General features: G+C 62.7%; 54 protein-coding genes and 3 pseudogenes (1 of these 57 cut by a window edge). 19 read left to right on the forward strand and 38 right to left on the reverse strand.

What is annotated here, in order from left to right:
• The 4 genes from HDG37_RS33065 to HDG37_RS33080 form a co-directional block, all read left to right on the forward strand.
• A partial coding sequence (locus HDG37_RS33065; protein ID WP_409260262.1) for a restriction endonuclease fold toxin 5 domain-containing protein occupies positions 1-571 on the forward strand: 571 nt, incomplete at its 5' end.
• A gap of 7 nt (positions 572-578) precedes the next feature.
• Positions 579-1,310 carry an immunity 52 family protein gene (locus HDG37_RS33070; RefSeq protein ID WP_184055001.1) on the forward strand — a complete coding sequence of 244 codons (732 nt, stop codon included), beginning with the start codon at positions 579-581 and terminating at the stop codon, positions 1,308-1,310.
• Between the two features lie 136 nt (positions 1,311-1,446).
• Positions 1,447-1,722, forward strand: coding sequence for a hypothetical protein (locus tag HDG37_RS33075; protein ID WP_184055003.1), 276 nt, complete (start codon positions 1,447-1,449; stop codon positions 1,720-1,722).
• Positions 1,722-1,967, forward strand: coding sequence for a hypothetical protein (locus tag HDG37_RS33080; protein WP_184040027.1), 246 nt, complete (start codon positions 1,722-1,724; stop codon positions 1,965-1,967). Before HDG37_RS33075 ends, HDG37_RS33080 begins: the two co-directional genes overlap by 1 nt.
• Before the next feature lie 278 nt (positions 1,968-2,245).
• Here the strand turns inward: HDG37_RS33080 and HDG37_RS33085 are convergent, their stop codons facing one another.
• The 7 genes from HDG37_RS33085 to HDG37_RS33115 form a co-directional block, all read right to left on the reverse strand.
• Positions 2,246-3,643: an aspartate aminotransferase family protein gene (locus tag HDG37_RS33085; protein ID WP_184055005.1), complete on the reverse strand. Its 1,398-nt coding sequence runs from the start codon at positions 3,641-3,643 to the stop codon at positions 2,246-2,248.
• Positions 3,644-3,687: 44 nt separating this feature from the next.
• Positions 3,688-5,211 (reverse strand): NAD-dependent succinate-semialdehyde dehydrogenase, encoded by a 1,524-nt coding sequence (locus tag HDG37_RS33090; RefSeq protein WP_184055007.1) that lies wholly within the window; start codon positions 5,209-5,211, stop codon positions 3,688-3,690.
• A 166-nt stretch (positions 5,212-5,377) separates the two neighbouring features.
• Complete coding sequence (locus HDG37_RS33095) at positions 5,378-5,869, reverse strand: Lrp/AsnC family transcriptional regulator (protein ID WP_184055010.1); 492 nt, start codon at positions 5,867-5,869, stop codon at positions 5,378-5,380.
• A gap of 7 nt (positions 5,870-5,876) precedes the next feature.
• A complete protein-coding gene (gene doeB / locus HDG37_RS33100) occupies positions 5,877-6,914 on the reverse strand; it encodes a N(2)-acetyl-L-2,4-diaminobutanoate deacetylase DoeB (RefSeq protein WP_184055012.1) in 1,038 nt (345 codons plus the stop codon).
• 53 nt (positions 6,915-6,967) lie between these two features.
• Positions 6,968-7,972: a cyclodeaminase gene (locus tag HDG37_RS33105; protein WP_184055014.1), complete on the reverse strand. Its 1,005-nt coding sequence runs from the start codon at positions 7,970-7,972 to the stop codon at positions 6,968-6,970.
• Entirely contained in the window at positions 7,969-9,000 is a 1,032-nt protein-coding gene (gene eutB / locus HDG37_RS33110) for a hydroxyectoine utilization dehydratase EutB (RefSeq protein WP_184055016.1), read from the reverse strand. Before eutB ends, HDG37_RS33105 begins: the two co-directional genes overlap by 4 nt.
• 183 nt (positions 9,001-9,183) lie before the next feature.
• Positions 9,184-10,581: a PLP-dependent aminotransferase family protein gene (locus tag HDG37_RS33115; protein WP_184055018.1), complete on the reverse strand. Its 1,398-nt coding sequence runs from the start codon at positions 10,579-10,581 to the stop codon at positions 9,184-9,186.
• A 406-nt stretch (positions 10,582-10,987) separates the two neighbouring features.
• On the opposite strand from HDG37_RS33115, the gene HDG37_RS33120 reads away from it, so the two are divergent.
• The gene (locus HDG37_RS33120; RefSeq protein ID WP_311541726.1) at positions 10,988-12,403 is read left to right on the forward strand and encodes a PQQ-dependent sugar dehydrogenase; all 1,416 of its coding nucleotides are present in this window, start codon (positions 10,988-10,990) and stop codon (positions 12,401-12,403) included.
• Between the two features lie 20 nt (positions 12,404-12,423).
• On the opposite strand, the gene HDG37_RS33125 is transcribed toward HDG37_RS33120, so the two are convergent.
• Genes HDG37_RS33125 through HDG37_RS33150 form a run of 6 tightly spaced genes read right to left on the reverse strand, consistent with a single transcriptional unit; the run spans position 12,424 to position 22,995 of the window.
• Complete coding sequence (locus HDG37_RS33125) at positions 12,424-12,960, reverse strand: chromate transporter (protein WP_184055020.1); 537 nt, start codon at positions 12,958-12,960, stop codon at positions 12,424-12,426.
• A gap of 44 nt (positions 12,961-13,004) precedes the next feature.
• On the reverse strand, positions 13,005-13,631 hold the full coding sequence (locus HDG37_RS33130) for a chromate transporter (protein ID WP_184055023.1): 627 nt from the start codon (positions 13,629-13,631) through the stop codon (positions 13,005-13,007).
• A 9-nt stretch (positions 13,632-13,640) separates the two neighbouring features.
• The gene (locus HDG37_RS33135) at positions 13,641-15,269 is read right to left on the reverse strand and encodes an efflux transporter outer membrane subunit (protein WP_184055025.1); all 1,629 of its coding nucleotides are present in this window, start codon (positions 15,267-15,269) and stop codon (positions 13,641-13,643) included.
• Positions 15,266-18,580, reverse strand: a complete 3,315-nt coding sequence (locus HDG37_RS33140; protein ID WP_184055027.1) for an efflux RND transporter permease subunit — start codon at positions 18,578-18,580, stop codon at positions 15,266-15,268. Before HDG37_RS33140 ends, HDG37_RS33135 begins: the two co-directional genes overlap by 4 nt.
• Positions 18,577-21,732, reverse strand: coding sequence for an efflux RND transporter permease subunit (locus HDG37_RS33145; RefSeq protein ID WP_184055029.1), 3,156 nt, complete (start codon positions 21,730-21,732; stop codon positions 18,577-18,579). Before HDG37_RS33145 ends, HDG37_RS33140 begins: the two co-directional genes overlap by 4 nt.
• A 15-nt stretch (positions 21,733-21,747) precedes the next feature.
• Positions 21,748-22,995, reverse strand: coding sequence for an efflux RND transporter periplasmic adaptor subunit (locus HDG37_RS33150; protein WP_184055031.1), 1,248 nt, complete (start codon positions 22,993-22,995; stop codon positions 21,748-21,750).
• A gap of 441 nt (positions 22,996-23,436) precedes the next feature.
• On the opposite strand from HDG37_RS33150, the gene HDG37_RS33155 reads away from it, so the two are divergent.
• A complete protein-coding gene (locus HDG37_RS33155; RefSeq protein WP_184055033.1) occupies positions 23,437-24,327 on the forward strand; it encodes a 2OG-Fe(II) oxygenase in 891 nt (296 codons plus the stop codon).
• 188 nt (positions 24,328-24,515) lie between these two features.
• Here the strand turns inward: HDG37_RS33155 and HDG37_RS33160 are convergent, their stop codons facing one another.
• The 9 genes from HDG37_RS33160 to HDG37_RS33200 form a co-directional block, all read right to left on the reverse strand.
• Positions 24,516-25,523 carry a response regulator gene (locus tag HDG37_RS33160; protein ID WP_184055035.1) on the reverse strand — a complete coding sequence of 336 codons (1,008 nt, stop codon included), beginning with the start codon at positions 25,521-25,523 and terminating at the stop codon, positions 24,516-24,518.
• Positions 25,523-26,647, reverse strand: coding sequence for a hybrid sensor histidine kinase/response regulator (locus HDG37_RS33165; RefSeq protein WP_184055037.1), 1,125 nt, complete (start codon positions 26,645-26,647; stop codon positions 25,523-25,525). The genes HDG37_RS33160 and HDG37_RS33165 overlap by 1 nt, the downstream gene beginning before the upstream one ends.
• Positions 26,648-26,655: 8 nt before the next feature.
• The gene (locus HDG37_RS33170; RefSeq protein WP_184055039.1) at positions 26,656-28,011 is read right to left on the reverse strand and encodes a sensor histidine kinase; all 1,356 of its coding nucleotides are present in this window, start codon (positions 28,009-28,011) and stop codon (positions 26,656-26,658) included.
• A gap of 22 nt (positions 28,012-28,033) precedes the next feature.
• Positions 28,034-29,425 (reverse strand): class I SAM-dependent methyltransferase, encoded by a 1,392-nt coding sequence (locus tag HDG37_RS33175; RefSeq protein ID WP_184055041.1) that lies wholly within the window; start codon positions 29,423-29,425, stop codon positions 28,034-28,036.
• Positions 29,426-29,526: 101 nt separating this feature from the next.
• Positions 29,527-29,769 (reverse strand): hypothetical protein, encoded by a 243-nt coding sequence (locus HDG37_RS33180; RefSeq protein WP_184055044.1) that lies wholly within the window; start codon positions 29,767-29,769, stop codon positions 29,527-29,529.
• Positions 29,770-29,977: 208 nt separating this feature from the next.
• Positions 29,978-30,385, reverse strand: a complete 408-nt coding sequence (locus HDG37_RS33185; protein ID WP_184055046.1) for a DUF2000 domain-containing protein — start codon at positions 30,383-30,385, stop codon at positions 29,978-29,980.
• A 44-nt stretch (positions 30,386-30,429) separates the two neighbouring features.
• Positions 30,430-31,275 (reverse strand): AraC family transcriptional regulator, encoded by an 846-nt coding sequence (locus HDG37_RS33190; RefSeq protein ID WP_184055048.1) that lies wholly within the window; start codon positions 31,273-31,275, stop codon positions 30,430-30,432.
• Between the two features lie 182 nt (positions 31,276-31,457).
• Entirely contained in the window at positions 31,458-31,970 is a 513-nt protein-coding gene (locus HDG37_RS33195) for a hypothetical protein (RefSeq protein WP_409260263.1), read from the reverse strand.
• Positions 31,971-32,183: 213 nt separating this feature from the next.
• Entirely contained in the window at positions 32,184-32,816 is a 633-nt protein-coding gene (locus tag HDG37_RS33200) for an isochorismatase family cysteine hydrolase (protein WP_184055049.1), read from the reverse strand.
• Positions 32,817-33,048: 232 nt separating this feature from the next.
• Here HDG37_RS33200 and HDG37_RS33205 point away from each other — a divergent pair, with 232 nt between their 5' ends.
• Complete coding sequence (locus HDG37_RS33205) at positions 33,049-34,044, forward strand: aldo/keto reductase (protein ID WP_184055116.1); 996 nt, start codon at positions 33,049-33,051, stop codon at positions 34,042-34,044.
• On the forward strand, positions 33,998-34,528 hold the full coding sequence (locus tag HDG37_RS33210) for a hypothetical protein (RefSeq protein WP_260335195.1): 531 nt from the start codon (positions 33,998-34,000) through the stop codon (positions 34,526-34,528). Before HDG37_RS33205 ends, HDG37_RS33210 begins: the two co-directional genes overlap by 47 nt.
• Before the next feature lie 10 nt (positions 34,529-34,538).
• On the opposite strand, the gene HDG37_RS33215 is transcribed toward HDG37_RS33210, so the two are convergent.
• Positions 34,539-36,179, reverse strand: a complete 1,641-nt coding sequence (locus tag HDG37_RS33215) for an MFS transporter (RefSeq protein WP_184055051.1) — start codon at positions 36,177-36,179, stop codon at positions 34,539-34,541.
• 202 nt (positions 36,180-36,381) lie between these two features.
• On the opposite strand from HDG37_RS33215, the gene HDG37_RS33220 reads away from it, so the two are divergent.
• Positions 36,382-37,623: a cystathionine gamma-synthase family protein gene (locus HDG37_RS33220; protein WP_184055053.1), complete on the forward strand. Its 1,242-nt coding sequence runs from the start codon at positions 36,382-36,384 to the stop codon at positions 37,621-37,623.
• A 104-nt stretch (positions 37,624-37,727) separates the two neighbouring features.
• Here HDG37_RS33220 and HDG37_RS33225 read toward each other — a convergent pair whose 3' ends face one another.
• Positions 37,728-38,096, reverse strand: a complete 369-nt coding sequence (locus HDG37_RS33225) for an NUDIX hydrolase (RefSeq protein ID WP_090807757.1) — start codon at positions 38,094-38,096, stop codon at positions 37,728-37,730.
• Between the two features lie 241 nt (positions 38,097-38,337).
• Between HDG37_RS33225 and HDG37_RS33230 the strand changes: the two genes are divergently transcribed.
• Positions 38,338-39,249, forward strand: a complete 912-nt coding sequence (locus HDG37_RS33230) for a CHAD domain-containing protein (protein WP_184055056.1) — start codon at positions 38,338-38,340, stop codon at positions 39,247-39,249.
• A gap of 603 nt (positions 39,250-39,852) precedes the next feature.
• The gene (locus HDG37_RS33235) at positions 39,853-43,638 is read left to right on the forward strand and encodes an autotransporter outer membrane beta-barrel domain-containing protein (protein ID WP_184055058.1); all 3,786 of its coding nucleotides are present in this window, start codon (positions 39,853-39,855) and stop codon (positions 43,636-43,638) included.
• A 284-nt stretch (positions 43,639-43,922) separates the two neighbouring features.
• Here HDG37_RS33235 and HDG37_RS33240 read toward each other — a convergent pair whose 3' ends face one another.
• Both HDG37_RS33240 and HDG37_RS33245 read right to left on the reverse strand, forming a co-directional pair.
• A complete protein-coding gene (locus HDG37_RS33240; protein ID WP_018425166.1) occupies positions 43,923-44,174 on the reverse strand; it encodes a DUF1488 domain-containing protein in 252 nt (83 codons plus the stop codon).
• Positions 44,175-44,243: 69 nt separating this feature from the next.
• Positions 44,244-44,561, reverse strand: a complete 318-nt coding sequence (locus tag HDG37_RS33245; protein ID WP_184055060.1) for a hypothetical protein — start codon at positions 44,559-44,561, stop codon at positions 44,244-44,246.
• Between HDG37_RS33245 and HDG37_RS33250 the strand changes: the two genes are divergently transcribed.
• On the forward strand, positions 44,553-44,798 hold the full coding sequence (locus HDG37_RS33250) for a hypothetical protein (protein ID WP_184055062.1): 246 nt from the start codon (positions 44,553-44,555) through the stop codon (positions 44,796-44,798). The genes HDG37_RS33245 and HDG37_RS33250 overlap by 9 nt on opposite strands.
• A 137-nt stretch (positions 44,799-44,935) precedes the next feature.
• On the opposite strand, the gene HDG37_RS33255 is transcribed toward HDG37_RS33250, so the two are convergent.
• The gene (locus HDG37_RS33255; protein ID WP_184055064.1) at positions 44,936-45,541 is read right to left on the reverse strand and encodes a TetR/AcrR family transcriptional regulator; all 606 of its coding nucleotides are present in this window, start codon (positions 45,539-45,541) and stop codon (positions 44,936-44,938) included.
• Between the two features lie 130 nt (positions 45,542-45,671).
• On the opposite strand from HDG37_RS33255, the gene HDG37_RS33260 reads away from it, so the two are divergent.
• Positions 45,672-46,595 (forward strand): NAD-dependent epimerase/dehydratase family protein, encoded by a 924-nt coding sequence (locus HDG37_RS33260; protein WP_184055066.1) that lies wholly within the window; start codon positions 45,672-45,674, stop codon positions 46,593-46,595.
• A 2-nt stretch (positions 46,596-46,597) separates the two neighbouring features.
• A complete protein-coding gene (locus tag HDG37_RS33265; protein ID WP_184055068.1) occupies positions 46,598-46,942 on the forward strand; it encodes a DoxX family protein in 345 nt (114 codons plus the stop codon).
• Between the two features lie 257 nt (positions 46,943-47,199).
• On the opposite strand, the pseudogene HDG37_RS33270 reads toward HDG37_RS33265, so the two are convergent.
• Together HDG37_RS33270 and HDG37_RS33275 are read right to left on the reverse strand one after the other, a co-directional pair.
• Positions 47,200-47,334: pseudogene (locus HDG37_RS33270) on the reverse strand (alkene reductase); the annotation flags it as partial.
• A gap of 30 nt (positions 47,335-47,364) precedes the next feature.
• Positions 47,365-48,069, reverse strand: coding sequence for an SDR family oxidoreductase (locus HDG37_RS33275; protein ID WP_184055070.1), 705 nt, complete (start codon positions 48,067-48,069; stop codon positions 47,365-47,367).
• A gap of 335 nt (positions 48,070-48,404) precedes the next feature.
• On the opposite strand from HDG37_RS33275, the gene HDG37_RS33280 reads away from it, so the two are divergent.
• Positions 48,405-49,016 (forward strand): TetR/AcrR family transcriptional regulator, encoded by a 612-nt coding sequence (locus HDG37_RS33280; RefSeq protein ID WP_184055120.1) that lies wholly within the window; start codon positions 48,405-48,407, stop codon positions 49,014-49,016.
• Positions 49,017-49,030: 14 nt separating this feature from the next.
• On the opposite strand, the pseudogene HDG37_RS40135 reads toward HDG37_RS33280, so the two are convergent.
• From HDG37_RS40135 to HDG37_RS33305, 6 genes and pseudogenes are all read right to left on the reverse strand, one after another.
• Positions 49,031-49,381 (reverse strand): annotated as a pseudogene (locus HDG37_RS40135) (alpha/beta fold hydrolase); the annotation flags it as partial.
• A pseudogene (locus HDG37_RS39765) lies at positions 49,378-49,554 on the reverse strand (DinB family protein); the annotation flags it as partial. The pseudogenes HDG37_RS40135 and HDG37_RS39765, both read right to left, overlap by 4 nt.
• A 55-nt stretch (positions 49,555-49,609) precedes the next feature.
• Positions 49,610-50,326, reverse strand: coding sequence for an O-methyltransferase (locus HDG37_RS33290; RefSeq protein WP_184055072.1), 717 nt, complete (start codon positions 50,324-50,326; stop codon positions 49,610-49,612).
• 74 nt (positions 50,327-50,400) lie between these two features.
• Positions 50,401-50,697 (reverse strand): 4Fe-4S dicluster domain-containing protein, encoded by a 297-nt coding sequence (locus tag HDG37_RS33295; protein ID WP_184055074.1) that lies wholly within the window; start codon positions 50,695-50,697, stop codon positions 50,401-50,403.
• A 2-nt stretch (positions 50,698-50,699) separates the two neighbouring features.
• Complete coding sequence (locus HDG37_RS33300; protein WP_184055076.1) at positions 50,700-51,008, reverse strand: hypothetical protein; 309 nt, start codon at positions 51,006-51,008, stop codon at positions 50,700-50,702.
• Between the two features lie 12 nt (positions 51,009-51,020).
• The gene (locus HDG37_RS33305) at positions 51,021-51,602 is read right to left on the reverse strand and encodes an RNA polymerase sigma factor (RefSeq protein WP_184055078.1); all 582 of its coding nucleotides are present in this window, start codon (positions 51,600-51,602) and stop codon (positions 51,021-51,023) included.
• A gap of 305 nt (positions 51,603-51,907) precedes the next feature.
• On the opposite strand from HDG37_RS33305, the gene HDG37_RS33310 reads away from it, so the two are divergent.
• Together HDG37_RS33310 and HDG37_RS33315 are read left to right on the forward strand one after the other, a co-directional pair.
• Complete coding sequence (locus HDG37_RS33310) at positions 51,908-52,645, forward strand: transporter substrate-binding domain-containing protein (RefSeq protein WP_184055080.1); 738 nt, start codon at positions 51,908-51,910, stop codon at positions 52,643-52,645.
• An 83-nt stretch (positions 52,646-52,728) separates the two neighbouring features.
• Entirely contained in the window at positions 52,729-53,031 is a 303-nt protein-coding gene (locus HDG37_RS33315; RefSeq protein ID WP_184055082.1) for a VF_A0006 family four-cysteine protein, read from the forward strand.
• 150 nt (positions 53,032-53,181) lie between these two features.
• Here HDG37_RS33315 and HDG37_RS33320 read toward each other — a convergent pair whose 3' ends face one another.
• Complete coding sequence (locus HDG37_RS33320) at positions 53,182-54,366, reverse strand: TIGR03118 family protein (protein ID WP_184055084.1); 1,185 nt, start codon at positions 54,364-54,366, stop codon at positions 53,182-53,184.
• 261 nt (positions 54,367-54,627) lie between these two features.
• Between HDG37_RS33320 and HDG37_RS33325 the strand changes: the two genes are divergently transcribed.
• Positions 54,628-54,963 (forward strand): hypothetical protein, encoded by a 336-nt coding sequence (locus tag HDG37_RS33325; RefSeq protein ID WP_184055086.1) that lies wholly within the window; start codon positions 54,628-54,630, stop codon positions 54,961-54,963.
• 263 nt (positions 54,964-55,226) lie between these two features.
• Here the strand turns inward: HDG37_RS33325 and HDG37_RS33330 are convergent, their stop codons facing one another.
• Together HDG37_RS33330 and HDG37_RS33335 are read right to left on the reverse strand one after the other, a co-directional pair.
• Complete coding sequence (locus HDG37_RS33330; protein WP_184055088.1) at positions 55,227-55,718, reverse strand: hypothetical protein; 492 nt, start codon at positions 55,716-55,718, stop codon at positions 55,227-55,229.
• 39 nt (positions 55,719-55,757) lie between these two features.
• The gene (locus tag HDG37_RS33335) at positions 55,758-56,975 is read right to left on the reverse strand and encodes an FAD-dependent monooxygenase (RefSeq protein WP_184055090.1); all 1,218 of its coding nucleotides are present in this window, start codon (positions 56,973-56,975) and stop codon (positions 55,758-55,760) included.
• A gap of 173 nt (positions 56,976-57,148) precedes the next feature.
• On the opposite strand from HDG37_RS33335, the gene HDG37_RS33340 reads away from it, so the two are divergent.
• Positions 57,149-57,247: the 5' portion of a LysR family transcriptional regulator gene (locus HDG37_RS33340; protein WP_184055122.1), read on the forward strand. 846 nt of this gene lie beyond the right edge of the window; only the first 99 of its 945 coding nucleotides appear in the window; the start codon lies at positions 57,149-57,151; its stop codon lies off the right edge, out of view.

Here is a 57,247-nt window from a genome sequence, read left to right on the forward strand (position 1 = left end):
GGCAATGCCTATGCCTGTTCCGGTTTCCACCGCCGCGCCGTCTGCTGGTCCCGCAGGCAGCAGCGGCACTGGCGCGGGTGCAGACGGCGGATGGGGCGAACTGCCGCGTGACCGGAGCCGCGAACGAGAAAGACCGTGCAAGTGCCCGCCTGAAAAGAGCGGTGAAAAAGTGCGGCGAAACCACAATATGAATCCCAAGCCGCGACGTTACCAGGCCCGCATAACAGCGTTTGAGTATGGGATAGTCGCGGACGGAAATGGCAAGGAGACCAGCCAGGGCTGGAGCATGGAGTGGAGTTGGCTCGGCACAGACTTCGATGGGTTTCAGCCCTCCCAATGTCTCTTGCAGGAAGCCAAGGGGAACTATGACCAATTTATCGGAGGGAATGATAAGCCAAAGCCGTTTTTCGCGGGCTTCAAGAAAATGGCGGACCAGATAATAGACCATGGGGCTAAAGTGCGCGCCAATCCTCCGGCAAGGCTAATGTGGTATTTCAAGACCCCAAAGACGAGGCAATATATGCTTTCGACGCTTCGGATCGCCGGAGTGCCGTCTGTCAATCAACCTTGATTCAATCATGAATCTATTCGCACAACATCGTGATAGCGGCGCCGTTTCCTCTTCGGCCTTTGAATTTCACATTCGCCGGCTGCGACTTCTTGTTGATTTAATCTCACAAAAAGACAGCACCTTGGCTAATTGGTATATTCAAGCTGATACGATCGTGGAGGCGTTGCAGTGCAACGTCTACGAGAACAATGAGCCATCTAAGGCCGCGATTCTCGCATTGTCCAATGAATACAAAAATGTAAGTCAGAGCGCGACAAAATCGATCGGAATTTGGAATGGCACCGAATCAGAGGAAGAAGGAGCCACCGCTTACGTTTCGTTCGATGGCGGGGGGGAAATTTCCCAAATGATTGATCTGGAGATGAGTGAGAAAAATTGTCACTCATCTAGATTGGGCGATTACAAATCCGTTGCTGAAGTTATAGCGAGAACGGTAGGAATTTATGAGTCGCTTTATGTGACGTTTGGACCGCGTAAGTACGCTACTGAAGCTGTTTTCGACGACCGCCCAGGCGTAAGCTGGATGCTCTACCTGCCGCACGTTCTCACGCTGGCCCAGGTGCCAGAAGCGCGCGCCCTGATTCAGGTCGTGCGCGACGGAGGACAACAAGGCACGATCATCGTAAGCGTGACGGATGAAGTCTTTGACGTGAACAACCGGGAGCATGTCAAGGCGGCAAACGATATCGAAATCCGCCTCGCCGATCAGAACCTGTTGCCGCGTTTCGTTGATCTCTGAGTCCGGCTTGCTACCCCGATGGTTTCCGCAGGATAGGCTTCGGTCGTATTCGACCGGTTACGCAATGGCCAAAGCGCTGGGTTACGCATGGGCGTGCGATTGTCGCGGTCGCGCGCAACAAGCGCACGACGTTAGCATGGCACGCTCGCAATATGGCAGCAGCCCGCGCGTGCCGCAGAATCTGGGCAATGCCCAGCCGTTCGAGTATTCTGACACTTCGACAGTCGGAGATGTGACGATCCTTGGTGCACGCGGTGTGAGCGAACGGCAAGAGATCGAGTGCGAGATGGAATATGAGCGCAATATGATCGCGTGCAAGATGCTGTCAAAAACATACGGCGGCGATTTGAGAACTCGCTTTGCGTGCGAGCAACGTGCTTTTGAAACATACAACCAGTGCAGAGGCTATTGATGGTCCGAGACCTTGCTGTCGTCTTTATCTACGACGACGACACGAATACGCTCAAAATGAGCAACGTGTCGCGTCGTGCCATTCAATCAACCCTGGATCGGGCGATGTTCCTCGATATTCCCGAAGCACCTGAAACTCCATTGGATGACGAATCGGCCCGCAAGCTTGGAGCGCTGGCACTTCGATGTCTAGGCGAAGCGCATCCGGATCTGGCCGCGCGACTGAATCTTTCAGCGCCAAAGTAGCTGTTCTTGCGATCTCAGGTCGCGCTATTTTTCGGCCTTTTCGTTCTGTCGATCCATTATGTCCACCCATACCCCTATCCGTGGACGGAAAGCGAGGCGCTCGCATGGTAGCGTGCTTCGGATTCTATATTTCGTAGTGTGGATGACTATTGAATTGATCGTGGCAGCGCTTGCCTACGTGACGATCATCAAGCTATGGCGGTACTACCGCACGAAGCTAATAAAAACCCCGACCGCATGACAAGACAGCAGCCGGGGTTCTCTTTCACCTCACTTGATCAAAGCGAAGCAGCCGGCGCAAACACCTGCGACGCCACCTCATCCACCGCCTCGCGCGTCAGCTTCACGATCTCGTCCACGTCGCCGCGCGACGTCACCAGCGGCGGCGCGAAGCCGAGAATGTCGCCGTGCGGCATCGCCCGCGCGATCAGTCCGCGCTGCATCGCGGCAGCCGACACACGCGGCCCGACCTTCAGCGCCGCATCGAACGGCGTGCGGACATCCTTGTCGGCCATGAACTCCAGCGCGGCCAGCATGCCCACGCCGCGCACTTCGCCGACGAGCGGATGCGAGTCGAACGCCGCATGCAATTGCTCCAGCAGATAAGCGCCGGTTTGCGCCGCATTCTGCGTGAGGTTCTCGCGTTCGAGAATCTCGAGGTTGGCGAGCGCCGCCGCCGCGCAGATCGGATGGCCCGAATAGGTCCAGCCATGCCCCAACGCACCCGATTCCTGCGATGCCTTATCGATCACGTCCCATACGCCTTCGCTGACGATCACGCCGGACAGCGGCGCGTAAGCACTCGTCAAACCCTTCGCGACAGTGATCAGATCGGGTTGAATGCCGTAGTGCTGCGCACCCATCTTCGAGCCGAGCCGGCCGAAACCGCATACCACTTCGTCGCAGATCAACAGGATGTCGTGCTTCTTCAGCACCTGCTGGATCGCGGGCCAGTACCCGGCCGGCGGCGGTACGATGCCGCCCGTGCCCATCACCGGTTCGCCGATGAAGGCCGCGATCGTATCGGCGCCTTCGCGCGCGATCAGTTTTTCGAGTTCGTCGACGCAGTACGCGACGAACTGCGTTTCATTCATACCGGCCGGCGCGCGACGATACCAGTGCGGACACACGGTATGCTTGACGCGCTCGATCGGCAGATCGAAGAACTGGTGGAAGCTCGGCAGACCGGTCAGACTACCGGTGACGATGCCCGAGCCGTGATAGCCGCGATCGCGCGAAATGATCTTCTTCTTGTTCGGCCGGCCCTTCACGTTGTTGTAGTACCAAACGAGCTTGATCTGCGTTTCGTTCGCGTCCGAGCCGGACATGCCGTAGTACACCTTCTTCATGCCTTGCGGCGACCAGTCGATGATGCGCGACGACAGCTCGATGATCGTATCGGTCGAATGGCCGACATACGTGTGGTAATACGCGAGCTTCTTAGCCTGCTCGTAAATCGCTTCGGCCACTTCGGTGCGACCGTAGCCGATGTTCACGCAATAAAGGCCGGCAAATGCATCGATAAAAGTCTTGCCTTGATGGTCCTCGATGCGGATACCTTTCGCGCCGGTCACGATCCGGCCCGGCAGCGCGCCGCTCGCGTGATCGTGCGCGTGCGTCGACGGATGCATGAAGTGCGCGCGATCGGCGTTCAGCAGTTGATCGAATTGAGTCATGGGTCGCTCCTTCGTGTGATGTCTGGATGAATGAATCGGTAGGTTCAGGCCGTTGCGTCCGTCGCCATCGCATGTGCAGCGGCACGAGCGGGGGCGCTGTCGCTGACCGGCAAGCCAAGCTGGCCAAGGCAGAAATAACGTGTCTCGACGAAGGGCTCGAAGCCTTCGACGCCGCCTTCGCGTCCAAGCCCCGACGACTTGACGCCGCCGAACGGAATCGGTGCGCCGGTGAATTTCGCGCCGTTGATGGACACCATCGCGAAGTCGAGTCGGCGGATCAGTTGAAACACGGTGTTCAGATCTTTCGCGCACACGTAGGCGGCGAGTCCATACTCGGTGTCGTTCGCGCGTTCGACCACTTCGTCGAGCGAATCGAACGGCGTGACCGCCGAGATCGGCGCGAAATTTTCTTCGTCGTAAATGCGCATGCCGGGCGCCGCATCCGCGACCACGGTCGGCTCGAAGAACCAGCCGCCGCGCTCGTGCGCCGCACCGCCTACCGTGACGCGCGCACCCTTCTCACGCGCGTCGGCGACGCGCTGCACGGTCGTGTCGAACGCGGCCTGGTGCATCAGCGGGCCGACGTCCACGTTCGGGTCGAATGCGCCGCCCACTTTCAACGCCTTCACGGCATCGCTATATCGCGCGACGAACGCTTCATACAACGAACGCGCGACGAAGATCCGGTTCGCCGCGCAGCAGTCCTGGCCCGAGGTCTGGAACTTCGCCGCGACCGCGACGCGCACGGCCTGCTCGAGGTCCGCATCTTCGGTCACGATGAAAGGCGCGTTGCCGCCCAGTTCGAGCGCGGTCTTCTTGATGCCTGCCCGTGCGGCCGTTTGCATCACTAGCGCGCCGACACGCGTCGAGCCGGTGAAGCTGACCGAGCGCACGCGGCTATCTGAAACCAGCGTTTCCATCGCCATTTGCGGCTCGCCGAGCACGACGTTGAACACGCCGGCCGGAAAGCCCGCTTCTTCGGCGAGTTGCGCGAGCGCGAGCGCGGAGAACGGCGTCTCGTGTGCGGGCTTCGCGACCACCGTGCAACCGGCGGCGAGCGCGGCAGCGGCCTTGCGGGTGAGCATCGCGCACGGGAAATTCCACGGCGTGATCAGCGCGGCCACGCCGACCGGCTCGATGATCGTGCCCAGATGAGCGCCATCGATATGGGTCGGAATCGTGCGCCCATTCAGGCGCCGCACCTCATGCGCGAACCATTCGACGAAGCTCGCGCCATACGCAATTTCGCCGCGCGCTTCAGCAAGCGGCTTGCCCTGTTCGAGCGACAGAATCGCGGCGAGATCCTGCTGATGACGCAGAATCAGCTCATGCCAGCGCAACAGCAGCGCCGAACGTTTGGCGACCGGCACCCAGCGCCACGTGTCGAACGCGCGCTGCGCGGCATCGACCGCGGCGGTGATCTGCGCCGCGTCGAGCATCGGCACATGGCCGAGCACTTCCTGATTCGCGGGATTCTGCACTGCGACGCTCGCGGCGCTCGCGCTATGAATCCAGCGTCCATCCACGTAGCACAGCGATTTGAATAAGACCGGATGACCCAGCAACATGACGACCTCCTGTGTCCGATGTCTGCTATCACTGTAGGTCCGGCGGCACTGCGGTTTTTTTTGTTGTCGCTTCTCGAAGGCTACGTTTTTTCTGCAATTTGCCGCATGGTTATCGGTTTTTCGGGTGGGGCTCTTCGTCGTACGTCGATCGCAAGTAGCGCGCCACTCAGCCGTTCTCGCCAATCGATCGTTCCGCCCATTCGGGCAAGCCTTCGGCCCCGCTTTTCACCACCTTCGTGACGATATAGGTGAAGTACTTTTCGATGCCCAATTCGTCGGTCAGCAACGTATCGATGAAGCGCTGATAGTGGTCGATATCGCGCGACAGCACCTGCATCACATAGTCGACACCGCCACCCGTCGCGAGGCATTGCACGACTTCGGGCGCGGCCGCGATGCGCTCCTCGAAGCGCCGCATGTCCGGCGCGGTATGACGCGCGAGCGTGACCTCGACCACCACGCGGCTGCCTTTGAACGCGCGCACCCAATCGATATCCGCGCGATACCCGCGAATCACGCCCTCTTCTTCGAGGCGCTTCACGCGCTCCCATGCCGGCGAAATCGACAGATTGATTTCTTCGGCGAGGCGCGACTTCGTGATGCGTCCATCGCGCGCGAGAATCCGCAAAATCGCGAGATCGTAGCGGTCGAATTTCATCGCGCGTTCAGACCGTTACCGGTATGCCCCGTTCGAGCACGTCGGCGACCACCGCAACCGTGTCGCCAATCCGCACGAGCCCCGGAAAATGCCGCGCGGCCAGCATGCCGCCGCGTCGCGCGCGATATTCGATCGGCGCGGCGCCGGTGCGCTTCGCGTCGTAAATCCGCGCGATCACCTCGCCGCCGTCGACCATGTCGCCGAGGTCCTTGCACAGTTCGAGCAGGCCATCGTGCTCGCTCGTCGTGTAGCAGGTGCCGTCGGGCATATCGAGCAGCGTCGTCGTGCGCGGCGCGCTCGCCCTTGAGTGACCCATTGCTTCGTCTTGCCTGATGATTCCCGCATGCTGCAGAAAGCCGCGCACACCGCGCTCCGTAATCGCCACGCTGTGCACGGTCGCCGTGCCGCCACCCCCGAGTTCGGTCGACACGAACACCTTGCCCGCTTCCTCGACGGCCGTGTCGTAAAGGCCGACGCTGTCGAGTTCGAGCATCCGCATCGAGTACGGCGCGCCGAATGCGCGCATCGCTGCCTCGCAGCGCGCTTGCTGCGTCGCGTCGGGCAGCACGTGAATCGCGGCGAACGGCACGAAGTCGAGCGTGCGGCCACCCGCGTGCAGATCGAGCACATAGTCGGCGAGCGGCAGCAGATAGCGCTGAAAATAGTCGGCGATCTTCTCGGTCACGGTACCGTCCGGCTTGCCCGGAAAGCTGCGATTCAGATTGCCGCGATCGATCGGCGACGTGCGCGTGCCCGCGCGAAACGCCGGAAAATTCATGAACGGCACGATGATCACGCGCCCGCGTACGTCACTCGCCTTCAACGTGGCGGCGAGCTTCGACAGCGCAATCGGCCCTTCGTATTCGTCACCGTGATTGCCGCCCGTAAGCAGCGCGGTCGGTCCCTCGCCGTTGCGGATCACGGTGATGGGGATCATCTCCGCGCCCCATGCGGAGACGTCGTGCGAATGAGGCAGCTTCAGGAAACCATGCTGTTCGCCGTCGGCGTTGAAATCGACCGTCGGTTGAATCGGGGATGCCCGCATCTGTACTACTCCTTCGTGAGCCGCTTGCGCGGCGTATTGCCGTTCATCGCGCGTCATTTAGGCGGCGCGTCGTTGCCAAATGTGGTTCCCGCCTTCGCGGCACGCGCGCGCTGCAATGCGAGCGCGGCGATAGCGGTGTCCTGCGCGCCGGTTCCGGTCAGATCGCAGATCGTCACGTCGGCGTCGCTCGTGCGGCCCGCGGCCTGTTTCGCGATCACCTGGCCCAATTCGACGATCGCCGCATCGTCACGCATCGTGCCCGCGGCGAGCGCGTGATGCAGTTCGCCGAGCACGCGCGTTTGCTGCGCGCGGTCGCATACGTAGCGCGCCGCCGCCAGCGCGGCCGGCGCGATTTCGTTCTTGTGCTCGGCGTCGGAACCCATCGCAGTGACGTGCAGGCCCGGATGCAGATCGGCGGCTTCGATCAGCGGCGTGCGGCTCGGCGTGGTGGTAATCGCGACGTCCGCTTCGGCGAGCGCGTCATGAACGCTGGCCGCGACATCGCATCGCACGCCGGGCGTGTCGTTCACTTCCGCGGAGAAACGCAGCGCGCTCGCCGCGTCGCGCGCCCAGACGCGCACGTGTTCGACGCGGCGCACCAGCATCAAGGCCCGCAGTTGCAGACGCGCCTGCTCGCCCGCGCCGATCACCGCGACCTGCGGCGTGTGCGCTTTCGCGAGCCAGCGCGCCGCGACCGCGCCGGCGGCTGCCGTGCGTATCGCGGTCAGATAGCCGTTGTCGAGCAGCACCGCTTCGGTCAGCCCGGTCTTCGCCGACAACACCAGCATCAGACCATTCAGGCTCGGCAGACCGAGCGACGGGTTGTCGAAGAAGCCAGGACTGACCTTGATCGCGAAGCTGTCGAGGCGCGGCAGCCACGCGGTCTTCACGTCGACTTCGCCGTTATGCGCGGGCAGATCGAGCCGCAGGATCGGCGGCATCGCGACCGCCTCGGTCGCGAGCGCGACAAAGGCGGCTTCGATCTGATCGATGGCCGCGAGATCGAGCGGCACGAGTTTGCGAAGCTCGGCTTCGCCAAGGAGCGTGATCGAGGTCATGATGGGGTGTGTGAGTTCGGTGACGGCGCGGCTTGCGAGGATTCGTTGCCGATGATCCGCCGATGCAGATTCATATCGATGTTCGCGCCCGTCACGACGAGCACGAGCGGCCCGCGCGCGATGCGTTCAGCGGGCAGCGCGCGATCGAGCACCGCGGCAATCCCCACCGCCGCCGCGCCTTCGACGACGAGCCGCTCCTGCCGATACGCATGCGTAATGCCGCGCGCGATCGACGCCTCGTCGAGCAGCACGGTCTCGTCGATCAGATCGCGCGTCAGCGCATACGTATAGCGGTTTTCGAGTCCGATGCCACCGCCGAGCGAATCGGCGAGCGTGTCGACTTCCTCGACCAGCACCGGCCGTCCGACCGCGAGGCTCGCATGCATCGCGGCGCCGCGCGCCATCGTGACGCCGGTCAAGCCGATCGTGGGATTGGTGCTTTTCGCCACGAGCGCGATGCCGGCAAACAGCCCGCCGCCCGACAACGGCACCACGATGTTCGCCACATCGGGCAAGGCCTCGACGATTTCGAGCCCGATCGTGCCCTGTCCGGCGATCACGCGCGGATCGTCGAATGGCGGCACGTATGCATAGCCTTCTTCGCGCGCGAGCCGCAATGCTTCGTGCTCGGCCTCGTCCTGACTTTGGCCGGTAATGCGCACGTGCGCGCCGAGCGCCCGTACCGCGTCGACCTTGTTGGCGGGCACGAGGCGCGACAGACACACGGTCGCGTCCATACCGAGCGCGCGCGCCGCATGCGCGAGCGCGCGGCCATGATTACCGGTCGATGCGGTCACCACGCGAGTGCAGCCCTGCTCGGCCAACTGCGCGAGCGCATTGGTCGCGCCGCGCAGCTTGAAGCTGCCGGTCGGCTGCACGGTCTCGAGCTTCAGATAGACCGGCGTGCCCGCGTGCGCCGACAGGCTCGGCGATTCGACGAGCGGCGTACGGCATACGCGAGCGTCGATACGGCTGCGCGCGCGGTAAATGTCGGCTAACGAAAGATCGGTTGACGATGGAACGGACATGCACCAGGCCCTGCATCAAAGAGGTCGATTCGCTATTCGATGCGGGCACGGCTATCGCGGATAAACGCAATGACTCGCGACCGCATCGCTTTCCATGCAGCCCAGTCTAGTGTTCTAAAAAAGGATTTTTATTGTCCTAGTTCATTTCCGTGAGCGCGTTACGCAATTCGCGCACCGGCGCGATCAGGTGAAATCGTGCACCTGCGGGTACTGCTCGAACACGTCGCGCATCGTTTCGAGCGCGGCTTTATAGGTGTCTTCGCTGACCTCGGCGCCGACGCAAACCCGCACCGCATTGGGCCGGTCGGCGTCGCGCACGAGAAACGGATCGGGCGACGTGACTGCGATGTCGCGATTGCGCAGTTCGCGCACCAGCCGATCGGTGCGCCAGTGATCGGGCACCCGCAGCCACGCCGATAGCGCCTGCGGATGCGCGCCCAGGACATATTTACCGAGCGTCTGCTGCAATTGCGACTGACGTCGCCCGAGCCGCTCGCGCTGAATTTCGACGAGCCGCGCGGCCGTGCCGTCGACAACCCAGCGCGTGGCGACCTCGGCCATCGGCGGCGTCGCCATCCAACTGCTCACGCGCAGCACGCTCTCGGCGCGCAGCGCGAGCCGGCGCGGCGTCGTCATATAACCGATGCGCAAGCCGGCCATCACCGACTTCGTAAAACTCGTGCAGTAGAACGAAAGGTCCGGAATCAGGCTCGAAATGGGCGTGGAATGTTTGGCCGGCAACGGCCCGTACACGTCGTCCTCGATCACGTATACGCCATAGCGTTCGGCGATTTTCGCAATCGCGCGACGCCGCGAATCGGGCATCAATGCGACGGTCGGATTGTTCAGCGTCGGTGTGCAGACGAGCGCCGAGATGCGCTCGCTGTCGCACATCTCCTCGAAATGCTCGGGGTGAATGCCGTACTCGTCGATCTCGAGGCCCTTCAGCGTGAAGCCGAGCACGTTGGCCGACCCTATCACGCCGTGATCCGTGAGGCTTTCGCACAGCACGGTGTCGCCCGGCCCCACCAGCGAAGCGAGCGCGAGAAAAATGCCGTGGGCGGCGCCGTTCGTGACGAGCAGCGTATCGGCCGAAGCCGGCATGCCGAGCGACGCGAGCCATGCAATACCCGCCTGGCGATGATGCTCGAAGCCCGCGATCGGCCGGAACGCGCGAATCCACGGCTGATCGTCGAGCGTCGACAGCGTCGCGCAGACCTTGCGCCACATCGCGTCATGCTCGGACGTGTGAATGATGCGCGCGATCGAAAAGTCGACCACCGAACGCTCGGCCGTATCGAGCATGTAGCTCGACATCGTTTCGGTGACGCGCGCCGCGACGAAGCTGCCGCGCCCGACCTCGCAGCGGATCAGGCCTTGCCGCTCCAGTTCCTTGTACGCGTTGGTCACGGTCTGCACGCTGATCGCGAGTTCGGCGGCGACGTCGCGCTGCGGCGGCAGGCGCGCGCCCGGCGGCAGCGTCGTGTTCTCGATGTCGCCGGCAATCGCCTTGACCAGCCGCTTGTATTTCGATTCCACGCCGTGCACCGCGCGCACGGCCTCGCGCCACTGCTCGATCACCGCTGCTCCTATGTCGTGGTGGATGCTGGCTCCGTGAGGAGTCGGCGTCGTCTCGCTTGATCTCCCATAGTGCGGCAGAAACGGGGGAGGAAATTAATGTCCTAGGGCATTTAACGCGAAAAAATGTGGGGCAGGATCTCGCCAAGCGGCACCATCCAAGGATGACGGTTGACCGAGGCCACCTATTCCAGCGTCGCCAGTTCAACATGGAAAACGCGTGAGTGGACGTTATGCGGCTTGCGCGAGGTGGCGTGCGGCGGCAGAGAATTGGCCACCATTCGCGGGTGTGTGAGTCCTATCATTCAACCATTCACAATTCGCGAATCGCGATGCACATACAGCAGTCAATGCACCGGTCGTACGTCTACTGGTGTTTTTGTATTCAACTCGCGAACAGGAGGATAAGGTGTCGCCCCCTATTTTCTGGCGGGCAACTCAGACCCGCGTAATCGTCATACTGGCAGCGCTGCTGGGGTTGGCATGTTTCGCCGATCCGGCGCACGCCAATCCTCCCAGGAACCCTGGTGTACCGGCCTCCGTCGCCATTGGGCAATCGGTCACATGTCAGCCCGTCTCCACGACCCGGCCGCAGCCGGTGCTTCCAAAGGGATTTACAGAGCGGATTTTATACAGCGGTTGTCTCAATCAGCCGACGGCAATCAGTTTCAACGCAAGCCAGACCAGGGTCTTCATCGCCGAAAAAGGCGGCAGGGTTTGGAATTGCGACCTGGCGACGCCTACCTGTACGTTGATTGCCGACCTCAGCAATGAAGTCTGCAACGATGTCGACCGAGGACTTCTCGGGATTGCGGTCGATCCTCGGAACGACGGCAAAATTTACGTGCTTTACACGACGCCTCCAGCTACAGGGGCCTGTAGCGGAAACGTTCTGACTCACGGCCGGCTTTCGCTGCTGACAACGGCGGCAGCGGGCACCACTGAAACGAAGATCCTCCCTCCCGCAGGGTCAGGCAATCAAACGTGGTGTTTTTTCTACACGTCTCACAGTATTGGCGGACTAGTCTTCGGAGTTGACAACAGAACGCTGTACGTTAGCGCTGGCGACGGCGCGAGCTTCGATCAGGTGGACTACGGACAGTTGGATACTGCGTGCGGCGATGGCACGAATCTGCCGCAGGGCGCGTTTCGCAGTCAAGGCGTGTCTCCCTATAGCGACGGCGCTGTTCTCCGGATCACGAACCCGGGTTCGACAACTCAAAGCGTTGCCCTGGTTGCGCAAGGCTTACGCAATCCGTTCCGGTTCGCCCGCCTGCCTGGTAGTACGGACGAGCTGTATATCGGCAATGTGGGCTGGAACAGTTGGGAGGCGATCGATCACGTCACTGTCGACGGCCAAGACTTCGGCTGGCCGTGCTACGAAGGATGGAGCCCTGGCGCCAACTTCGCTGCAGCTCCCGAGCCCGACTATCAAAACACGGGCTACTGCGGAAAGTTCGCGGGTGCCACGGCGCCGTTTTATGCGTACGCTCACACGAGCTACATTTCAGCCGATGACAGTCGTGGAAGAACCTGCGGCGGCAAGCGGAACGGCGGAGGGCCGGACCAGAACGGCAGTGTCATCTCTGCGATCGGGTTTACCGACGATACGAGCACAACCTACCCTGCTCAATTCAAAAACGCACTGTACTTTGGTGATCTTCTGCGGCAATGCATCTGGACCATGCAACCTCCGAACAATGTGCCCCAGGCTTTCGCAAGGGATCTGCAGGGAGGACCGGTGGATCTGAAGGCGGGCCAGAATGGCGACCTGTTCTACGTGGATCTCGTGACCAGTACGATCAGGCGAATTACACACAACTAGGAAGAAGTATCGGTGGCGCGCTACAGCAACCCCGCAAAATGCGCCACCACAAACACAACCGCGCCGCCCGCGATCAGCACCAACGCATTGATACGCGTCGTCATCACGAGCACGGTCGCGATGGCCGCGGTGAGCCACGCAATCCACCCGCCTTCGAGCTCCTTGATCAGCACATAGACGGCCGCGAGAATCAACCCGGTAGCCACCGGCCGCAACCCGGCCTGCAACGCATTCAGCCAGCGCGCGCCTTCGTGCCGGTTCCATACGTGCACGACGCCATACATCAGAAACGCAGTCGGCCCAAATAGCGCGACGGTCGCGACGAGCGCGCCACCGAGTCCGCCGACCTGATAGCCAATCAGCGTCGCGAGCAGCGAGCCAGGACCGGGCGCGAGCCGCGCGATCGCGAAGTCGCTGAGAAATTGCGCATGGGTCATCCAGTGATGCACGTCGACGACCTGGCGCTGCACTTCGGGGATGATCCCTTGCCCGCCACCGACGGTGACGATCGATAGCGGCGCGAACACCGAAAACAGGGCGATAAGAGTTCTGAACACGGCAGAAGCTTTGGTGGAGTTTGACTAGCGGCGATAAAAGCCGATCAGGGCTGGCGCGCCTCGCGCACGTATTCATAGCCGACGCTCAACGCGCCGGCGATCAGCACGGTCCACACCAGCGACACGCGAAACACCGCGGCGGCCGCGAACGTCGCGAGCAGCACCAGATACGGAAACACGCGGCGCGGCAGCCGGCGTGCGGCGGTGATCGCCATCGACAGCGACAGCCCGATCGCGCCGGCCGCGGCGCCAGCGAGCGCGATATGCGTAAGCGGAAACGATGCGATCGCCGAGAAGAACGCGCCGAGTAGAATGATCACGACGGCCGCCGGAAAGATGATGCCGCAGAATCCCGCAACAGCGCCGCGCCAGCCGAGCAGCCGGTAGCCGATCCAGATCGCCAGATTCTTCACGTTGACACCGGGCAGCGCCTGCGACAACGCGAGGCCGTTGAGAAATTCGTCCTCGCTCATCCAGTGGCGGTCGTGCACGAACTCGCGCATGAACCAGCCGCTCAGTCCGCCGCCGAAACTCGTCAGACCGATGCGGGCGAAGATCAGAAAGAGGCCGAGCGAGGTCACTTCGTGCGGCGGTGGTGAAAGGTGTGGCGCGTCGTCTTCGGGTGTCGATACCGGGTCGCTGACGTCTTGCCCGTGGATGCCTTTGGCCAATGCTCGTCCTTAGTCGTTTTGATCGTGCCGCACTTGCCGCGCGCCCGGCATGATAGCCGCAGACGTCGCCGATGACGTAGCCGATGAAGCAGACGCAGCCGAAGGCGAGGAAGCCGAAGAAGGTGCCGTGGATAAAGCCGCCGCCGGATGCCGCGGATCATGCAGCTCATCGGTCGACCACCCGCCGCCCAGATCGCCAAACAACGACGCCGCGTGCAGCAAGCGCGATTCCTGCACGTTCAGCGCGGTCTGCCGCGTCGTCAATTGCGTCGCTTGCGCAATCGCGACCGTCGTGTAATCGACGGTGCCCGCCTGGTATTCGTTGAACGCGATCTCCGCGCCACGGTCCGCGTCGCGCACCGCCGTTTCGAGCACGAGCGCCTGCTCGGCGAGAATGCGCAGGCCGGACAGATCGTCCTCGACGTTCTGGAACGCGCCCAGCACCGTGCCGCGATAGTTGGCAACCGCCGCGTCGTAGGCCGCCTTCGCCGCGTCGACATCCGCGCTGCGCAGGCCGCCGTCGAACAGCGTCTCGGTCGCGCTGCCGCCGAGCGACCACACGTAGTTCGCGGCCTTCAGCAGACCGGACAGCGGCGACTGCGTGAATCCGGCCACGGCCGACAGCGAGATGTCCGGGTAATACGCGGCCACCTCGACGCCGATCGCCGCATTCTGCGCGGCCATCTTGCGCTCGGCGGCGGCGATGTCGGGGCGGCGTTCGAGCAGCGTCGACGGCACGCCGACCGGCGCCGACGGCAGCGCCGGCATCGCGGTGCTATGCGTGATCGACAGCTCTTCCGGGTTCTTGCCGACCAGCACCGCGATCGCATGCGCGTTCTGCGCGCGCGCGACGCCGAGCGCGATCAGATCGGACTTCGCGGTATTCAACTGGCTGCGCGCGGTGATCACGTCGCTCGGCGCAATCGTGCCCGCGCGATCCTGCTCGGTGACGACGTCGAGATAGTGCTGATACGCGACGACCGTTTGCTGCAGCAGGTCGATGTTCGCGTCGCTGGTGCGCAGCTCGATGATCGCGGTCGCGAGCGCGACCTGCTCGGAGAGCGTCGCATTCGCGAGCGTCGCTTCGCTCGACTGCGCGCTCGCGGCGTTTTCCTCGACGGTGCGGCGCACCTGGCCCCACAGATCCGGCGCCCAGCTCACGTTGCCTTCCAGCGAGCCCGAATTGACGATGCGCGTCGCCGTACCGTTGACGAAGCTTCCCGAGGCACTGACCGAACCGCTGCTCGCGCGTTCGCGCGTCGCCGAACCGGTAGCGCCGATGGTCGGAAACAGGGCCGCGTGCGCGGCGCGCACTTCGGCGAGCGCTTGCTGGTAGTTCGCGTAGTCCACGCGCACGGTCTGGTTCGACACCGCGACGAGCGGTTCGAGTTCGTCGATCAACGGATCGTTGAACGCACTCCACCATGTGCCCTTCGGGCCGGTCGCGTTCGGCTCGGCCTGGGTCCAGCCCGGCAGTTCCGAGTACGTGGCGGGCACGCTGACCTGCGGCCGGTGATAGTCCGGGCCGACCATGCAGCCGGCGTTGAACAGCGCCAGCAGCGCGACGGCGAGCGTCGCGATGCTCGGCAACCCGGCGCGAGACCCTGTCATTCGTTCAGTCGAAATCTTCATCGTCATGCCTTCGTATCCGCTTGTCCCGGCTTCGCGTCGCGGTTCCAGCGCAGCCCCGCGGACCATCTGACCAGCCGTGCACGCAGACGGTCGAGATACAGATAAATCACCGGCGTCGTATAGAGCGTAAACATCTGGCTCAGGATCAGCCCGCCCATCACCGTGATACCGAGCGGCTGGCGCAGCGAGCCGCCCTGGCCCATGCCGACCGCGAGCGGCACCGCGCCGAGCACGGCCGCGAACGTCGTCATCATGATCGGCCGCAGACGGATCAGCGCGGCCGCGTGGATTGCGTCGCGCGCGGGCATCTGTTGCTGGCGCTGCAACTGGATCGCGACGTCGACCATCATGATGCCGTTCTTCTTGACGATACCGATCAGCAGGATGATGCCGATCATCGCGATCACCGAAAACGGCGTGCCGAAGATCAGCAGCGCGAGCGTCGCGCCGATGCCCGCGGACGGCAGCGTCGACAGAATCGTCAGCGGGTGGATCGAGCTCTCGTACAGCACGCCGAGCACGATGTAGACGACGCCGAGCGCCGCGAGAATCAGCAGCGGCACCACGCCCATCGACTGCGAATAGGCCGCCGCCGCGCCCGCGAACGAGCCGTGGATGCTCGCGGGCATGCCGATCTCGCGGATCGTTTCGTTGATCGCCGCGCCCGCCTGGCTCAGCGACCCGCCGGCCGGCAGGTTGAACGAGATCGTCGCGGCGACGAGCCCGCTCTGGTGGTTCACCTGCGTCGACGTATGGCTGTTCCTATACGAGGTCAGCACCGACAGCGGCACCATCGTTTCGGCAGCCGTGCTGTCCGCGCTACCGGTCGAACTGCCGCCCTTGCTGTTGGCGATGCTGTTGTTGGTCGAGTTCGACTGCGCGTCCGAGTTGCGCGAGTTCGTGTTCGACGACGTGCCGGTCGTGGTCGCGGTAGTCGTTGCCGATACCGTGCCGTGCGGCATCCGTGTCGCGGCCGTGCCGGTCGGATTGCCGGCGGACGTGCTCAGATAGATCCGGTTCAGCGTGTCTGGATACTGCCAGTACTCAGGCGCGACCTCCATCACGACGAAGTACTGGTTCAGCGGGTTGTAGATCGTCGACACGGTGCGCTGGCCGAACGCGTCGTACAGCACGTTGTCGATCTGATTCGGCGCAAAGCCGTAGCGCGCGGCGGTCGCGCGATTGATCGTCAGGTAGGTCTGCAGGCCGTTCTGCTGCAAGTCGGAGTTCACGTCGAGCAGCCGCCCGCGCTCCTTCGACAACGCGGCGACGAGCTTCGGCGTCCACGCAAACAGCGCGGCGGAATCGTCGCTCGTCAGCGTGTACTGGTACTCGGCCGCCGATTGCCGCCCGCCGATGCGCAAATCCTGCTGCGCCTGCAGAAAGAGCCGCGCGCCCGACACTTCGTCGAGCTTCGGCCGCAGCCGGTTGACGACCTGGGTGGCCGTTGCGTGCCGCTGCGACAGCGGCTTCAGCTCGATGTACACATTGGCGGTATTGAGCGCGCGCCCGCCGGTAAAGCCCGCGACGGACTGCACCGCCGGATCCCTTTGCACGATCGACTGCAACTGCGCGAGCTTCTTCTGCATCGCCGTGAACGAAATGCTCTGGTCGGCGATGATCTGCCCGATCACGATGCCGGTGTCCTGCTCGGGGAAGAAGGTGGCCGGCACCAGCTTCAGCATGAACACGTTGCCGACCAGCAGCGCGAACAGCAGCAGGATCACCAGCAGCGAATGATCGAGCACGGCCGTGAGCGTGCGTGCGTAGACGTCCTTGAAGCGATCGAACTGCCGCTCGATCCAGCGCGCCCAACGCGCTTTCGAATGACCGGCGTTGTCGCGGCTCAGCACGTACGCGCACATCGCGGGCGTGACCGTCAACGAGATCACCAGCGAAATCAGGATCGCGATCGACAGCGTGATCGCGAACTCATGGAACATCAGTCCGACGATGCCCGGAAACAGAATGATCGGCAGAAACACCGCGATCAGAGACAGGCTCATCGAGATCACCGTGAAGCCGACTTCGCCCGCCCCCTTCAGCGCGGCCTCTTTCGGACTCAACCCCTGCTCGATGTATCGCACGACGTTTTCGAGCACGACGACCGCGTCGTCGACGACGAAGCCGGTGCCGATGGTCAGCGCCATCAGCGACAGATTGTCGATGCTATAGCCGAGCAGATACATCGGCCCGAAGGTACCGACGATCGACAGCGGCAACGCGACCGCCGGCACCAGCGTCGCGCGCGGCGACTGCAGGAAGATGAACACGACGCCGACCACCAGCAGCACCGCGATGAAAAGCGTGCGCTCGGTATCGCTGACCGACGAGGTGACCGACTGCGAGCGATCGATCGCGACATCGACGTGCACGCTGCTCGGCAACGTCGCTTCGATCGCCGGCAGCACGTTGCGTATCTGCTGCACGGTGCTGACCACGTTGCTGCCCGGCATCGGATAGACGATCACCAGAATCGCCGACTTGCCGTTGAAGAGCCCCGCGTTGCGGATGTTTTCGTTCGAGTCGCGCACCTGGGCGACGTCGCGCAACTGCACCGGCGCGCCGTCGCGATACGCGACCACCAGATCGCGATACGGCGCCGCGTGCGTGATCTGATCGTTCGAGGTGACCACGTAGCGCTGATCGCCGACGTCGAGATGCCCCTTCGCGCTGTCGGCATTGGCCGCACTGATCGCCGCGCGCACGTCTTCCATGCCGATCCCGTAGCTATTGAGCTTGCCCGGCTGCAACTCGACGCGCACGCTCGGCAACGCGCCGCCGCCGAGCGTGATCTGGCCGACGCCCTGCACCTGCGACAGCTGCTGCTGGATCACCGAATCGGCGGAGTCGTAGAGCTGCGCTTTGGTCAGCGTGTCCGAGGTCAGCGACAGCACCATGATCGGCGCGTCGGCCGGGTTGTACTGGCGGTAGCTCGGATTGCTGCGCAAGGTGGTGGGCAGATCGGCGCGCGCGGCCTGGATCGCCGCCTCGACGTCGCGCGCGGCGCCGTTGATGTCGCGCTTCAGGCCGAACTCGACGATGATCAACGACGAGCCGACATAGCTGATCGAGGTCAGCTCCGCGACGTCGGCGATCGTCGCGAGCCGCCGCTCGAGCGGCTCGGCCACCGTCGACGCCATGATGTTCGGGCTCGCGCCCGCCATGTTGGCCCGCACGACGATCACCGGAAACGCGATGTTCGGCAGCGGCGCGACCGGCATGCGGAAATACCCGAGCGTGCCGGAGATCAGGATCGCGATCGCGAGCAGCGTCGTCGCGACCGGCCGCCGGATGAAGATCGCCGGGATGTTCACCGCGTGCCCTCCGCGCCGCCTTCCGGCGGGCGCCCGCCCGGCTCGTCGCCGCCGTTGCGCTTGGCGCGCCCGGCGCGCCAGCGGTTCACGCGCGTGGCCATACGGTCGAAGAACAGATAGATCACCGGCGTCGTGAACAGCGTCAGCACCTGGCTCAGCGTCAGGCCGCCGATGATCGCGAGACCGAGCGGCCGGCGCAGTTCCGAACCGGTGCCGGTGCCGAGCAGCATTGGCAGTGCGCCGAGCATCGCGGCGAACGTCGTCATCAGGATCGGTCGGAAACGCAGCAGCGACGCTTCGAAGATCGCATCGCGCGGCGCCTTGCCATGATTGCGTTCGGCATCGAGCGCGAAGTCGACCATCATGATCGCGTTCTTCTTGACGATGCCGATCAAGAGCACGATGCCGATGATGCCGATCACGTCGAGATCCATACCAGCGAGCATCAGCGAGAGCAGCGCGCCGATACCGGCCGACGGCAGCGTCGACAGGATCGTGACCGGATGGATGAAGCTCTCGTACAGCACGCCGAGCACGATATACACGGCAACGAGCGCCGCGATCAGCAGATAGACCTCGCTGGAGAGCGAATCCTCGAACGCCGCGGTCGCGCCTTGCAGCGACGACGTGATCGACGGCGGCAGGTCGATCGCCTGCTCGGCCTGGTGAATCTCCTTGACCGCGGTGCTCAACGATGCGCCCTTCGCAAGATTGAACGACACCGTCACCGACGGAAACTGCGCGAGATGGCTGATCACGAGCGGCGCCTTCGCGATCTGGATCTTCGCGATGCCGGCAAGCGGCACCTGACCCGTGCTGCTGGTCTGGCTCGGCAGATACAGATTGCCGATCGACTGCACGGTCGGCATCGTTTCCGGCTTCGCGACCAGAATCACGCGGTACTGGGCCGACTGCTCGAAGATCGTCGACACGATGCGCTGGCCGAGCGCATCGTACAACGCGTTGTCGATCGTCGCGGGCGTGATGCCGAAGCGCGCGGCCAGTTGCCGGTTCACTTCGACGTTCACGCTGAGGCCGTCGCTATTGAGATCGCTCTGCACGTCCGACAGCGACGCAATCTGCTTCAGGCGCGCGACGAGTTCCGGCACGTACTTCTGGAACGCCTGCTGGCTCGGTCCGCGCAACACGAAGCTGTACTGGTTCGGCGACACGGTCGTGTCGAGCGTCAGGTCCTGCGCGGGCTGCATGAACAGCTTCACGCCGGGCACGTGCGCGACTTCCTGCGCGAGCCGGCGCGCGATTTCCTGGGCGGTGTCCGAGCGCTGGTCGCGCTCGCGCAGATTGATCAGGAAACGGCCGTTGTTCAGCGTCGCATTGGTGCCGTCGATGCCCACGTACGACGTCAGCGAGACCACGTCCGGGTCCTTCAGGACCGCGTCGGCGAGCGCGCTCTGGCGCTGCACCATCGCCGCGTACGACACCGAGTTGTCGGCGACGCTGATGCCCTGGATCACGCCGACGTCCTGCACCGGAAACAGTCCCTTCGGAATCACCACATACAGGATGCCGGTCAGCACCACGGTGGCGATCGCGACCATCAGCGTCAGCGTCTGATGGTCGAGCACCCAGCGCAGGCCACGCTCGTAGGCGGCGAGCGTCTTGTCGAACAGGCCCTCGCTGATGCGCTCGAAGCGGCTCGGATGGCGCTCGGCCTGCGCGCGCAGCATCCGCGCACACAGCATCGGCACCACCGTCAGCGACACGACCGCCGAAATCACGATCGTGACCGCGAGCGTCACCGCGAACTCGCTGAACAGCCGCCCGATCACGCCGCCCATGAACAACAGCGGAATCAGCACCGCGATCAGCGAAACAGTCAGCGACAGGATCGTGAAGCCGATCTGCCCCGCGCCTTCGAGGGCGGCTTCGAGCGGCGACATGCCCTCTTCCAGATAGCGCACGATGTTCTCGATCATCACGATCGAGTCGTCGACCACGAAGCCGGTCGCGATGATCAACGCCATCAGCGACAGGTTGTCGATCGAGTAGTTGAGCTGGTACATCACCGCGAGCGTGCCGATCAGCGAGACCGGCACCGAGATGCTCGGAATCAGCGTGGCGGGCACGTTGCGCAGGAACACGAAGATCACCGCGACGACCAGCACGATCGCGAGAATCAGTTCGAACGCGGCGTCCGCGACCGACGCGCGGATCACGCCGGTGCTGTCCGACACCACGGTCACTTTCATGCCGGCCGGCAGCGTCGATTCGAGCTGCGGCAGCTCCTTCATGATCTGGTTGACCGTCTGGATCACGTTCGCGCCCGGCTGGCGCTGCACGTTCAGCACGATCGCGGGCGAGCCGTTGTACCAGGCGCCGCGCTCGACGTCCTGGGCGGCCTGGCTCACGCGCGCGACGTCGCGCATGAAGACGGGCGAGCCGTTCTGGTAGGCGATTACGGTGTCGAGGTAGTCCTTCGGATCGGTGATCTGATCATTGCCGTTGATCGTGTAGTCGAGATCGGGGCCGTCGAAATTGCCCTTCGGCTGGCTCACGTTCACATAGCTCAGCAGCGTGCGCAGATCGTCGATGTTCAGACCGTAGGCGGCGAGCTTGTGCGGGTCGGCTTCGACGCGGATCGCGGGCACGTTGCCGCCGCTCGTCGTCACGACGCCGACGCCCGCCACTTCCGAGATCTTCGTGCCGAGGCGGCTGTTCGCGACGTCCTCCAGTTGCGTCAGCGACATCGACTTCGAGGTGACCGCGAGCGTCAGAATGGGCTGGTCGGCGGGATTGACCTTTGCGTAGGTCGGCGGCGCCGGCAAGCCAGACGGCAGATAGCTGTTCGCCGCGTTGATCGCCTGCTGCACGTTCTGCTCGGCGATGTCGAGGTTCAGCGACAGATCGAACTGCAGCGTGATCACCGACGCCCCGTCCGAACTGTACGAGGTCATCTGCTGCAGGCCCGGAATCTCGCCGAGCTGCACCTCGAGCGGCGCGGTCACGGTGGTCGCCATCACCGTCGGGCTCGCGCCCGGATAAAAGGTCTGCACCTGAATCGTCGGATAGTCGACGTTCGGCAGCGACGACACGGGCAGCACGCGCATCGCGATCAGACCGACGAGCACGAGCGCGATCATCAGCAGCAGCGTCGCGACCGGGCGAAGAATGAACAGGCGGGAAATGTTCATCGGCGCGGGGGTCCGTTATGACGAGGCGGCTTCGGACGCGGCCGGCGCAGGCGATGCCGCCGCGCTCGACGCCGGCGCGGCTTCGGACGCGGCGGCGGGCGCTTTCGGGCCGGCGGCGGACTTCGGATGCGCCGGCTGGATCTTCGCGCCGTCGTTCAGACGATCCATGCCGTCCGTCACGACCTGGTTGCCGGCCGCGAGTCCCGACACGATCACCGTGTTCTTGCCGTCGCTCGGTCCGAGCTTGACCTTGTGCACGGACACCGTGCTGTCCGGATTGACCAGATAGACGAAGTCGCCCGGCGCGCCGGACTGTACCGCGGCGGTCGGCACGAGCACCGCGTTCTGCATCGTGTCGACGAGCAGCTTCACGTTGACGAACTCGTTCGGGAACAGCGTTTCGTCGTCGTTCGCGAAGGTCGCGCGCAAGGTGACGGTGCCGGTCGCGGTCGCCATCTGGTTGCTGACCGCGTACAGCGTGCCGGTCGCGATCTCGCGCGAGTTATCGCTCGAATACGCGGTGACCGGCAGCTTCGCGCCGGTGGCGAGACGCTGCACGATCGACGCGAGCGAATCCTGCGGCACCGTGAACTGCACCGTGGTCGGCTTCACGGTCGTGATGACGACGATGCCGGTCGACGACGACGCGGTCACGTAGTTGCCCGGATCGACGAGCCGCAAGCCGACCTTGCCCGCGATCGGCGCGGTGATGCGGCAATAGGCGAGGTCGAGATCGAATTGGGCGATGTTGGCGAGGTCGACCTTCACCGCCGCTTCGTCCTGCTGCACGAGGAATTGCTGATCCGCGAAGGTTTGCTGCGCGATCGACTTGCGTTCGTTCAACTGCGTATAGCGCTCGAGATCGGCGCGCGCCTGCGCGAGCGACGCGCGGTCTTTCGCGAGCGTCGCTTCCGCCTGCTGCTTGCTGATCTGATACTGGCGCGGATCGATCTGCGCGAGGAACTGGCCTTTTTGCACCTCCTGGCCTTCGTGATAGCCGACTTCGGTCAGATAGCCGCTCAGCTGCGGCAGCACGGTCACGGTTGCGATCGGCGTGACGGTGCCGAGCTCGCTCAGCGTGACCGGCATCGAACCGAGCGTCGCCTGCGCGACGGTGACGACGATCGCCGTGTTCTCGCGCACCGGTTTCTTGCGCGTCATCAGATGAACCACGACGAGCGCGACCAGCATGAGCACGACAACCGCGAAGATGATGAGCCCGCGTCGGGAGCGCTTTGGCGGCGGGGACACGGTTTCGCTCATGTTGATCTCCGGGAACGGATATTGGTGTTGATACTCGGTTGGAAGCTCGTCCGCTGACGAGACTGCGCAAAAGTGCCATGGTTCACGCGCGTTGTCATCAGTCGAACGCCTCCGGACGTGTTGTTATGAAGACGTAAGGAAGTGGGGCGAGAGCTTGAATACGGGCATGCGTGAATGTAACCGGCTTGCGCCGGCCTTGAGTTACAGGGGCGCAACATGTTGGCCGCTGGAAGAGTCCGGGGCATCGATCGGGCGGCACGTGGGGGCGGACACCCGCATGGGCCGAGTTATGGGCGCGGCGGGACATCGCAATATGCGGTAACAGACGACAGCCAACTGACAACCGGGCCGTGCGTCCAGAGTCGTCACAATCGTCCGCTATCATCGCGAGCCAGCGTCGCGCGCGCCGCGACTGTCACGACACCCCACAACCTCGCCCCGATGTCCATCACCGTCAATTTCGCAGCCGAAGTCCGCGACTGGATCGCCGCCAACCTTTCGCGCGGCGTCGCGCCCCAGGCGATCGTCAACGAACTGTTGAGCCGCGACAACGCGGCCGAGCTCGCGTCTGCGATGGTCGATGCGGTCGCATCGGCGTTCCTGTACGGTATAGCGCTGCCCGGCGACAAGCTCGAAGTCGGCGGCGCGCCGCTCAGCTACCAGCCCGAGTCGCTGCGCGTGCCCGACGCTCCGCTGATCCAACTCGGCGAGCGCAAGGTGCGCGTGCTGTCGCGGCTGCAACGACCGGCCGCCGTGCACATCGCCAATTTCCTGAGTGCCGATGAATGCGAGCAGCTGATCGCGCTCGCACAGCCGCGGCTCGACCGGTCGGCCGTCGTCGATCCAGTGACCGGCCGCGATGTGATCGCCGGTCATCGCAGCAGCCACGGGATGTTTTTCCGTTTGGGCGAGACGCCGTTGATCTCGCGCATCGAGGCGCGCATCGCGGAACTCACGGCAACCCCGGTCGAGAACGGCGAAGGCCTGCAAATGCTGCACTATGAGGAAGGCGCGGAGTCGACGCCGCACGTCGACTATCTGATGACGAGCAACGAAGCGAATCGCGAGTCGATCGCGCGCAGCGGCCAGCGCATGGGCACGCTGCTGATGTATCTGAAAGATGTCGAAGGCGGCGGTGAGACTGTGTTTCCGCAGCTTGGCTGGTCGGTCGCACCGCAGCGCGGGCACGCGCTCTACTTCGAATATGGAAACCGCTTTGGGCTGTGCGACCCGAGTTCGCTGCATGCGAGCACACCGCTGCGTTCGGGAGACAAGTGGGTGGCGACCAAGTGGATTCGTACGCGGCGCTTCGCGCCGCGCGTTCAGGCTTGAGAAGTCAGGCCTGAAAGGCAACGCTTGTCGAGGTGAAAAGGGCGTGCTGTCTGTCTGGGAGCGTGGAAAAACATTCGAACGACTCGCGCGAGCCTTGATCAGCGTCGCGCTGCTAGCCGCGGCGGGCTGCAGCGCGAAGCCGGTAGCAGGATGGGCGCGTCAGATGCCGCGCCTTTGAAGCAAGGTAATCAGAACTGCTCGATCCACGTGGCGAGGCGATCGGCGGCGAACTCGCTACCGCGCTGCGCCGGCCGGAACGCGATCGCATTGCCTTCACTTGCCGGCTGCAGTGCAACGTCATTGCCGTCGAGCCACAGAAGGCTCGCCAGCCATACCGCGTGCCCGCTCGACACCGCGTTGTTGCCCGGCTCCGCGAGAAACTCCGCGAGTGTGGCCGGCTGGTCGCACACGAGACCATCGCCTTCGCGGCGCACATTGATGCCTGCCGCGGAAAATACCCCGGCCAGCGTCGTCAGTGCGTCGCTCGCAGTCACGCTCGCGCTGCCGTGACGGTTACGCAGCGTGGCGAGGTGCGCGGCCACCGTATGACCGAACGCGCCGCTGCGGGCACTCTCGGCCGCGATCAGATCGGAGTAGTCCTGCAGCAGCCAGTCCGGCTCGGAGTTCGGCACGTCGGCGAGTACCGCTGCGGCGAGATACGTCTCGACCGGCTGAAAGCGCTCGGGCCCGATCAGCGTGGCCGACAGCGAACGCAACAGACCGATGCGAGTGGCGACCACCTGCTTTTGCAGCACGCCCAGCTTCTCGCGCACCAGCGTGTCGCGCTCCTTGCGCAGCTCGGCAAGCTCGAGCGCCTGCTTCAGCTCCATGCGCAGCGCCGTGATGTCCCAAGGCTTCTTGATGTAGCGATGGATATGACCGAGGTTGACGGCCGCGACGGTCTGATCGATTTCCGAATACGCGGTGGTCAGAATCCGCACGACATGCGGAAAGCGCTCGCTCGCATAGCGCAGCAGCTCGTTGCCGAACTCGCCCGGCATACGCTGGTCGGAGACCAGCACCCCCACCCTGTCGCCGTGCTCGTCGAGCAGCGCCTTGCCCTCTTCCACCGAGCCGCCAGTCAGGACCGGCGCCAGGCTTCCGATGGCACGCTGGAAGTACTTTACGGCGGTAGCTTCGTCATCGACGAAGATGATCGCCGGCGCCGACTCCTCTGTGGCTTTTGCTTCGTTCATCAACAACTCCTGTGCGTTTGACCTTTGATATGGGGGAAATCCAGCACTACGGTGGTGCCTCCGCACGACGTGGACTCGATCCTGAGTCCGCCGCCACAGGACTGCATGACACGGTTGCATAGAATCAGGCCCAAGCCGTTTCCCCCGGATTTCGCGTGCGTTGTAATTGGGTCCGTCAACAGGCGGTCTTTGATCTCGGGCGGAATTCCCGGCCCGTTGTCGCAGATGCCGATGCTCGGGTGGGGTTCCGTTGTCACGGTAAAGCGCACCGACGGCGACGGCACATCCGCGAGCGCGCGCAACGCGTTGGACAACAGCGACGACAGCACGAGCGCCACGCAATTCGGCTGCGTGAGCACGGCAAAGTCGCTGTCGACGTCGACCTGCACCCACGAGCGCTGCGCGGTCGTAAACGGATACGTATCGAGCAACGCCGAGATCAGCCCATGCGCGGTACTCTCGATGCGCGCCTCGTCGCCCTCCAGTTGCCGGCGCCGCCCGTTGTGGACCGAGCGCCAGAAGGACGACACCACCGCCATGCAGTACTGCGCGCTCTCGCGCATCGATTTCGCGGCGCCGAGAATTTCGCCTTCCGCATCGCGCTCCGCGTCGATGCGATCTTCGATGCTGTGCGCGTTCAACGCGATCGCCGCGAGCGGCGTGTTCAGTTCGTGCGCGATGAACGCCAGGGTTTCGTCGATGGCGATCAGGCGCTGATTCTGCATCGCGCGTTCGTGGTAACGATCAAACGCCAGTTGCAGCGTATCGCGCACTGCCGCCGGCTTCAGCGGCTTTTCGAGGATGCGGAACACCTCGCCGGTGTTGACCGTCTGCAATAACATCTCGACGTCTGCATAAGCCGTGACCAGAATCCGCACGATGTGCGGATATTCCAGCGCCACCTGGCGCAGCAGGTCGCCACCGTCACGCCCCGGCATGCGGAAGTCCGTGACCAGCACCGCGATGCGGGCGTTGTCCTGCTCGAGGATAGCGATCGCCTCGTCGCTGCTCGTCGCGAGCAGGACCTCGTAATCGGCACCTACGGTGCGCGCGAAATATTTGCAGGCCAACTCTTCGTCATCGACGTAGAGAAGAGTGGGCTGTGTCTGTCGGATGTCATTCATGGTATTTCTCAGGGTGCGGGCGACAGATCGAAACTGAATGAAGCCCAACTTCCCTGCTCGCTCTCAGCAAACAGCAGGCCGCCATGACGCTCGATCACCGCATAGCTGATCGACAGCCCGAGGCCCAGGCCTTGTCCCACTTCGCGGGTGGTAAAAAATGGCTCGAACACGCGCGCGAGATGCTCCGGCGCGATGCCCGGCCCGTTGTCTTTTACCGTCACATGCAGGCGGTCTTCGGTCCATCTGACGTTGACGTGAATCGCCGGCGCGGGCGTGGCCGCCTTGCGCATCGCCAGCACCGCATTCGACAGCAGGTTGATCAGCACGCCGATGATGGCCGCCTCGTCGCCCTGCACCAGCGTATCCGCGGGCAGCTCGCGCGTGACGGTGACGCCGCGCAATTCATGCCCGACGAGCCGGATCGCCGAATCGAGCGCCTTTTCGAACAGGAACGGCGTGCCCAGCTCCGCCTCGGCGCCGGGCTTGCGATACGCGAACGTCTTCAGGTCCGACACGATGTGCTGGATCCGCTGCATGCCCTGCCGCGCATCGACCAGACATTCCTGCAGTGCCGGCTCCTTCTTCGAGATCGGCTCTTCCAGCGCAACCTCGATCGCCATCAGACAAAAGTTCACCGGGTTGTTCACTTCATGCAGCAGGCCGGCCGCGAGCGTACCGATCGCCGCCATTTTTTCCTGCTGCAGCAGTTGACCCTTGATGTCGAGCAACTGCCGATTGATCACTTCGAGTTCGGCGTTCTTCGCGGAGACCTCCGCGTTTTTCTCGGACACCTCGGCCTTCAGGCGAAACAGCATGAAGCGCACGCGTTCGTTGAAAAACGTGTAGACGGCACTTGCGGCAGCGGCGAACAGAAGGAGCAGAACATTGACGGTCATCGTGCCGAGCGGCACGCCGTCATGCGGAGGCAACAGGCAGGCCAGCAGATACAGAAAGCAGGACAGCACGCCGAACACGAGGTTTTGCCACAGACCGAATGGCAACGCAATGCCGGACGCGAAGATGGCCAGATTCAGGCCCATGTAGTAGGGCGACAGAACACCATCGGTGCGCCAGATCATCCATGAAATCATCGCCTGCGGCAGCAGCAGCCAGGACAGCGTCAGCCATGGAGTAAGCCGCCGCCCCATGCTGGTGTCGAGCAAGGCGATGATACCGCCGATCATCAACGACACGAGCAGGCGCGCGAGCGCGAACGACGTCTGATACTGCGGATACTGCGCGTAATCCAGCCCCACGCCGAGCAGCACGAGCGCAATCGCCGTGCACGCGCCGCCCCGGCTGAACGTGACGCGAAAGTCGGCCAGCTCGGTTTGATAGCCGCTCTGCAGGGGACTGGTAGTCATGAAAAGGGATGTCGACACGGTTTCAGAGGATCGTGGCTTCCGCGAACACATTCACCCCGGTCTGGTCGACGTAGAGCTTCTGGTCAGTGGAGTTGGCGGGAAGCAGCGAGCTCATGCCGCTTTCGTTCCGATAAATCAGATACCACTCGAGCAGATGCTCCATCCCGTACTTCTCCGGATTCGCCGAATGGACGTTGGTGACCAGCAACTGGCCGCCAGCTCGCGTGCGAGCGGCGAAGTAACTCAGCAGACGCGCGCAGACCTTGTCCGACAGATAGTCGAACAGACCCGCGCAGTACACCGCGTCGAATTCGCGCGCGGAGGGGTCCGTTGAAATTTTACGCTTGAGCAGATCGTGCACCGACTGATGCACCATTTGCACCGAGGCCTTATGGCCCGCGGCATTCGCCGAGCTTTCGATCGCGTCCTTCGTAAACGCCAGCGTTTCCTCGCTGAAGTCGACCAGCTCGAAAGACAGCAGCTCCGGATGCGGATATTCGCGCACGAAGCGCTGGATCTCGAAAGCGGGCCCGCAACCGACGTTGAGGATGCGCAACGGCCTGCCGGCAGCGCGCGCCGCTTCGGCCTGACGCGTCAGAAAGTCGATCAGCAGCGTGATGCGGTTGCGGTGCGCAGTCGCGACCGCCGCGTGCAGGAACGCGGTATTGACGATCTGGAAGTATGTGGTCGGTCCCTGCTGCGGATCGCCGAGGATCTGGTTGACCATCTCGTAGTCGCCGGCATAGCCGAGCGGCTTGGTGAACGTGCGGTAGACGAATGGCGCGCGCAGCAGCAACGGATGCAGTGCCGCTTGCGCATACGTGCGATGCACGGGTGCGGTCTCGGCGTCGACGCGCTCGGCCTCATCCTCCAGGCGGTCGAGGAAGAACTTGATCTTGAGCATGATCGGCGTGGCGAGCTCGTAGAACAGGTCCTCGCGCAGCCTGCCTTCTTCGGTCTTCGGCAAGCTCTCGGTCAGGTCGACCTGCTCCACCCAGCGTGACACTTCCGACAGGAATGCGCGCATCTCGTTCACGACGATCTGATAGTCGCGCCGGATATTGAAGCGCGCGTCCCAGTCGCTAATAAAGAGTTCTGCTTCCCGGCCGACCGACTTCGCTTCATTGGGCAGAACGCTAAGCTCGCGCCATTCGTCGATGAGTGCCAGCGAAACCACCGCGGTCAGACCGGTGTTCACCAGACTCACCACCACCGCCTTGCCGAGATAGGCATTCTTGGTGCCCATGCGCACGCTCAGCTCGCTTAACACCTCGCTGACCTGCACGATGGAATAGGGGTTATAGACCTCCATGACCAAAGACTTTCTCTGGAGGTTAATGATCGTCCCACGCACGTGCTCGCGCTGCGAGTTGCGGAAGCTGATCACCGGGTCGATTTGCGTTTGAGAGTACACGGTATTAGTACCTGAGGAATCCGGGAACGCAGCAGGGTGTTGGAGAAGTCCAGTGAATGGCTGCCGCACGCACGACACCGGCGACAAGTCGTGGACGCGTTTCAAACCACAGTTGAGCTGGAAACACCAAAGCCCTTTGCCAGAATGGCTCCAGCGGCTTGCAGTGTAACATCAACAGGTTCAATTCTGACTGAGGTCAAATTCAGGATGAAACGTATATGCAAGGATTTCTTGCGAGCATGTCCGTGCTGTAGAAAGCCGTTTTCGCAAAGAACCATTTGAAACGAGTTGGCGAGCGCGCGGGTGCAATCGCCGACAATTCGTTTCTCGACAACGACTTGCAATCGCATTGCCACGATGGCGGCACGATCCGCTATTGAGGGGGTGCGTTACTTGTGCCTTTCTGAGCTATGCCCTTTGGATATCCCCCGTGCATTCGCCGAATAAGCCTTTTTTGTTTAAACGCAATTCGCGTCCGGCGCGGCAAACGTTTTTCTTTTAGAGTTCGGCGCGAGTACCGTCGACAATCGAGCGGCTCGCGCACTCGTTGACTCATTCGTGCAAGGCCAAACCTTTCACGGCCTTATCGACGGCTTTCTTCGGTCCGTGCAGTGCGAGACCGACGAGATCGAGATTCGCCGCGTCCTCGGCGCGAAAGACTGCGCGATTCGCCGCGTCATGCCCCGTCGAAAACATCGCGTGCACATACGGCACGATTCCGAGCTCGCGCGACAGCGCCTGCCGATGCGCGCCCTGCAGACCGAACCGGTCGGCGGCGAACACCATCATCGGCTGGCCGAGCATGCGGCCGTAGCGGTGCCCGGCGGCATCCTCGTAGGGCTCGCCCAGCGCATCGGGCGTCGCGGCCGCGACACCGGTCGCGAGAAACGCGACCACATTGAGCTTCTGCCAGACCGCGAGATCGCTGCGCACGATCAGCGCCACTTTGGTATCGAACATGACGACTCCTCGTTGAGCCGCTCATGATCGACGATGCCGCGCGATCAGTCTGGAACGTTTGTGCACATCTGCCGGTACGCCGCCGGCGTCATGCGGTACGCCCGACGAAACCAGCGGCCGAGATGGCTCTGATCCGCGAAGCCGACGTCGGCGGCGACCTGCGCGGGCGTGCGGCCGGTCGCGAGCAGGCGCCGCGCGGCGCGCAGGCGCAAGCGCACCAGATACGCGTGCGGCGAGGTGCCGAATGCGCGCTGAAACAGACGCGTCAACCTGAACCGGTCGATGCCGGCAACTTCGGCGAGTTCGTCGAGCCCGAGATTGCCGTCCATGTGTTCGTACAACAGATCGCGCACCCGCGTGATCGCAGGCGACGCGGCGGGGTCGCCGGTCAGCGGCGCATCGCGCAGTTGGGCGCCGAGTTGCAGCAGAAGACGATCGAGAGTCTGGTCGCGCGCGAGCCGGGCCTCGTTGCCGTAAATCGCGGCGAAGGCCTGGCCGATCGCATCGACGAGAGCACGGTCGTCGACCAGCGTATGGCCGAACGCCGCCTCGACGCCGGCCAGTCCCGGCAGATCGAGCCGCCGCGCCGCGCGCTCGACCCAGGCTTGCGGCAGATACAGCATCGCGTAAGTGAAGCCGGCCGCCTCTGGCGCGTGACCGTCGTGCAGCGCGCCGGGCTCGATCAGGATCGCGCGGCCCGGCACGCTCGTGTGCAACGACCGATGACACTGGAAGCGCTGCACGCCCTGCTCGGTATACCCGATCAACATGTCGTCGTGATCGTGCGGATCGTAGGCGTGGCCGCCGAAATGCGCGCGCAGGCTCTCGATGCCGGTTTCGGCATCGCGGCGGGCGATTAGCCAGTTGGCGGGACTGAGTGGAGTGGGCATGGGTTGGAGCTGGCGGACAGCGGGCGATGCGGCCAGCGGATAGTGTACGGCAGCGGGGGAATCGGGCTGGGCCAACGCCCCGTCGGCGAAACGTCCTCACGATGTCAGTGCAACTCACCCCGCTCGTCGCCGACCAGAACGACGATGCCAACGACCGTTCCTGTCGACGAAGGCAACCAGCGTCACGGCTTCTTCGAACGCGGAGGCCGTGCGTTGACGAACGGGTTATAGCCGCGCGAACCCGCCGGCCGATCCTGTTCGGTCGCGCGGCGGCGCTTGCTGGATCGTCCGTCGCCCGACAATTGCGCAAGCAGTTCTTGCGATTCGGACGCCGACTCCGCGTCCGTTTCATCCACGGGCGGCGCGGTTTTTTTGCGTCGCGCGGTTTTTGGCTGCGCTGCTTTCTCGTCCGTATCCGGCGCGACGCCCGCGATGTGTTCGATCACAGTCATGAACGATGCCGATGCCGATCGGACAGGTTGTCCCGGCAGCATCGTCAGCGCGACGATTTCGTGCAGTGAACGACCGTCGACGGAGCGGCCCTGCACCGTGTCATGCCAGTCGACATCCGCTTGCGCGAAGGCGCCGATCACACGTTCGAGCACGGCCGGCGACAGGACGCCGCCGTCGTACAGCCGGATGACGACGCTTTCGAACATCTGGAGCGGGGCGATGCCCGTTGTCTTCGACGCCACGGTTTGTCATCCGGTTGGTTTCTCTTCCAGTATCAGCCAGCAAATCACATGCCGATGTGGCGAGTCACTCATCGTGATCGCCGAATACGGCATGCACCGACGGTTACGCGGTCACGCCGGGCGGCCCGAAAGCGCCGGTGCGATAGCGGGGTTTATTCGTCGCAAAACCAACGGAACGCCGGGGAAAGACGTAATCGAGCTGGCGATATCGGTCTACGCGAGCAGCAGTAACGCATCCGCCAGTGACAGCACCGTTGTGCGTGAATCGAATGCGGTAGAAAACAGATGCTCGTGGACCACCTGGTCCGGGTCGTAACAGCAATCCTTCACCGTATACAGGCGGAAGTCCGCGTCGCTGGCGTACGCGACCGAGGAGAGCACGACTCCGGTCGACGCGATGCCGACCATGATCAGCGAATCGATACCTTGCCCGGAAAGCTTCGCCTCCAGATCGGTGCCGAAGAACACGCTCGCACGATGCGCGATGACGAGCGGTTCGTTGGCCTGCTGGCCCAACTCTGGCGCGATCCGGTCCGCGAGGAAGAGGCCAAGACTTTTGATTCCCTGCCCATTCCTGTTCAACGGGCTGACTTCCGGATAGCCCGGACTGAACCTGAGGTTGGCGAAATAGACGCTGACGCCTTTGGCCCGGGCCGCGTCGCATAAGCTGCGCGTATTGGCGAGCAAGGCGGGCGCGACCGACGGAAAGAGTCCGAGAATGTCGGTCTGGTAGTGCATGACGACAAGCGCGGTTCGCGATGGTGCGATGGCCGGAATCCCTGCACTCGTGCGCGTGACGCCGAGCCCGTCGTTCGCGATGCCGTCAGAACCTGCATTGGTTGTCATTACGCACCTTCTTCCGGGTTCCACGTCCTGTTGTCGGAGCAGCCGCTTCGATGCCGTGGAAATCATACTTCATCGCATCGCGCGGGCGATCATCGATTCCGCCCGGACGCATACCCTACTTCAACGACCCTGTCCGCTTGCTACACTATGTACAAAGGTCGCCGGCGCTCCCGCAAGGGTAATAAACCACCTGCGACGCAACTTCGCAAAAAAACAGAGGATGAGCATCGAAATGACGCTTTCGACGAGAAAATTTGGTCGTACCGGCTGGAATGTGTCGGAAATCGGTTTTGGGGCATGGGCGATCGGCGGCTCGTGGGGCAGTGTTGCGGAAGATGACGCCAAGGCCGCGCTAAATGCCGCGCTCGACAACGGTGTCACGTTCATCGACACGGCCGATGTCTACGGCGACGGTCGCTCCGAACGGATCATCCGCGACGTGCTGCGGCAACGAGGCGGCGAACGTCCGATTGTCGCCACCAAGCTCGGGCGCCGACTCGACCCGCATGTGACCAGCGGCTATCTGAACAAGCGCGAGCTCGAAGCTTTCATCGACCGGAGTCGCTCGAATCTCGGCGTCGACACGCTCGACCTGGTCCAGCTGCATTGCCCGCCGACGGAGGTTTACTACCGTCCCGAGGTGTTCGACGCAATGGACGACTTCGTCGCCGCCGGCAAGATCCGCTACTACGGCGTGTCGGTCGAAAAGGTGGAAGAAGCGCTGAAGGCGATCGAATATCCGAACGTGGTTTCGGTGCAGATCATCTACAACATGTTCCGTCAGCGTCCATCCGATCTGTTCTTCAGGCAAGCGCAAAAGAAAGACGTTGCGGTCATCGCGCGAGTGCCTCTGGCCAGCGGCATGCTCACGGGCAAGATGTCCGCGGATTCGACTTTTGCATCAGACGACCATCGTGCATTCAATCGGCATGGCGAGGCGTTCGACGTCGGCGAAACGTTCTCCGGCGTGCCCTACGACGTCGCGTTGCAAGCGGTCGACGAACTGCGCGGCCTGGTACCCGTGAACGCCTCGATGGCGCAGCTGGCTCTGCGCTGGATCCTGATGGAGGATGCCGTCTCCGTCATCATCCCGGGCAGTAAAAACGCGGCCCAGGCGGCGTCGAACGTCTCGGCCGCGAGCCTCGCGCCGCTGTCCGACGAGGTAATGCAACGGGTCCGGGATGTCTATCAGCACCATATCGCGCCGCACGTCCACCAGCGCTGGTAAAGGCAACGCGGTGGCGGCTTCGCGGTGGGCATTCGACATGCAGGGAGCACCCGGAATAAATTGTGTTTGCACTTCGACTCTGGAGAACCTCATGACAGACATCGCACTTGCACGCAAAGATGCTTGCCTCGCAGTGGTTCATGCGGTACTGACGGACTTGAGCGACGACAGCAATCTGATCGGCGCGGCTCTACGTGTTGCGGACTACCTCGTAGATGATCTCGAAGGCAAGATCACCGAGACCGACGCCATACTGCTTGCTGTCACCGCACTAACCAAGGTCAATCGCGCGATTCGCGAGTGGAACGACGTGGACGGCAACTCGATGGACGCGATGAGAGTCGCGGATTTCGTCATCGATGAACAAATGAACGGGTACGACAGCGCGCCACATCAACCGACTTCGTCGGCGGCAAGAATCGAGGCGCGAGCGGCCGCGGTGATCCGGCCGACGGGGTCCCCGGTGCGGCCTGTTCACCACTGAGTTTCGTTTCTCACTCCGGGCGCGCCACCGCCGGCCGTTTCAGCGGCTGGATGGTGGCCATCGCAAGCCCCGCTCCGGCGAACGCACACGCGGCGCAGACGAGCGCGACGGCCCGCAGCGCGTCGGTCATCGCATCGGCTTGCGCGCGCGCCACGGATGTCTCGCGCGGCGTATGCGAGTCGCCCGCCGCCCCTCCCGCTTGCTCGACCGGCGCCAGCAATTGCCCGCTCTGGCGCGTATCTTGCGGCACATGCAGTTCGTCGAGGCGCGCCGATAGCGCCGCGTGGTGCGACCACACGAATACGATGCCGAGCACCGCAATCGCCAGCAGGCCCGCCACGCGCGCAACGGCGTTATTGATGCCGGACGCCACGCCTGTGCGGTCGCTCGGCACCGCGCCCATCACGGTCGTGGTAAGCGGCGCGACGGTGATCGTCATGCCGAACCCGAGCACGGCGAGCGCGGGGAAGAATTCAGCCCAATAGCTGCCGCGCACGAACGGCAGCGCCAGCAACGTGAACCCGAATCCGGCGACGCCCGGGCCAACGGTCAGCAGCGTGCGCGAACCAAAGCGGCTAGTCAGACCGCCAGTGAAGCGCGATAGCAAACCGATGATGAAAGGCACCGGCAATAGCGCCGCCCCCGCTTCGGTCGCGGTGTAGCCATGCGCGCGGATCAACGTGAACGGCAGGAAAAAGAACGTGCCGCCAAGGCCGAAGTAAAGCAGCAGTGTGACGAGGTTGGCGCCGGCGAAGTCGCGCGAGCGAAACAGGTCGAGCGGCATCATCGGGTTGGGGCTGCGCGCCTCAATGGTCACGAATGCGGCGAGCATCAGCACGCCGGCGCCAATCGCACAGAATACGAGCGGATGCGCGAAGCCACGCGCCGATGCTTCGGTCAGGCCGAACGTCAGCGCGGCGAGGCCCGTGGCCGCGCTCAGTGCACCGGGCCAGTCGAGCTGTCCAGGCGCATCGGCCCCGTGGCTGTTGGGCACCGCCGATATGGCGAGCGCGATCGTCAGCGCCGCGAGTGGGACGTTCAGGAAGAAGATCGCGCGCCACGACCACGCGTCGACGAGCCAGCCGCCCGCCACCGGCCCCACGGCCGAGGTGATCGCGCCGACGCCCGCCCAGGTGCCGATTGCCCGTCCGCGCGCTGCGTCGTCGAACACTGCGCCGATGATCGCGAGACTGCTGGGTACCAGCAGTGACGCGCCGATGCCTTGAACCGCGCGCGCGGCGACCAGCGCAAACGTATTCGGTGCAAACCCGCAAGCGGCCGACGCCAGCGTGAAAAGCGCGACGCCCGCGATGAACACCGTACGCCGGCCGAGCTTGTCGCCCATCGATCCGCCGACCAGCACGAGGGAGCCGAGAAACAGCAGATACGCGTTGACGACCCACTGCATCGCCGCGACGCTCGCGCCGAGTTCGCTCTGAATGGCCGGCAGCGCGACGTTGACGACGGAGCCATCGATGAACGCCATGCTCGAACCACCGATCGTCGCGGCCAGCGCGAGGCGCTTGCGCTGGCACGGGCGGCCGGTCGTGATTGGCTGCGTGCGGATGACGAGCTCGTCGCACGGGCTCGCCTGCGCGGCGATGATGTGCGCCGTCCTCGGCTTGCTACCAGGATGATCAGGGTCGGCCACGTACGCTCCCGTGCTGGTCGATGAAGACTTAGAGCCTGTTCGTGCCAGCGAGGCTAGTCAACCCCGCAGCGCGACATCGCGGAGCGGGTTTTGCCCATTCGGGGTGTCGCGCGCCGCCGGACGGGACACCAAGGACTTCGCCGGCGAGCGGTTACAGGTGATAATCGGTTGGAAGCAATCGATCTAAAAAAGCGGAGAAGGAATGGACAAGCAAGGTTTCACCACTGGCATCGTTCACGGCGACAGAATTGCGGGCACCGAGCACGGTGCCTTGCGTCAGCCAGTTCACACGTCCGTGCAATATGGTTTCGAGCGCGTCGAGGACCTGATCGGCGTGTTCCAGGGCACGAAGAAAGGCGGCTTCAATTACGCCCGGCAGGGCACGCCCACCACCGCCGCGCTCGAGCGCAAGATCACCAGCCTCGAAGAAGGCGTCGGCACGGTCTGCTTCAGCACAGGCATGGCCGGCATCACCGCGACGTTCCTGACGCTGCTGCGCGCGGGCGATCATCTCGTGTCGAGCCGTTACGTGTTCGGCAACACCAACAGTCTGTTCGGCACGTTGCGGGGGCTCGGCGTCGAAATCACGACCGTCGACGCGTGCAACGTCGACGACGTGAAGAACGCAATCCGGCCGAATACGCGCATGGTGTTCGTCGAAACCATCGCGAATCCGGGCACGCAGATTCCCGACCTGCAAGGTATCGGTGACGTGTGCCGTGAGCGCGGCATCGTGTACTTCGTCGATAACACGATTACCTCGCCCGCATTGTTCAAGCCAAAGGCGGTCGGCGCGAGCCTCGTCATCAACTCGCTGACGAAGACTATCGCGGGTCATGGCGCGGCCCTCGGCGGCGCGGTGACGGATACCGGTCTGTTCGACTGGAGCGCGTATCCGAACATCGCCGACGACTATCGGCGTTCGGCGGCGAAGGATCAGGGACTGCTGCAGATCCGCAAGAAAGGCCTGCGAGACATGGGGGCGGCATTGTCGTCCGAGCAGGCGCACTCGATCGCGATGGGCGCGGAAACGCTCGCCTTGCGCGTGAAGCAAAGCAGCGACAATGCGCTCGCGCTCGCGCAGTTTCTCGAAGGGCACGAAGCGATCGGCAACGTGTTCTATCCTGGCCTGAAGAGCCATCCGCAATACGAGATCGCACAGACGCTGTTCAAGGGCGCGTCATGGCTGTTGTCGTTCGAATTACTCAACGTGGATCGCATGGTCGAAGTCGTCAACGCGCTCAAGCTGCCGGTCAAGGCGACCGGTCTCGGCGACACGCGCACCCTGATCATTCCCGTCGCGCCGACGATCTTTTTCGAAGCCGGGCCGGAAACGCGCAAGGCGATGGGCATTTCCGACGGCATGCTGCGGCTGTCCGCGGGCATCGAGGATATCGACGACCTGATTGCGGATTTCGCACAGGCGCTCAAGTTCGCGGCGTAGTTTTTCGGGCTTTCGAAATTCTGAGCGAGGCTGGTGCGCCGGCCTCGCTTGTTTAGTTCCTGGCAGTGCAATCCGGACACCGGGGTATCAGTTGAAGGTCTGGGCTACTTCCTGCGCCGCTGATACATGAGCTTCACGATATCGGTCGTCGGCCCGCTGGTCATGAGGCGACGGATCTCGTCCATGTGAACCCAGCGACACCTGGATATTTCGTTACTCGGGCGAGCTTTGGCCCGATTCGGGATTTCGCAGGAAAACACGTGATGGTGCTTCTGCTTGCCACGGAAGTCGAAGAGATGCTTGGCCGACTTGCCGGATAGTTGAGTTTCTTCCTTGAGTTCCCGAAGTGCGGCGTCCGTGCGATGTTCTCCACGCTTGAGGATCCCGCCCGGTAAAGCCCACTTTGCTTGACTACGTGCGACCAGAAGGATTCGCTTACCTCTGCGACAGATCACGGTGGCGCGTTTCTTCAAACCGGACTCCCACTTGTGCCCCAGATGCTCTCAAGACGCGCACCACACGGCGGCGTATCGGGCGTTGCCAGACATAGTTGAGCATCCTAATACAGAAAGCAGAAGCCGGTAATGTTTCGAAGCGAGGACAGCGGACGCGCGGCAGCTTAAAGCATGTCATCAACGCGTCACAATCTCGGCGCTCGAAGGTCGCCATGGTAAGGTCTCGGCAAATGAGTTTTCTATCCGACTCGAGGCTGCAATGGATATGGATGGTGACTGGTCCTTGCCACGGCCAAACACTCTCTTCAAAGTCAACCGCCGGACGGCCGGTTCATCACTTTCAAAAACGAGTTCCATCGCCAGTACCTTCTCGTCGCTGGCGGCGCCAGTGGTGGCCGAAGCCGTGCAAAGGGCAAGAGAGCTATCCACGCAGAGCGATGCAGAAGGGTTTCATCAGCTTCGCGTCGCTTTCAGAAAGCTTCGGGCTTTGTACTGGGCGTACTCTCCATACCTCGGGGAGGAATCGACCGCGCAAGCCACCGAAGAATTCAAGCGTCTTGCGGCCGTGGCAGGCCGAACCCGTGACTGGGACATAGCAGGCGATCTGCTGAGAGCCGCCAAGGAGTCCGGCGCCTCGATCGAACTGCTGGTGGCCGCGGCGCGCGAGAAGCGCGCGCAGGCGGTGGTGCATAGCCGGACGATGATCAAAAGCGACGATGTCGAGGCGTTTCTGAACGATGTCCTGCTTCGCGCGCAAACCACACTGCTGTCGCGTTGCGACAATCTACCCATTCAGGCGTTCGCCGAGAAGCGTGTCCGTCTAGCGCGGCGTGCACTTCAAAAGCGAAGCAGACGCGCTGCACGCAGCGAGGACACCCACGAGGAGGATCTTCACGACGTTCGAAAGGCAGGCAAAAAACTGAGGTACCTGCTGGAGTTTTTTCAACCCGTTATCAAAGGCGGACACGCTCGCACCGTCAAGGAATTGACATCCGTGCAGAACAGGCTGGGGCAGTTCAACGACATTGCCGCAAGCGAGGCGCTGATTCGCAGCGCATCATTCAATGAGGTTCCGCCCGAGGTCGTGCGCGAATCGCTGCAATGGTTGGGAAAGCAGAAGTCCCAACGGATGCGGGAGGCATCGCGGCGGGTCCGAGGCATCTCTAACTGAGGCGGGCGCGATCTGACTGTGTGGATGCCGAAGTATCACCGGCTTGTCGCGCAGTTGATAAACGGCTGCGCTCGGCCGCGAGGAGCCGCTCACCGGAAGCATCGCCGGGACAGTCAAACGTCAGTGGCAATCTGGAAAGCGGAGATCCAATCGGGACACGACGATATGCTCAGGCGCTTTTCTCGGGTGGCGAGCCGTTGGTAACTCGCATGACAGGACCGCAATCGAAGCCTTCCAGGTTAATTCTTGACAAATCAATCTCCCTACCTACCCTTAGCAGAACTTGGCAACAACTCAATCGCGTGCGCACAACCAGTAAGGCAACGACTGTTCGGGGAGATGCTTTCCAAAGTCAACGTCGATGGGTCGGTCTCCCGAAGTCAAGCTCGCGTGACTTGGCAAACTTCCACCGGCAGGTAACGGAGGGTCGTCGTGGCGGCAAGAACGATTCATCGCGCATCGTTAAGCACGTTGGCCGGCGGCGCGCGCGGTCGATTGACGATTCCGCTGACGACGCGCCATCAGCCACTCAACTCTTTTTGCATCCTCCATGCCATATGGCTCATGGGCCTGGCACCCGTGCCGGCATTGGCGCAGCAGACGGTGACTGAACGACCCAATCTCTCCGGGAGCGAAACGATCGACACCCCCGCCAACAACGTCCTGTTTGTTGGCACCGATAACACGAGCACCAGCTTCTCCGGCACGATCAACAATGCTGGCGTTGCGAGCGATCCAACGTCGCAACAAGGCCAGTTTGTCAAAACGGGCGGCGGAACACTGACGATCGACGGCGCAAGGATCCGGGGGGGCTCCGCATTCGTGATTGGCGGTGGACTGGCGGCGACGAGCAGCGACGCCGCCATCGACTATCTTTCGCTGGGCCTGGGCAATGCCCCAACTCTTCCCGGATCGACGTCGTCTGGCACGTTGAACGTGAGCGGCGGCACGCTCACGTTCAACTCCGCGCTCCAGGTCGGCGACTTCGGCGGCACGGGCACGGTGACGCAGACCGCGGGCAACGTCGTCTTCGGTATGCCGGGCACGCCGGTGTCGCTGAACATCGGCAACCAGGGCGGTACGGGCACCTACAACCTGGCGGGCGGAACGGTCACATTCGGCAACAGCACCACCGACTTCATGACGCTCGGCCGCAATACGCAAGGCAACCCGAGCAGCGGCACGCTCAATCTGAGCGGCGGCACCTTCAACGTGGCTAACGGGACGCTGTTCATCGGCTCGAACGTCGCGTCCTCGGGTAGCCAGGGCACCGGTACGATCAACCAGACCGGCGGTACCCTTGCGATCGGCAGCGCGTCGAGACTGTTCCTCGCGGCGGCCGGCAACGGCACGTATAACCTGTCGGGCGGCACACTGCAGATTGGCGGAAGTTCTCTGTTCGGCGACTTCAACAATCTGGGTGGCACCTATGCATTCAATCTCGGTGGAGGAACGATACAGGTGGTGGGTTCGGCGCTGAGCGCAGGCGTCAACGCAACGCTGGTCGGAGGCACGACGTCGACCATCGACACCAACGGCATGGGTGCGACTTGGTCCGGCGTGCTCTCCGGAAGCGGGGCACTGGCCAAGGCCGGCAACGGCGTGCTCACGCTGACCAATGCGAATACCTATACCGGCATGACGACCATCTCTGCCGGCACGCTGGCGCTGACGGGAAGCGGCAGCATCAATTTGACCAGCGGGATGTTAAACAACGGCACCTTCGATATTTCGGGCGTCACAAGCACTCCGATTCCGGGGGTCGCGACGGGTGTCGTGCCGCTGCCGAACCTGTCGGGCAGCGGCACCGTGATCGACGGCACGAACATACTGGTGGTTGGCACCGATAACACGAGCACCAGTTTCGCCGGCACGATCATCAATGCCGGCACGGCGAGCGACGCGCTGCACGGCATCTTCGTCAAGACTGGCGCAGGGACGTTCACGATCAACGGTGCGCGGATTCAGGGCGGCTCGGCTTTTGTAGTGGGCGGTGGACTAGCGGTCTCCAGCGGCAGCGCCGCGATCGACTATCTTTCGCTGGGCCTCGGCAATTCCCTCGCGACGCAGGTCCCCGGATCGACGTCGTCTGGCACGTTGAACGTGAGCGGCGGCACGCTCACGTTCAACTCCGCGCTCCAGGTCGGCGACTTCGGCGGCACGGGCACGGTGACGCAGACCGCGGGCAACGTCGTCTTCGGTATGCCGGGCACGCCGGTGTCGCTGAACATCGGCAACCAGGGCGGTACGGGCACCTACAACCTGGCGGGCGGAACGGTCACATTCGGCAACAGCACCACCGACTTCATGACGCTCGGCCGCAATACGCAAGGCAACCCGAGCAGCGGCACGCTCAACCTGAGCGGCGGCACCTTCAACGTGGCTAACGGGACGCTGTTCATCGGCTCGAACGTCACGTCCTCGGGTAGCCAGGGCACCGGTACGATCAACCAGACCGGCGGTACCCTTGCGATCGGCAGCGCGTCGAGACTGTTCCTCGCGGCGGCCGGCAACGGCACGTATAACCTGTCGGGCGGCACACTGCAGATTGGCGGAAGTTCGCTGTTCGGCGACTTCAACAATCTGGGTGGCACCTATGCATTCAATCTCGGTGGAGGAACGATACAGGTGGTGGGTTCGGCGCTGAGCGCAGGCGTCAACGCAACGCTGGTCGGAGGCACGACGTCGACCATCGACACCAACGGCATGGGTGCGACTTGGTCCGGCGTGCTCTCCGGAAGCGGGGCACTGGCCAAGGCCGGCAACGGCGTGCTCACGTTATCCGGCCAGAACACCTTTACTGGTCCGACGAACGTTCGCAATGGCGTGCTCAATCTGACCGGCTCGTTGCAGTCGCCGGTCAATGTGGAGGCGAACGGAACCCTGGGCGGTACAGGAACGGACTTGAACACCGTCACCAATGCCGGAACGGTTGAGCCGGGCTTCGGGCTCCCGGCAGGGCAATTCGGTGCGATGACTGTCAAAAATTTCGTGGGTGCCGGCGGCACGCTCGCGCTGCGCACGTTCCTCGGTCTGGATGGCTCGCCGTCGGACAGACTCATCATCAACGGCGGCAGCGCCGATCCTTCAGCCGTACGTATCACGAACGCAGGCGGCTCCGGTGGATTGACGACGGGGAACGGCATTCTCGTCGTCGAGACAACCAACGGCGGCACCACGGCGTCGGACGCCTTTGCGCTCGTCGGCGAGGCGCGCGGTGGCGCCGAAGACTATCGTTTGTTTCGCGGTGGCGTCAACAGCAGCAATCCCGAGGACTGGTTTCTGCGCTCGTCGTTCGTCGTGCCGCCCCCGCCGGAGGGAGGCGAAGAGGAACCGGGAACTGGACCTGGCACCGAGCCCCCACCTGATCCGCTGCCGCCAGGCGTCTACCCGATCATCGGGCCGGAACTGGCCACCTATGGCGTAGTTCAACCGGTCGCCCGGCAGATGGGTGTCGAGATGCTCGGGACGCTCCATGAGCGCATCGGCGACACGCTCACGACGGAGAGCGGCGGCGCGGGCGGCTCGGGCTGGGCAAGCTCCGCCTGGGGACGCGTGTTCGGCGGCCAGATCGACAACCGCTACGAGGCTTACGCCGATCCGCGCGTGAGCGGCGGAGTCGGAGGCGTGCAGACCGGTCTCGACGTATGGCGTGGAAGCGTCTGGCCCGGTCATCGCGACGCTGCGGGCGTCTACTTTGCATACGGCTACGGCAGTGCAGATGTCGATGGCCTGGTCACCAACGCAGCGGCAACCGGATACACGCTGGAGCACACCGGCTCAATGCATCTGAATGCATATACAGGCGGAGGCTACTGGACTCACTACGGCCCCAGTGGCTGGTATGTCGATGCGGTTGTGCAGGGTACGCACTACGACGGCTCCGCGACCACTCAGTTTGCGAATCTGCCGGTCCGCGGTACGGGCTTCGCGACATCACTCGAGGGGGGCTATCCGATCCCGCTGCCGCTCGGCCCGGGTTTCGAGCTGGAGCCGCAGGCGCAGATCATCTGGCAGCACGTGTCGTTCTCCGACGCGAACGATGGTCTGGGTGACGTCTCCCTCGGCTCCACTTCGGGCGCGAGTGGCCGCCTCGGCGTGCGCGGGAAGTGGACCATCGAAGGCAGCCAGGGAGCGGTGTGGCAGCCGTATGTGCGTGCCAACCTGTGGCGGGATTTCAATGCCCAGGCCACCACCACCTTCGCCAATGACCGGGTGCCGCTGAATGTGCAGGCCACGCGACTGGAGCTCGCCGGCGGTGTCACCGCCAGGCTCAAGGAGCGGCTGAACCTTTACGGACAGTTCGGCTACCAGTTCGCCGTGAGTGGAGACAGCAATGTCCGCCGTAGTGGCGTCGCGGGCGATCTCGGCGTGCGCTACCAATGGTAGGGCCTCTAAAGTGCAAGGTGTCCTGCATCCCGACCTTCCAGGTCGTGGATGCACAAACGCAGGCAGGCAAAGGAGACTTATAACTGCCTTGCCGGTCCTGATATCAAGAGTCGACTTCGGTCGAGAAGCCGTCAGCGATCGCCCCGGCGACTGGCCCGAGTGCATCAAAAACAGCCTCAGGATGCGGAAGCCGTCGACCGACAGCAGCAGATCGAGCCCGTATGAAAACGCGTTGATCGCCTGAACTGGATCAACTCATTCAGCATGGGTGACCGGATGAAGCTTTAGTGCAGCGTGTAGAGAGTCTGCGGCCCCTCGGCATAGAGGGTCATGGCGACCTTCAGGATCTCATTGCGATTCCGGTCGAAGGAGGCCAGCACCTCGGCTTCGTCAGTACCGAGGGCGGAGTCGAAATGCTTCAGTACGCGGTCTTCCACAAAGAAGGTAATCTCGCGTGCTTTGTCGTATCCCCAGAACCAAACGCCATGCCTGATCCCATCATAGCTGCGGCTGGGGTTGGAAAAACTGAGTGCCATGTGTCGTCCTTCGTTCTACGCCTCAGATGGACCGGGTTGCACGCTCACTACCTGCGCGACGCGCTCCTGCTAATGCGGATCGCCTTTCATGCTTTCGGCTTCCATCGCGGCATGCAATTCCTCATACGCCTCGATTGGTTCCATGTCCTGATCGACGAACGCGGCTGCGCGCTCAGCGGCGCTCGACGCGTCGCTCGGGATATCGCTCTCGCTGTCGTCTTCGGTACTTGGCGGCAGCAGCATGTCCTCAAGCATCCCGCGCAGCTCGGGAGTATTCCATGGCTTGCCCAGCTTGGCCTTCCTGTTCAGGTAATGACGAATTTCCGAGTCTTGCTCGGCCGTGAGCGGAAGCCCACGAAAAGTGGGGTCCGAGTGGTGATGGATCATGATGCGCCTCCCGAAGCGGTTTGCGCCTTCAATGTGGAGATATCAATTTACTGCGGTGAACCTTACAAGTTGCATGTGATCGCTGTGCCGCGTGTCCGCGGCCAACCGATTTATGTCTTCTTCTTGGCGACACCTTCGTTCGCAACCCGCGATCGAACCGTGCTGAACGGCTTTGCCGGCACTGACGGCTTCGCGGGTTGCTTGGGCTTTTTCGCTTCGCGAGTGCTGCGTAATTGACTCTTGGCCATGGTGTTGCTCCTGATGCGTTGCGTGACAAGGTGGTATTCCCAGCATACGCGCTTAGTTTGGTCGCGGCGTCAAAATGAACTGATGTGGAGTGTCGCTACGCGGAAAACTGACAGGGTTGGCCCATTTTAGCGAAGTGCAGCCGCCACGGCCTCGTCAATCTGCAGCGCAAAGCGCGCTTCAACATCGGGCACCGTGTAGCCAATTGACAGTTCCAGATACGCGTCGCCTAGCACCAACTGAACGAATGTCGCTGCCCGCAATACAGCAGTCGATTCGTCAAATCGCTTTCGCAGAATTTTTGCCGCGAAGGCACGCACGACCTTTGCGCCATTTTCGTAAAACACCTGGCCGAGTTCCGGAAGACGCTCGGCCTCAGCGACGATGGCCCGGTAAAGCCGCAGGTAATCCGGCACGATAAGGCTTCGTGCCAGCAACCACCCCAACTCGTGCAACTCGACTTCGGGTGATCCATCGGATTGCTCGTCCTGAGCCCCGGCAAGAAGTCCACCCACCTGAGCGCACATCGAGCTCACCAGACCAACGAAGAGCGCCTCCTTCGACTTGAAGTGGCGGTAGACCGTCTGTTTGCCGACGCCAGCGGCCGCGGCGACATCGTCCATTGTTGCCAGGCCGAAACCTTGGCTTAAAAAAACGGTTCTCGCGCCTTCGAGGATGGCGGACCGCTTACGGCGTTGCAGCGGGCTCAGGTCGGGGTGAAAGGGTGTGTTCATCCCAGATAAATAACAGATCGCCGAGTAGTTGACAAGACTGGTCAGTCTCGTTTAGATTTGTCAAAACGAGACCGGTAAGTCTCGTTCTTGTGACTTATCAACTTCGCAGGCAATCATCAAGGAGAACGCTATGGAACTGTTCATGACAGGTGGTACTGGCTACATCGGGCAAGCGGTCGCGCGCAAGGCAATCACCCGCGGCCATCAGGTGACGGCGCTGGTGCGCCAGGACAGGTCGGCTGCTGCCAGCGCGCTGGCAGATCTCGGCGTGAAACTGCATTCCGGCGACCTGCGTGAGCCACAGTCTTTCGCTGCGACCGCCGGGGCCGCTGAGGGCGTAGTGCACATGGCGTCGACCAATGATGCTTCCGCCGGTGCCGTTGATGAGGCTGCGGCTGTAGCGATGCTTTCGCATTTGCAGCCGGGCGCGGCGTTTGTCTATACGTCGGGCACCTGGGTCTACGGCAATACGGAGGGGGAGCCCGCGACTGAAGCTTCGGCGCTGAACCCGACACCACTCATCGCCTGGCGGCCCGCAGTGGAGCAACATGTGCGGGCGCTAGCGGCGAGCCGCTCGATTGCCGCAGTGATTCTCAGGCCGGCGATGGTGCACGGCTACGGCGGTGGCGTCTTCGGCATGCTTGCCGGGATGGTCCGTCAGACCGGCAGTGTGAGGGTCGTCGGCGATGGTCGCGATCACTGGCCTGCCGTTCACGTCGACGATCTCGCCACGGCTTACCTGAGCGCGGTGGAACAGGCGGCAAGCGGGGACGGTCGGGTCACTGGACAGATCTTCAACGTGGTCGCGGAAGATGCCGTTGCCGTTGCCGAAATGGGCGAAGCGATTCGAGCCTCGGTCGGCGCCGATCGCGTCGAACTCTGGTCGCTCGACGATGCTCGCAAATCGCTTGGACTGTTCGCTGACGCACTGGCGCTCGACCAGACAGTAAGCGGCCAGCATGCCCGCCGAGTTCTTGCGTGGGAGCCCCATGGCCCCGGCCTGATTGCGGACCTCTCTGCACAAGAACACTTTCAGCAAATCAACGGAGCATGACGATGGTGTGGAACAGTGCGTCTTTAGAATCGATCCTCGCGACGAGCGTAGCGGTTCTGTTCGCGGTTGCTGGGGTGGTCAATCTCGTAAGACCCGGCGCGGTGAAGCGCGACTTCGCACGCTGGGGTTATCCGGCATGGTTTCAGTGGCTCTGTGGCGCTCTCGAGTTGTTGAGTGCGGCACTTCTTGCTGGACGACAAACCAGAGTCTTAGGCCTAGCGCTGGCCGGTGCGATCATGATCGGTGCGCTCTTCACGTTGCTACGAAATCGGGAACCGTTCCGGCATCTCGCCCCGGCGCTGATCTTCTCGGCTCTCATTGTGGTTACTGCGGCGGTCCGCGGTTGAGGCTTCCTTGCCACCAGGCGAGTGAGCCCGGGACGCTAACAGGCCGTGCGGGCAATCCGTGCTGCAGGTACTTGAAATACGCACACGGATAGCTGCACTGGAGCAACTCCAGTTTGATCACGTGCGTCATGCGTCCGCTTTTTGTAGCGATGGCTCGGCGCTCCGGGTCGCCTGCCGCAGATCGCCGCTTTACCTGCCACGGGAAACGGTCCCTCATGCATGGGGCAGCGCGCGGCCACCACCGGCCATTCGTGGCGCATATCGCCGGCGTGGAAGATGGGATCGGAGACTCGCCCGACGTGCCAGAGCTGGGAGACGATCAGACCGCCGGCTGCGTGAACCGCAGAGGTCACCTCCTTCCAGCCCGCGACCTGCTTTTCCGTCCAGATGCCCGCGCGCGACGAGCGGGCGCTCCGGCGCCTTCAGTGCGGCGCCGGAGCGTCGAGATAGACGCCTGCCGACAACCCGGCCTTCACCTGCCGCGTGAACTCGTCGGTGGACACTTCCTCCGCCCCTGCCTCGATCGCGTCGTATGCCTGACGCACGACATCGGCGGGCGTCGCCTTCGGCACTTCCAGCCCGCGCGTCAGATCCGTATCGATAAAACCGGCATGCAGCCCGACCACCTGCGTGTGCTGCTCGCGCAGCGAGTGACGCAGGCCGTTGGTCATCGCCCACGCGGCCGACTTCGACACGCCATAAGCCGCGAGGATCGGCCGGTTTATCCAGCTCGCAACAGACAGTACGTTCAGGATCGCGCCGCCGCCGTTGCCGGCAAGGTTGCCCGCGAACGCCTGCGACATCGACAGCATCCCGAACACGTTGGTGTCGAAGTGATCGCGTAACGCGTCGAGCGCGCCGTCGTCCGTCAGACTGCCGAGCCGCGCGATGCCCGCGTTGTTGATCAGAAGCGTGACGTCGGCCGCCACGTCGGCGGCAGCGGCCACGGCCGCCGGATCGGTCACGTCAAGCTTCACGGGCACGACGCCCGACAGCGTTACGCTGGCCGGATCGCGCGCGCCCGCATAGACCTTGCGCGCGCCTCTTTCGAGCGCCTGCTTCGCGAACTCAAGACCAAGCCCGCGGTTCGCACCCGTCACGAAAACAACAGCACCTTCGATCTTCATATCTCATCCTTTCGCATGATGAATCGCATGTGCGCCGGTTCGCGGCGCGCGTGAAATCCGGAGAAAACAAACCTGCCCTTGCGTACCGAACCGTTGCGCCGCCGAACGGCGCCAACGTCCGCCGCCCGCCGGCATCAAAGAACCGCGATGAACCTGGACTGCCATCCGTGCCACGCCGGCGTTGCTTCGCGTTGTGCTCGAAAGTCGGCTACACTCGTGACAATGTCGATCACCATCGTCTTATGGCGAATTGTGTCGACGTAATTCGAGTATGTCAATGGTGATCGACATTGTGTTTTTCAATCGACGCGATCGCTTGTATAAGGGAGAGATCGATGGGGGTGTCACGACAGCAGGCCGCCGAGAACCGCAGCGCGATTGTCGCGGCCGCCGAGCGGCTTTTCCGGGTACGCGGAGTCGATGCCGTGGGGCTGACGGAGTTGATGAAGGAAGCCGGTTTTAGCCAGGGCGGCTTCTACAACCACTTCAAGTCGAAGGATGCGCTGGTCAGCGCGGTCATGGAAAAGGCCATGCAAGACTACGCGGATTCGCCAAGCGGCGGCAGCCTGGGGAAGCAGGCGGCACGCTACCTGTCCGCCTCGCACCGCGACAACGTCCAAGCAGGGTGCCCGCTGTCCGGCTTCGCTGGCGACGCTCCGCGGATGACCGACGCGGCGCGTGCGTCCTACGCGCGCGGCCTCGCCACGTATCTCGACCGGCTTGCAGCCATGATCGCCATGGAAGGCGCGACGACGGAACAAACCCGTCGCGATGCGATTGCAGCGTTCAGTCAGATGGTCGGGGCGCTCGTGCTGTCGCGTGCGATCGCAGGCGCCGATCCGGCCTTCGCCGACGAAATCCTCGACGCCGGGCGGCGCACGCTCGTCGACGCGCTCGACGACCCGGTCACGCCGGACAGCGGGCGCCGCAGCAGGTCGGATGGCTGATACGCCGCCTGCGGCCCCGGGGTCCCTGCGTGGGAATGCGTAGGTCGGCGGGGGGCGTCCAACGTGAAGTTGCTTTCAACATTGACAATCCGGCGGACGTATCCTGGATATGCGTGTGCAAACAGCATCGCGATCGATCCGCCTATCGAGTGACCAACGACATCAACACGTCTTGCTCCGAAGCGTGCGTCAGCGAACCCGCGAATATGCTCGACTTGCGCGGGTAAGGAAATCTGCTCGAACGGGACGGACCGATGCTTTCCATAGCCGAGCAAATCGGGGGAGGCGTGCTTGGGTTCGTATTGCCATACGTCCAAGGTTCCGATGAAGCCGTGAATGAAAATGACGGGCGGGTCGTTCTTCATATCGGTCGTCCTCTCTTTGGGCGGGTTTCGGTTTTCTTCAGTTCGTCATCAAGTTCTTCGAGTTCAAGCAAATGAGTCCGATCGTGGTCAAGTAACTCACGCACGAGTTCTTCGAGAGTCATGCGCCGCACACCATCGCGGAGCCCGCAAAGCATAAGCTGCTCCGCTCGCAACCCAGCTTGAATGGCACATGAACCGGATTCCGGACGGCGTCCACTCTTCGTCAGCCTATGACACGACGACTGTAAATTCGACCCCTGATTCAAAGTCCAGCGTCATGGTCGAAAAGCGCGGATCGTCGTCGAGGTAGTGCTTGTATGGCCGAACGGCGTCCTCGGCGGTGTACATGTTGTCGGCGAGAACGATAGATCCCGGGCGTAGCAGGCGCTCAATCTGCTTGAACAGATTCAGATAGGTGTTGGCCCAGACGTCGATAAACACCATGTCGAAAGTGCCGTCCAGTTCGGAAACGGTCTGGAATACATCGCCCTCCCGCAGGTCAACATAAGCGTCTACGCCCGCCGTTCTGACGTGGGCCCGAAGTCGTGCGCACTTAACAGCATCGAGTTCAGTCGCTACAACCGTCCCACTGCCTAACGTGCGAAGGGCCTCGGCGAAATACAGCGTGGACACGCCGCAGGAACTGCCGAGCTCGAGGATTCGAGCCGGCTTGTGCGAAAGCACCATGTTGCTTAAGAACCGTCCCGTTTCCGCTGACACGGCTAACGATAGAGCAGTGCCTTGCGAGGATTCGAAATCTTCGCTCGATAGCCCGAGCGTTTCGAGAAACCGTCCACGGAGTCGAGGTACGAGCGTTTCGTATTCCTCCGCGAGAGTCAGAAACTCCTCGCTCGATCCCTGAAATTGCGCCTGTGCGCGGGCTATCACTTCTGTCTGGCTCTGTTCGTGAAGCTGTCGCAGAAGATCCGTGGTTGATGAAGCCATGTGCGCTCCTTGAGGAGATCGATAATACTGACCACTGCGCCAGGCGGCCTGCGCTTTTCTTAAAACGCGTAACGCTATGCCGTTCTGGCGAGCTTGATCGCGCGTTCAGGGCACGCCGTCACACAAAGAGCGCACGACCGGCAGGCGTACGCGTTCGGTGTGTAGGCGACTTTCATTCCATGCACGCGTAGCTTGAGGCGGTGCATCAAATCGAGGCTGAGATAGTCGACGTCATCGATGCGCCGGATCTCAAACACATTCTCAGGGCAGACCTCCAGGCAATCGCCCTTGCCTTCGCAACGTTTCAGGTCGACGACTGGCGCAATCACGCCCGGCATCTGTTTGCAGTCGTACGTTGATTTCTCGCGCATGTTCAATCTCCCGCGCGCCGGTCGCGGCCCGATCGCCATGCCGTCTGGAAATGCTCCCGTTCTTCGGGCGTCATCGCTTCCCATTTGCGCCAGTGACGCCGTTCGCGCCAGCCGCCGTGTCCGCGGAATCCGCCAAACAGGATGCGGCTCAAAACCAGCAAGCCCAACGCATGCGCGAAGTCGATCGCACGGGCGCCAACGAATAGCGCCGGAATCACCCAATTCCATAACGTCATGACCACCCATCCGAGCACGGCTATGGCAACCACCGCGAGCAGCGCTTTACCGGCGCATCTGATTCGAAACTTCATGCCTCGACTCCTCTATATATCCAGTTCGTCATAAATGGCCTGCAGTCGGGCGCGCAGATGCAAGACCGCGTAGCGTTTGCGCGCGAGCAGCGTATTGAGCGTGACACCGCTTTCCGCCAACATGTCTTTGAAGGGCCGTCCCTCCAACTCGTGCGCGATAAATACTTCACGTTGATTCGGCGGCAACTCGTCGAGCGCATCCTGCAAGGCCTTGAGCAATACAGCGCGAGCGTAAAGCGCTTCGGGGCCTGCATCGTGCGCCGGCAGGGCGAGGTCGAGGCGATACTCACCGCTGGCGTCGTCCTCGGCCTCAGACAGATCGGTCAGCGGCTGCTCCTTCTTCTTGCGAAAACGATCGATGATGCGATTGCGCGCCGCACGAAATAGCCACGCGCTTGCCTGTTCGATCGGAGCGGGAAGCCGGTAAGCCTGCACGAATTCGTGGAACACATCCTGCAGGATGTCTTCGGCGTCGTCCGGGTCGCGTATTCGACGCCGGATAAAATTGACGAGCCTCGTGCGCTCACGCACCACGGTCGCGGTGATGTCGCTGTCTCGGTCGGTCATCGGGTGCGAGGTGGGTGGCGGTTCCATGCGCCTGAAGACGTTTCAGGAGCGCGAATATTGTGGTGAGCGCGAAAATTCTTTCCTTGCGCGACTGCCGGTTCGCTCGAAACAGTGCGGAACAGAATTGTGGCCATTAAGTAACAGCAAGAAGTGGGTGCGTTTCCGTAGCGATGCCGCGCAATCCAACCAACGTCCATAAGACCGACACCCGATCCAGGCATAACCGCGTTCGTTTCAGAGAGAGCCGCCGCAACGACAACCGCGCATGTAAGTAGAATCATCAACATTCGGCCCGGCATTTGATGACCATTCCCAATTGGCGAGACACAGCGATGAAGGTAACGATTGCGTACATCGAAGAACCCCCGTTCGGTTGGACGGAAGCAGATGGTACCCCCGCGGGCGCTGACATCGATCTGGCCGACGCGGTTCTTCGGGCGATCGGCGTAACCCGGATCGAGCATCATCTGACGTCGTTTAGTGAGCTCCTGCCCGGCGTTGAAGAAGGCAGGTGGGATATGAACGTTCCGCTGTTCGTCACACGCGAACCCGCCAATATGGTCGCGTTCAGCGTCCCGGTATGGGGAATCGCAGACGGTTTTCTGGTTCGCACTGGAAACCCGAAAGCCCTTGACAGCTACGTGTCGCTTGCCAAACGCGCTGATGCGCGCCTTGGCATCATAGCCGGACAGGTGCAGCACGACTCAGCGATAGCGTCTGGCGTAAGCAAGGACCAAATAGTCGTCTTCGAGCATCAGGCCGACGCTGTCGAAGCGGTTCTCTCTGGCGCCGTCGATGCGTATGCGAGCACGGCCTTGGGGAATCGGATAGTTGCGAACCGGATCGGAGGCTCAATGCTCGAGGCCGTTGAGCACGAACCGGGAACGAAGGGCAAGCCGCAGCAGCCTCCGCTCGGGGCATTCTCGTTCAATAGAAGTAACAGCGATCTGATCCAGGCGGTAAACAAAGCCCTTCGTTCATATCTGGGCTCGCCAGATCATCGTGCTCGCATGGCGGAATTCGGCCTGACACACAACGAGATCGGTCCCGCTCTCGCGGGTCGAGTATAAGACGGGCGTCGGCCAGGTGCTGCATCGAACCGCAAAATGCTACGATTGCCCACCGTTATATCCCTTGGGTCTCGCCCACGTTCATGATCAAGCCCGCCTCTCTGCTTCTGTCGATCGCACTCGCCACGCCGCTTTCGGCTCTGGCGCTCGGCACCGATAATCCAGACTACGATCAATGCATTCTGGGTTCGCTAGGAAATAGCCAGAGCACTTTCGCGGCACGCGTGATTAGCGATTCGTGCAACGCGCTTTACAGAAATGGCGCACTGCTTCTGCCGCGGGAAAAGTCGTATCACGTGTGTGTGCTGCAGAATGTGCAAACCGTGCGAGGGGCATTTGCGGTTCAGCAGATATTGCGGGCATGCCGGCGTCAGAATCAGATGTGAGTCAGGGCAGCCAGGACCTGACATCGCTGGTGCTCAACCGCGCGTGGATGTGATGATCATCACACGCACTGCTCAGGCGCACATCGCCCCGCATAAGCAATACCGCCGCTCTCGCATCAAGAGCGGCGCTTCTCAATTGCGCGCTTCGCGCTACATTCCAATGCTCATCCCGCCGCCCGCGCTTGTGCCGGTGTTCGTACCCGTGTTCGTACCTGAGTTCGACGTCGTATTCAGATCGATTCTTCCGTAGACGCCATCGGCTTCGTCATTCGGCCCCGCCGCGAAGAAGAGCGTGCTGGAAGGCTGATTGCTGAGATCGTTGCCGAACGCGATGCCCCACACGCCGTGCTCGACGATCGGACTGCCGTTCGGTCCATTGATCTGTCCCATCGAGTGACCGCTCGACGCGTTGAACGCATTGATCATGCCATCGCCGAAATTGCCGATCAGTATTGCGCCGCTCAACGAGCCGAAGGTCCCGGGCGCTTGCGCAATGCCCCACGGCGCGTTCAACGGACCGCCTGTCGCGAAGCGTTGCTTCAGGTTGCCCGCGGTGTCGTACACATCGACCATGCCGAGCCCCGCGCCCGGGACATCGTCGTGTTTGGCTGCGTCTTGCATCGCGTAGGTGACGAACAGATTCGAGCCGATCGCCTGAATGCCGAACGGCGCGAAGCCGGCTGGAATCGCCGGGTCCGTGAAGGCGCCGGGCATCGCGACCTTCGCGAACGAGGTATCGAATACGTCGATCTTGTTGTTATGGAAGTCCGTCGCGTAAAGGAAGTTGCCGTTGTTCATCGCGGCGAGCGCGAGACCCTTGTAGACGGCGCCGCCCGTACCGTCGTCGTACATGACGAACGCATTGGTCGGCCCCACGGCGGGCGCCCACGCGGTGATGGTGCCGCCTTCGCCCGTGAAGATGAACGCAGCGACTCCAGACTTGCCGTTTTCCGTGACGCGGAAGCTTTGTGTTCCATTGAAAACGATGCCCGTGGGCGATGCGGAGCCGTTCTTGCCGTCGGGTATCGTGACGACCAGCGATTGCGGCACGCCATTGCCGTCATAGAGCGTCGCGACGTTGGTGCCGTTGTCCGCGACCCAGACGAAACCTTTGGGATTGAAGGCCACGCCCCAAGGGTTTTTCAGATTAGCGTCGGTGTGTGCAGCGGGCACCGCACCATCGGATACGAGGGCCGTCGCTGCGAATGACGACTGGACGGGTGGGCTCGCGCTGCTCGAACTCGAGCCGCCACCGCCACCGCCACCGCATGACATCAGAGTCGCGACGGCCGCGCCGCATGCAACGACGCCGAATAGAGCGAGTAGAGACTTCATGACCGCACTCCTTGTTCTGCGCAAAGGACCTAATGGTCAATGAACGAGAACGGCGCGGGATCTATTCCGGCGGAGAGCGGCTTATTTCGCGGCAGATCTCGTGCGATCCAATGGCTGGAGTCGCCCCACGACCGCCACTTCGTGCTCCGCCGATCGCTTCGCTACCTGCAAAAGCACGCGGCACGCTGTTTGCGACATTTGCTGTAGCGCAGGCGGCAACTGTCTGCGTCTATCTTCCAGTCCAGTTAAGGAGGGCGGATCATGAGCAAGGCAACCATCACACTAGTCGCGGCCGTCGCCGCACTCTCGCTGTCGGGCGGCGCTTTTGCACAGGCGGCCGGAGGCCAGAGCGGCAGCGGTTCGACCGGTACAGGCGGCAGCACGGCTAGTCCGTCGAACCAGATGAACGGCGCAACCACGGGCGGCTACGGCATGCCAGGCACCACCAATACGGACAGCGGCATGGGCGCCAAGGCACCGAACTCGGGCCTGCCGAGCAACAACAGCAGCTCGACGTCTGACACCACCGCCGCTCCGAAGAGCAACAACACGCTGGCGACCCCGAGCGTGGTGTCGCCAGCCGCTACCGGCCATTGACAACTGGTAGAAATGACCGTCAGCCGCGAATCAGCGCAAGCACAAAGGGCTGCGTTCGCAGCGACATAGGTGCAATTGCCACCGGCGCGCAGTTTCCCGGATATCAGGCGCAAGCTAATACGACCGATCTACGCGGTTCCACGCTGTCGCTATTCGAAATTTCTCCACCGGGAATTACGCGCCGGGTTTCCAGGCAACGCATGAACTCCAGAATTTACGGCTCGCATCGGAAACCGCGGAGCCGGCAGGCCGCGCGTTGCCGGTCACTCGATGCCGTGCAGGAGCGTATGGCCGTCACACGCGAACCCATTTTTCACAATCGATGCCAGTTTGGGCAATCGAAGCAAAAGTCCAGCAAGCAGATAGCACAACGCGCAACCGACGCTACCCGTGACCGCGAACTTCAGCAGAGGAGCTGCGGGTACGTTTCTCCACGCCAACCCGACGGCAACCAGAACGGGCGGAGGGATAACGTAGATCGTGCAGGCACGTCGCGGCAGCGGCTGCCACGCGCCAACGAGTCTGTCGAAGCGTCGCTGGAAATTGCTTGCGAGAAATAATATCGTTCCCCACGCGACAAATGGCTCCCAGAACGCGTAGACGATTGCCAGCGGACGACCGCGCAATTCAGGAAGGTATGCGCCAAGAAAGTGGACGAGCGGCAATATAGGTAACGTGATCAGGGTGACGCGCCACTCGGTCAATGGGTTGCATGTGACGCGTAGTGGCTGGAGAGAGGCGCCTGGCATGAGCATGCGGCCCACCGCCTCCCTATTGAAGCCTCATGGAGAGGCTCAAAGCCACGTGCCGCCTTGTCGCGCGCTCGGCTCTTGCGCGAGCGCATCGAAATCGTGAATCCAGTCGAGGTGATGCAGCATGCTGTCGCGCGCCCCTAGCCGCGCGTTGCGTTCCTGCGCGGCGGGGCCGTCCGGCAGATGCAGCACGTCCGCGGTGCTGATCGACGCGTACTGCACCTTGCGCGTGCGGCCCTGGCGCAGACGCTCGTAGGCTTCCTGCGCTTCCCGCCACTTACCCGGGCCCGCCTTGGCGAGTTGCGCGGCCAGCACCACAGCATCCTCGATCGACTGGTTGGCGCCCTGGCCGTGATGCGGCACGAGCGCATGCGCGGCATCGCCGATCAGCGTCACGCGGCCCTTGCTCCAGCGGCCGAGCGGCGGACGGTGAAACAGGCCCCAGCGCTGACTGATCGGCACGGCCGTGATCATCTGCACGACGGCCGGATGCCAGTCCTTGAACAGGCGCAGCTGCTCGCCTTCGGTCGACGGCATGACCCAGTCGCGCGACGGCCACGGCGACGGATGACGCTCGACCAGCAGGAAGTTCTGATCGCCCTTGTCGCCGATCGGATAATGCAGCAGATGGCCGCCGGGCCCGACCCAGAACTGGATCGTCTCCGGATCGGGCAACAGGTCCATGCGCTCGGCCGGCACGATGCCACGAAAGCCCGAGCAACCGGAATACAGCACGTCGTCGTAGCCGAGCATCCAGCGTCGCGTAATCGAGCGTGCGCCGTCGGCGCCGATCACGAGATCGGCATCGATGCGCCGACCGTTGTCGAACGCGAGACTCACGCGATCGGGATGCTGCACGAGATCGACCAAGCGATGGCTGAGCTCGATGTGCTCGAGACCAACTGCCTTCGACAGCACCGCCTGCAGATCGGCGCGATGAACGCCCCAGTACGAGCCACCGAACTGCTCGCGATAGCTGGGCATGCCGCGATGATGTCCAATGACGCTGCCGCTGCGGCCATCACGATAAATGAGCCCGGGTACTTCGGCGCACACGTTTTCGAACGCGGAGCGTAGCCCCATGCGCTCGTAAAAGCGCGTCGCGTTGGCCGACAGTGCGACGGCCGCGCCCACTTCGCGCAACTCATCGGTCTGCTCGTAAAGTTGCGCATCGATGCCATGTTCGCGTAGTGCGAGCGCCAGCGTAAGGCCGCCGATGCCGGCGCCGACGATCGCGATGCTCAGATCCATCCGGTTCATGATTGCGTCTCCGATATGCGGGTTTATCGATTCGGGCCACTCTGGAACGCGCGCCCGGCGCGTCGCATGCGGATACCGTGTTGGTATTTTCAGCACTAGACGATCATTGCTCAATAAGATGAAATGAATCTACTTCATCACTGAAATGAATGACCTTAGGTCATGCCGAAGCCATGGAACTGAGCGATCTCGATCTCAACCTGCTGCTGCTGTTCCAGCGGCTGATGCAGGAGCGGCGCGTGGCGAGCGTCGCCGAGCAAATGAACATGAGC

It is taken from the genome of Paraburkholderia sp. MM5384-R2 (assembly GCF_014201025.1).
GTDB lineage: Bacteria > Pseudomonadota > Gammaproteobacteria > Burkholderiales > Burkholderiaceae > Paraburkholderia > Paraburkholderia tuberum.

Coding starts and splice junctions, on each gene's coding strand:
- HDG37_RS33070 (WP_184055001.1), top strand. CDS start 579: ATGAATCTATTCGCACAACATCGTGATAGCGGCGCCGTTTCCTCTTCG.
- HDG37_RS33075 (WP_184055003.1), top strand. CDS start 1,447: ATGGCACGCTCGCAATATGGCAGCAGCCCGCGCGTGCCGCAGAATCTG.
- HDG37_RS33080 (WP_184040027.1), top strand. CDS start 1,722: ATGGTCCGAGACCTTGCTGTCGTCTTTATCTACGACGACGACACGAAT.
- HDG37_RS33085 (WP_184055005.1), bottom strand. CDS start 3,643: ATGACTCAATTCGATCAACTGCTGAACGCCGATCGCGCGCACTTCATG.
- HDG37_RS33090 (WP_184055007.1), bottom strand. CDS start 5,211: ATGTTGCTGGGTCATCCGGTCTTATTCAAATCGCTGTGCTACGTGGAT.
- HDG37_RS33095 (WP_184055010.1), bottom strand. CDS start 5,869: ATGAAATTCGACCGCTACGATCTCGCGATTTTGCGGATTCTCGCGCGC.
- doeB (WP_184055012.1), bottom strand. CDS start 6,914: ATGCGGGCATCCCCGATTCAACCGACGGTCGATTTCAACGCCGACGGC.
- HDG37_RS33105 (WP_184055014.1), bottom strand. CDS start 7,972: ATGACCTCGATCACGCTCCTTGGCGAAGCCGAGCTTCGCAAACTCGTG.
- eutB (WP_184055016.1), bottom strand. CDS start 9,000: ATGTCCGTTCCATCGTCAACCGATCTTTCGTTAGCCGACATTTACCGC.
- HDG37_RS33135 (WP_184055025.1), bottom strand. CDS start 15,269: ATGACGATGAAGATTTCGACTGAACGAATGACAGGGTCTCGCGCCGGG.
- HDG37_RS33145 (WP_184055029.1), bottom strand. CDS start 21,732: ATGAACATTTCCCGCCTGTTCATTCTTCGCCCGGTCGCGACGCTGCTG.
- HDG37_RS33150 (WP_184055031.1), bottom strand. CDS start 22,995: ATGAGCGAAACCGTGTCCCCGCCGCCAAAGCGCTCCCGACGCGGGCTC.
- HDG37_RS33155 (WP_184055033.1), top strand. CDS start 23,437: ATGTCCATCACCGTCAATTTCGCAGCCGAAGTCCGCGACTGGATCGCC.
- HDG37_RS33160 (WP_184055035.1), bottom strand. CDS start 25,523: ATGAACGAAGCAAAAGCCACAGAGGAGTCGGCGCCGGCGATCATCTTC.
- HDG37_RS33165 (WP_184055037.1), bottom strand. CDS start 26,647: ATGAATGACATCCGACAGACACAGCCCACTCTTCTCTACGTCGATGAC.
- HDG37_RS33170 (WP_184055039.1), bottom strand. CDS start 28,011: ATGACTACCAGTCCCCTGCAGAGCGGCTATCAAACCGAGCTGGCCGAC.
- HDG37_RS33185 (WP_184055046.1), bottom strand. CDS start 30,385: ATGTTCGATACCAAAGTGGCGCTGATCGTGCGCAGCGATCTCGCGGTC.
- HDG37_RS33190 (WP_184055048.1), bottom strand. CDS start 31,275: ATGCCCACTCCACTCAGTCCCGCCAACTGGCTAATCGCCCGCCGCGAT.
- HDG37_RS33200 (WP_184055049.1), bottom strand. CDS start 32,816: ATGACAACCAATGCAGGTTCTGACGGCATCGCGAACGACGGGCTCGGC.
- HDG37_RS33205 (WP_184055116.1), top strand. CDS start 33,049: ATGACGCTTTCGACGAGAAAATTTGGTCGTACCGGCTGGAATGTGTCG.
- HDG37_RS33210 (WP_260335195.1), top strand. CDS start 33,998: ATGTCTATCAGCACCATATCGCGCCGCACGTCCACCAGCGCTGGTAAA.
- HDG37_RS33220 (WP_184055053.1), top strand. CDS start 36,382: ATGGACAAGCAAGGTTTCACCACTGGCATCGTTCACGGCGACAGAATT.
- HDG37_RS33230 (WP_184055056.1), top strand. CDS start 38,338: ATGGATATGGATGGTGACTGGTCCTTGCCACGGCCAAACACTCTCTTC.
- HDG37_RS33240 (WP_018425166.1), bottom strand. CDS start 44,174: ATGGCACTCAGTTTTTCCAACCCCAGCCGCAGCTATGATGGGATCAGG.
- HDG37_RS33250 (WP_184055062.1), top strand. CDS start 44,553: ATGGATCATGATGCGCCTCCCGAAGCGGTTTGCGCCTTCAATGTGGAG.
- HDG37_RS33245 (WP_184055060.1), bottom strand. CDS start 44,561: ATGATCCATCACCACTCGGACCCCACTTTTCGTGGGCTTCCGCTCACG.
- HDG37_RS33255 (WP_184055064.1), bottom strand. CDS start 45,541: ATGAACACACCCTTTCACCCCGACCTGAGCCCGCTGCAACGCCGTAAG.
- HDG37_RS33260 (WP_184055066.1), top strand. CDS start 45,672: ATGGAACTGTTCATGACAGGTGGTACTGGCTACATCGGGCAAGCGGTC.
- HDG37_RS33265 (WP_184055068.1), top strand. CDS start 46,598: ATGGTGTGGAACAGTGCGTCTTTAGAATCGATCCTCGCGACGAGCGTA.
- HDG37_RS33275 (WP_184055070.1), bottom strand. CDS start 48,069: ATGAAGATCGAAGGTGCTGTTGTTTTCGTGACGGGTGCGAACCGCGGG.
- HDG37_RS33280 (WP_184055120.1), top strand. CDS start 48,405: ATGGGGGTGTCACGACAGCAGGCCGCCGAGAACCGCAGCGCGATTGTC.
- HDG37_RS33290 (WP_184055072.1), bottom strand. CDS start 50,326: ATGGCTTCATCAACCACGGATCTTCTGCGACAGCTTCACGAACAGAGC.
- HDG37_RS33295 (WP_184055074.1), bottom strand. CDS start 50,697: ATGCGCGAGAAATCAACGTACGACTGCAAACAGATGCCGGGCGTGATT.
- HDG37_RS33300 (WP_184055076.1), bottom strand. CDS start 51,008: ATGAAGTTTCGAATCAGATGCGCCGGTAAAGCGCTGCTCGCGGTGGTT.
- HDG37_RS33305 (WP_184055078.1), bottom strand. CDS start 51,602: ATGGAACCGCCACCCACCTCGCACCCGATGACCGACCGAGACAGCGAC.
- HDG37_RS33310 (WP_184055080.1), top strand. CDS start 51,908: ATGAAGGTAACGATTGCGTACATCGAAGAACCCCCGTTCGGTTGGACG.
- HDG37_RS33315 (WP_184055082.1), top strand. CDS start 52,729: ATGATCAAGCCCGCCTCTCTGCTTCTGTCGATCGCACTCGCCACGCCG.
- HDG37_RS33320 (WP_184055084.1), bottom strand. CDS start 54,366: ATGAAGTCTCTACTCGCTCTATTCGGCGTCGTTGCATGCGGCGCGGCC.
- HDG37_RS33325 (WP_184055086.1), top strand. CDS start 54,628: ATGAGCAAGGCAACCATCACACTAGTCGCGGCCGTCGCCGCACTCTCG.
- HDG37_RS33330 (WP_184055088.1), bottom strand. CDS start 55,718: ATGCTCATGCCAGGCGCCTCTCTCCAGCCACTACGCGTCACATGCAAC.
- HDG37_RS33335 (WP_184055090.1), bottom strand. CDS start 56,975: ATGAACCGGATGGATCTGAGCATCGCGATCGTCGGCGCCGGCATCGGC.